This window comes from Bergeyella anatis (genome assembly GCF_036016955.1).
In the GTDB taxonomy this organism is placed as follows: Bacteria; Bacteroidota; Bacteroidia; order Flavobacteriales; family Weeksellaceae; genus JAYWXI01.
The window spans coordinates 230687-272784 of record NZ_JAYWXI010000002.1 but is presented as its reverse complement, the minus strand read 5'-3'; the positions used below and the strand labels follow the sequence as shown (position 1 = coordinate 272784).

Genomic DNA, 42098 nt, shown 5'->3' with positions numbered 1-42098 from the left:
TATCTTAGCTATCTGCTCCGGACTGAATCTGCTCTTTTTCATAATGTTTCTGACAATTTAAATTTAATAATTTTATACTTTTAAATTGTACTGTTTTCGGGGGAGCTTACAGCCCCACCTCAAGGGACAGAAAAACAAAAAGGGAAAAATCGGAAACAAGGCAAATTTTCAAAGGAAAGCCCCACGTTTCAAACAAAAAAAACAGAAACTTAATAAAGTTTCTGTTTTAGTTTACACATTTATAAAAACCTGATTACAAATGTTATTTGTAGCCTATAGGGGAATCGAACCCCTGTTGCAAGAATGAAAATCTTGAGTCCTAACCACTAGACGAATAGGCCGAAAAAGCGAGTGCAAAAATAACATTTTTTTTCTATTCGCAAAATTTTTTCCAAAATTTATTCTGTCACCTTCTGAATAACGGTGTTTTTCAATCCTTGTTTTTCCAATTCCTTCTGTAAAGCAACCGCCTCTTCCAACGATTTCACATTCCCGTAAGTATAATAGAAAATACCATTTTCCTTTCTCCGTTGTACCTTATCCTTCAAAATCCTCAAAACTTCCGAATTGGCACTCAACCGCTCTTTACCAGATGCCACTTCAAGAGTATAATACCCCGACCCTAATTTTTGGTTCGGAACAAAACCTATCGCCGTAGCATTTCGAAATCCCGCGTCCTTAGCCGTCTTCAGATTACCATCCCGAACGGAAGCCAAATTCGTCACCGCATAATAGTACTTATACAGTGTCCCCTCTTTAATCGTCAGCAGATAATTGAGACCTTTTAGCTCAGGGGCTCCTTCCGCGTACTTCACCGGAGTGCTCATCAGAAGGATACGGAAGTCGTTTTTCAAAGGCTGCTCCTTAGGCTTTTCCGGCTCTACCGGAGCTGCGGGCACCTTTCCGCCTTTCTTGTCATACGCCTTTTTATAACTTGCAATCCCATTGTAAATGCTTTCGGCAATTTCATTCTGCCCCTTTTCGGAAGCAATATAATGCGCTTCATCGTAGTTACTCACAAACCCCATCTCAATCAAAACCGAAGGCATAGCATTCATCCTCAAAACGTGAAAGTTTGCCTGCTTCACCCCACGGGAAAAACGCTTGTCTTTATTGGCAAAATTATCTTCCACATACCCCGCCAAAGCCAAACTCCCGTCCCGATACCGAGACTGTTGAATCTTCAGCGCAATCAAAGACTCCGGCGATTTCGGATCGTAAGACGCAAACATCTCGCGGTCCTGAGCATCCAAATAAATCACCTCGTTTTCCGCCTTGGCCACCTCAAGATTGGTTTTATTTTGATCCACCCCAAGAATATAAGTCTCCGAACCATAAGGCGCCGTCTTTGGATTGGCATTCACGTGAATGGAAACAAACAAATCCGCCTTACTCCGGTTCGCCAAAGTAGTCCGCTCCGTGAGAGACGGAAACATATCCGTCTTGCGAGTATAAATCACCTTAAAATCCTTGTCCTTTTCCAAAAGCCGCCCCACCTTTAGAGCCACCGCCAGCGTAATGTCCTTTTCGGCCACGTACCCAATGTCCGGATACGTCCGGTTCGCCCCGTGATCCGGGCCGCCATGACCGGCATCCAACACCACCGTAAACTTCTTCTGTGCCAGCGTCAAAGCAAAGAAAAAAACAAAGAATACTACGAAATATTTTTGCAGATATTTAGTTGTAATAGTCCTCATTATTATAAAAATATTTAATTTTGAGCCCGTTAATTTTAAACATTACCCGCATCAAAATAGGCTTCAAAAATAGACTACATATTTTAATTATCCTAATTTTTAACACTTTTTTGGGAAACCTAAACGCTCAAAACAAGTCTAAAAATGAGATAGTTAACGATACCGTTTCCACGACAAAAAACCAAACACCAACCCCAAAAGAACAACTGGACGACGTCGTGGAAACTAACGCCGACCACATTCGGAACGATTTGCCGAAAAAAATGACTTACCTCAATAAAAACGCCAAGATTTCCTATCAGGACATGGTCATCAATGCAGACTACATCTCCATCGACTGGAATACCGGCAATGTCTTTGCCCGCGGCAAACTCAATGAAAAAGGAAGAGTCATAGAGCCCGTAATCACCGAACAAGGAGGCAAAAAATACGAAACCGACCAATTCAACTTCAATTACAAATCCCGACAAGCCATCGCCTACAATGCCCGAACCGAGGAAAGCGAAGGCATCATCGTCGCCGAGAAAACAAAAAAAATAAACGATTCTATTTTCTACATGAGACGTGGCAAGTACACCACGGATGAATACTTCCTGCAAAAAAAAGACACCATAGCCGATTATTACCTCCTGGCTCCAACCATCAAACTCATCAAAGGAAAAAAGAAATCGCAAGTCATCACCGGGCCAATCCAAATGTACATCGAACAAGTGCCCACCCCTTTAGCACTGCCTTTCGGAATCCTTCCATTTTCCGATAAACGCAGCGCCGGAATCCTTATTCCCAGCTTCGGCGAACGCCAAGACGTCGGTTTCTTTCTCAACGGTTTGGGCTATTACCAACCGATTGGCCAACATTTCGACGTGAAAATCCTGGCCGATTTCTTTACCAAAGGAAGCTGGAACCTCCGCCCCGAGGTCAATTACAAGAAAAATTACCGCTATTCGGGAAACTTCTCCTCTGAAGTCGGCGCTACCGTACGAGGTATCAAAGGATTAGCCGATTACAGCAAATCCTCCACCTACCGTATCGGATGGAGACACCAACAAGACGCCAAAGCAAACCCTTACTTCACTTTCTCGGCCTCTGTGGACATCGTAAGCAACCGATTCTATAACAACACCATTAATAATAACTATATTTTTAATCAGAGCGTTCTCAACACCCAGCAAAACTCAACCCTAAGTGCAACCAAACGCTTTCTTACCCTTCCAATAACCATCACCAGCACCGCCTCTTATTCTCAAAACTTCGCCGACGGTACCGTTAACTTGCGACTTCCCCAAATGAACGTCGCCATTAATCAATTCTACCTTTTCCGTCCCAAAAACGGAGGAGTAAGACAGGGCCTTTTGGAAAACATCACCGTCAATACCGGATTCAATTTTTCCAATTTCGTTAACAACGTCAAGCAGGAAAACATGTTTACCTCCACCATGTGGAACAACATGCAAACCGGCTTGCAAAACAATATCGGCCTGACCACTAACACTAATCTATTGCGATACTTTACCTTTAGCGTTTCGGCCTCCGCCAACAATGTTCTGACCAACAAATACCTCACCCGAGCCTACAACCCTCTGACCAATGCCGTGGAAAACACCTACCACAAGAGTATTTCGGGATTCTCCGTGTTTTCGGCCAGCACCAGCCTGCAAACCACCCTCTACGGTATGCTCAACTTCAAGAAAGGAGCCTTTATCGAAAAAGTCAGACACATGATGATCCCGAGCATCGGCCTCACCTACCAACCCGATTTCGGAGAACCCCGCTGGGGCTACTTCCGCCAGTACTACAACGCCCAAGGTGCCCTAACTCCCTACTCCATATTCGACGGAGGCCTCTTCGGTTCACCCTCCACCGGAATGATAGGCGCCCTGACCTACAACATCTCCAACAACCTTGAAATGAAAGTCCGCTCCAAACAAGATTCAGTGGGGGTAAAAAAAATCAAACTCTTCGAAACCCTGAACGTTTCCGGAGCCTACAATTTCGCCGCCAAAAGTTTTAAATGGAGCATGATTAACGTATCAGGGCAAACCTCCTTTATGGACGGTAAACTGAGCCTGAACTCCAGCCTCGTCATTGACCCTTATAAAACCACGTACGACGCTAACGGAACCGGAACCCGTACCGAAGAATTCGGAGGATTCAACGTCCAAGGATTCAATGTTCAATTGGCTGTTCCTCTAAGCGAATCTCTCTTTAACAAAGACCAAAAGAAACCTTCCGAACGGTACAAATCCAAAGGTGAAATTCGCTACGAAAACTACTTTTTTGACGATCACGGCTACGCCCATTTCGCCCAACCATGGACCCTGAATTTGAACGCAAACTATGCCTACACCAAAGGCACCACCCGCTTTGGCAACAGCGTCGCTTCCCTCGGGCTGACCGGTACGCTAAAACTTACGCCTTACTGGAATATCAGCGGCAGCACCAATTACGATTTCATCACCAAAGAACTCGCCTACACACGACTCGGATTCCACAGAGACCAAAGGAGCTTCGTCATTGATTTTAACTGGGTGCCTTTCGGGCGGTATAAAGTTTACGACTTCTTTATCGGTATTAAAGCCAATATCCTGAGAGATGCCCTCAAATACAGAGACCGCAGCTTTACCGACCCCACGGCGAATTTTTAAGGCTTTTCATCTAGCATAATATTGATTATATTTGCGGGACAAAATAAATCCGACCCTAATGAAACAGATTATTTCCACCTCCGAGGCTCCGGCAGCCATAGGCCCTTACGCCCAAGCCAATATGGTAAACGGTGTACTTTACATTTCGGGGCAACTGCCCATGGATCCTTCAACGGGCAAATTACTGGAGGGCATCGAAGAAGCCACCCACCAAGTCATGAAAAACCTTCAGGCTATACTCTCGGCCGCAGGAATGACGTTCAGCAACGTGGTAAAAGCCACCATCTTCCTTAAAAACATGGACGATTTTGCCGCCATGAATGCCGTCTATGCCGAATACCTGGACCCCGACAACTACCCCGCAAGAGAGACCGTACAGGTGTCCTGCCTGCCCAAAAACGTTGAGGTCGAAATATCCATGATTGCCCACCAGTTTTAAAAATCAAATGAGTTTTCTAAGGAATACGTTTGCCGTCCTTGTCGGCTTGTGTGTCTCGGCGCTTATTATTTCTTTGGGCGTGAGAATCAACCCCGACTGGATTACCTACGAGAGAATTTCCCCGTTCCAAACCTGGGAGAAATTTTTGTATTCCATGAGAAACAACAACGGCTTTTTTGCATTTCTGCTATTTCTTTCCGGCATAGCCGCCACCATAGGAGGGGTAGCCACAGCCGTCATCGTAAAATACGCCAAAGTGGCTTATGCTATTCTAATCGGCTTCATCCTTTTGTTCATCGCCATGATGGACATCATTATCTTCCCCTACCATCCCACGTTTTATAAGATTTGCATCTTTCTGACGTTCTTCCCTTTCTCGTGGGTCGGCGGCAAAATAACCGAAGTCCTTTATGAAAGAAAAAAAAGAAAAAACTGACTGAAAAAATAAAAAATCTATAGCAGAATGCTATAGATTTTTTTTCATCCTTTTAATTTCTTCGTCGCTGGCAAACATCTCATAGGGAGGAATTGCCGAAGAATGAAAGTGCTCCGCACCGGTAAAGGCTTTCAGTTCCGCAATGTTATCAGCACGCACTCCCCCACCGATCAAAACCGAAATACGGCCGGCATACCGGGCGACTAACGCCCTTAGCTTTTCCTTGCCCTTCATTGCGTTTTCGGCTCCCCCCGAAGTCAGCACCGAACGAAATCCCAGCTCGATAATCGTTTCCATTGAAGCCTCCAAATCAGGTGTACGATCCACCGCACGGTGAAAAGTACATGGCACCTCTCCGGCAAGGTCCACCAACCGAAGATTTCTTTCTTTATCGACACGATTGCCCGAGTTCAAAATCCCGAAAACAAAACCGTCCGCTCCCGAAGCCTTAAACGCCGTCAAATCCTTCTGCATCTGCAAAAATTCCTGATCCGAATACAGAAACGAACCTCCTTTCGGACGGATCATTACATAAATAGGCTTATCCGAAATGGACTTCAGATAACGAAATTCATCAATATTAGGCGTTAATCCTCCCTGTTGCTGCTGCGTACAAAATTCAATCCGATCCGCCACCGAACGCAATGCCGTCTCGGCAGAAGTCATTTCAAAACAAGCAATCTCAAGCATAAAATTTTCTTTTATTTCTAACGAACTTCTCGATTCATCCTCACCTTCTTGGCTTTCTCGCCCACAGAATACGAACCGAAATCCGAATCCTAAATTTAATCAATTTTATTGACTATTTTTGTAAAAATTAAAAAAATAACAATGCAAACAACGGATACCGTCCTCATGATCGAACCCATCGCGTTCGGTTACAACGCCCAAACCGCAAAAAACAATTACTTTCAAGTCAATTCGGAAAACAGCGACACCCAAACCAAAGCCCTTGAAGAATTCAATCGTTTTGTGGAAAAACTCCGCTCAAAGGGCATTCGCGTTATTACCGTAAAAGACACCTTGGAACCCCACACCCCCGACTCCATCTTCCCAAACAACTGGGTAAGCTTCGGACAGGACGGAAGAGTTTTTCTCTATCCGATGTTCGCCCCCAACCGAAGAGACGAGAGAAGACCCGAAATCATCGAAGCCGTAAAAGCTTCAGGTTTTAAAATCAACGAAATCCAAGATCTTTCCCACTACGAAAACGAGGAGCTCTTCCTTGAAGGAACCGGAAGTATGATTTTCGACCACGACAACCGCTTGGCTTACGGCTCCGTATCCCTGAGGTTGGACGAAAAACTTTTCCGTGAATTCTGCGGAAAAATAGGTTACGAACCCGTGGTCTTCCACAGCTTCCAAACCGCAGGCAACGAACGCCTCCCCATCTACCATACCAATGTTATGATGTGCGTGGCCGATCGTTTCGTCGTCATCTGTTTAGACTGCATCGACAATGCCGAAGAAAGAGCTTACGTTTCTTCCGTCATCCAAAACAGCGGTAAAGAAATCATCTCCATTTCGGAAGAACAAATGCAGCAGTTTGCCGGCAACATGCTCCAATTAAACAATAGCGAAGGCCAAACCTTTTTGGTCATGAGCCAAAGCGCCTACCAGTCGCTTACCAAAGCGCAGATTGACGCCATCGAAAATTATTCCGAAATCCTTTATTCCGACCTTCAAACCATTGAAACCAACGGCGGCGGAAGTGCAAGATGCATGCTGGCTGAAGTTTTTCTTCCCAAAGAATAGTGCTTTTTTATAAAATCGAAACCATTAAGGCTTATTTATTTCGGTAAATAAGCCTTATTCTTGTCTAAACAATTGGGAAAAGTAAAAAAAACTCTACTTTTGCAAAAAAAACAGGATGTCAAAAAACCTCGTCATCGTAGAGTCTCCCGCCAAGGCTAAAACAATACAAAAATACCTCGGAAAAGATTTTCAAGTCAAATCCAGCTTCGGACACATCCGCGACTTGCCAAAAAAAGGCATGGGAATCGACTTGGAAACCTTCTCACCCGACTACGAAGTCTCTGCCGACAAAAAGAAAATTGTCGCAGAACTGAAAGAAGCCGTGAAAAAAGCCGAGACGGTATGGCTGGCCTCCGATGAGGACCGCGAAGGGGAAGCCATCGCTTGGCATTTGGCCCAAGAACTCAACTTAAAGGACGAAAACACCAAACGCATCGTTTTTCACGAAATCACGAAAAACGCCATCCTGAAAGCCATTGAAAACCCTAGAAACATCGACCAAAATCTCGTCAATGCCCAACAGGCCCGCCGCGTATTGGACCGAATCGTGGGTTTTGAAATGTCTCCCGTCCTTTGGAAAAAAATCAAAACTGGGCTTTCCGCCGGAAGAGTTCAATCCGTTGCGGTAAGATTGATTGTGGAAAGAGAAAAGGAAATTCGCGATTTCCAAGCCTCTTCCGTATTTAAAATCGAAGGCGATTTTCTAAACGCAGAAAAACAAAAAATAAACGCTAAATTCAAAAAAGATTTCACGCAGGAAAACGACGCTCATGCCTTTCTTGAACAGTGTCAAACTACGGCTTTCTCCGTTTTGAATGTGGAAAAAAAACCAGGAACCCGATCCGCCTCGGCTCCGTTCACTACATCAACCCTCCAGCAGGAAGCCTCCAACCGTCTCGGTTACGGGGTAACCACAACCATGCGCGTGGCTCAAAGGCTTTACGAAGAAGGGTACATCACCTATATGAGAACCGACTCGGTCAACCTTTCGCAAGAAGCCATTAACGGAGCCAAAGCCCATATCGTCTCGGAGTTTGGAGAGAAATATTCCAAACCGAGGAATTATACCACCAAATCCTCCTCGGCTCAGGAAGCCCACGAAGCCATCCGTCCCACGGATTTTTCGGTAAAATCCATCGGAGATGCCCAACTGAATAAACTCTACCAACTCATCTACAAGCGGACACTGGCCTCTCAAATGGCCAATGCCGAAATCGAAAAAACCGTTATCGAAATAGGTCATCCGACGCTTCCTGCCAGCTTTGAAGCTCAGGGCGAAGTCATCGTATTCGACGGCTTCCTTAAAGTCTATGGCATTACCAAAGACGAAGACCATGAAGACGACAGCGAAAAAAATCTTCCCAAAGTTGCTGTGGGGGAAACCTTGGAATACAAAGCCATTACAGCAACCGAGAAGTTTTCCCGCCCACCAGCCCGATACACCGAAGCCGGTTTGGTGAAAAAATTGGAAGAACTGGGCATCGGAAGACCCTCCACCTATGCCCCGACCATCCAAACCATCCAAAATCGCGAGTATGTCGATAAAAGGGAAATTCTCCCTCAAGAACGCGAAATCGTGAAAATGACATTGGGAAAAACCGCTGTAAAAAAAGAAATTCTGACCGAAAAATTCGGTGGAGACAAAAACAAATTCGTCCCTACCGACATCGGAGAAGTTGTGAACGAATTTCTGACCGAAAATTTCGCCGAAATCTTAGATTTTGGCTTTACCGCAAAAGTCGAGCAAGAGTTTGACGAAATCGCCAGCGGAGATAAAAGGTGGAAAAACGTCATGACGGATTTTTACGATTTTTTCCATCCGAGAATTCAGGACGTAGAAGAACACGCCGACCGAGCCACAGGCGAAAGACTGCTCGGCAAAGACCCTAAAACCGGAAAAAACGTATACGCAAGAATGGGACGCTACGGCGCCATGATTCAAATCGGAGAAAACAGCGAGGAAGAAAAGCCGGCTTACGCCTCCCTGCTTCCGGGACAAAACATCGCCACCATTTCCTTGGAAGAAGCCTTAGAACTCTTCAAAATTCCGTTTGACCTAAAGGAATTTCAAGGGCAGCCCGTTTCGGTGGGCGTAGGAAGATACGGCCCGTACGTGAAATGGGGCGAAACATTCATTTCCCTAGGAAGAGGCACCGATCCTTTTTCCGTAACCCAAGAAACCGCCGAAGAAGCCATCCGTGAAAAGATAGAAGCCGACCGCCCCATTGCCACCTTCAAAGGAGAGCCCGTAACCAAAGGCACCGGACGCTTCGGCCCTTTCATCAAATACCAGAACATTTACGTCAACATCCCCAAAAGATACGATTTTGAAAACCTTTCGCAGAGCGACGTCAATGAATTAATCGAGGCCAAGTTGGAAAAAGAAGCCAACCGCTACATCCAACAATGGGAAAAAGAAAAAATAGCCATTGAAAACGGCCGCTGGGGACCTTTCATCAAGTTCGGAAAAACCAATTTCAAAATCCCAAAAAACAAAAACGACGAGAAATACACCGCCGAAGAGTTAGCCCAAGTCTCCCTTGAAGACGTGAAAAAATGGATTACCGAACAAGACAAAAATGCTTTTGCCGAAAAGAAAAAAACCACACGAAAAACCTCGGCAAAGAAAAAATAAACCCGCAAAACGAGCTTTATATCAAAGCTCGTTTTTTTATTCCCCGATAAAAACCTCACAAAAGCCACCAAATTTCCACGGCCGTTCTCTATCGAAATCCTTATCTTTGATAAAAAAAGAATGAAGCTACTGATCGTTAACGGCCCTAATCTAAACCTTCTCGGGACAAGAGAACCCGAAATCTACGGCACGGTTTCCATGACCGATGTTCTAAGCGCATTGAAAGACGAATTTGCCCAAACCGCTACCATCGACTACTTCCAATCCAATCACGAAGGCGCACTGATCGACCGCCTTCAGGACACCGACTATGATGCTTTAATCATCAATCCCGGAGCCTTTACCCATTATTCCTATGCTTTAGCCGATTGCCTTAAAAACATCCTCTGCCCAAAAGTCGAAGTGCACATCAGCCCAATCTATAAAAGAGAGCCTTTCAGGCAGAAATCCGTTACCGCCCCCCATACCGATGCCGTTTTATCGGGATTCGGCGTCGAAGGTTACCGCTTGGCCGCCATTTATTTGACAAAAAACACTCTCCAAAACACCGTTAAATAAATAAGATAAGAACTTAACAAAAAAATCCTCAGACCCAAAGTCTGAGGATTTTTCATGATCGAAAACGCCAACCTACTAAGGCAACTGAGGCCCTGCAGCAACCAATTTTTTAGCATCTTCGTTATCGCAATACTGCTCGAAGTTTTTGATGTATCTCGCAGCCAAATCCTTCGCTTTCGCTTCCCATTCCGAAGCATCCGCATACGTATCCCGAGGATCCAAAATGCCCTCAGAAACATTAGGTAATGCCGTAGGAATTTCCAAATTCATGATCGGAATAGTCGCTTTAGGCGCATTATCAATCGATCCGTCGATAATCGCATCAATAATCGCTCTAGTATCTTTAAGCGAAATACGCTTGCCGGTTCCGTTCCATCCCGTATTCACCAAATAAGCCTTCGCACCATGCTCCTTCATCTTTCCGATAAGCGTTTTGGAGTACATCGTCGGATGAAGCGTCAAAAACGCCTCTCCAAACGCCGGTGAAAACGACGGCTGAGGCTCGGTAATTCCTCGCTCCGTACCCGCCAACTTAGACGTATAACCACACAAGAAGTGGTACTGAGCCTGATCCTCATTCAATAAAGAAACCGGAGGCAATACCCCGAAAGCATCCGCCGAAAGATAAACAATCTTCTTCGCATGCCCCGCCTTAGAAGGCAACACAATCTTGTTGATATGGTAAATAGGATAAGATACTCTCGTGTTTTCCGTAATGGAGTTGTCTTTATAGTCGATTTCTCCGTACTCGTTCACCACCACGTTCTCCAACAACGCATCCCTCTTAATCGCTCTGTAGATATCCGGTTCTTTCTCCTCCGTAAGATCAATCACCTTCGCATAACAACCGCCTTCATAGTTGAATACCCCATTATCGTCCCAACCATGCTCGTCGTCCCCGATAAGGTAACGCTTAGGATCCGCCGAAAGCGTAGTCTTACCCGTACCCGACAATCCGAAGAAAAGAGCCACATCGCCTTTTTCGCCCACATTGGCCGAACAGTGCATTGAAGCCATTCCTTTAAGCGGAAGATAGTAATTCATCATCGCGAACATTCCTTTCTTCATCTCCCCTCCGTACCAAGTTCCACCGATAATCTGAATTTTCTCGGTCAAGTTAAACATCACGAAGTTTTCAGAGTTAAGCCCCTGCTCTTTCCAATTCGGGTTCGTGGTTTTGGAACCGTTCATCACAATGAAATCCGGCTTACCAAAGTGCTCCAGTTCGTAATTGGAAGGACGGATGAACATATTGGTCACAAAGTGAGCCTGCCAAGCCACCTCCATCACAAAACGAACCTTCAGACGAGTATCCGGATTAGTCCCGCAAAAAGCATCCACCACATACAACTTCTTGGATGAAGAAAGCTGCTTCAACACCAAATCCTTACAAGATTTGAAAATCTCCGGAGTGGTCGGAAAATTAACCTTCCCGTCCCAACAAATCGTATCTTTGGTTACATCATCCTTTACAATATATCTATCTTTAGGTGAACGTCCAGTGAAAATACCCGTTTTTACAGCCACCGCACCCGATTCCGTTACAGCCCCTTTCTCGTACCCCTGATTTTTCTTGGAGGTTTCCGCCTTGAAAAGTTCCTCGTAGGTAGGGTTGTAAACCACTTCATGGTAGCCCGTGATACCCAGCTCGTGCAATTCCTGAATGATCTTGATGTTTTTCATAAAATATAGTTTAAATAGATTATTCCCTTTTTCGGAGTAACAAATTTACGATTAAAGCGTTTTTTAGTGCGTCTTAAAATTAATGATATTAATCAGAATCACCAAGAAAAAAAAGAAAAAAACTAAAACTCACACGATGAGTTGATTCCACGTCAAAACCTTAGAAAATCCTTTCCCCGAGAAATAATCTTCCCATCCCGAAAATTTACGGCTCATTACAAAATCGCCCCCCCAAGCCCCCAAACTTTTCACAAAAACAGGACAGTCCGAAAAGAAAAGCGACTTTACCGTTTCCCGTTCCAAAAACGAAGCCAAAAGAAGTTCATGCTCTTCCATAAGATCCGAAAACAAAGCCAGCCCATCCGCCGACAAAGCCAACCTCGTAATCGCAGTAAAACGATCGACAAATTCTTTTGAACGAGGCTTCGCTTTGTAGAGAGCAATCCCCTCTCGGGAATCCTGTTTTTGGTTAAGATGAATAAACAACAGCTCCTCTCGAAACGCCCAATCCAAATTTACCGTTTCCACACAGCGCCCCTGCTCCGTCAACTGAAAAAGCAAAGGCTTCTTTTCCATGGCCACTGCAATATCGTATCCACTCCCCCCCAAAGCCTTCTCGTTAAGCAAAAAAGCATCCACTTCCGCCCACTGAGCCAAGTTATTCATCAACGTCGAGCTACTGCCCAAACCATAGTCCGCCGGAAACTGCAAATTGGTTTTCAAAACATAACTTTCCTCCCCACGAAACTTTGGCGAAGCCAGCCCCTGAAGTTGACGCAAAGTATGAAGTACAAAAGCCGCCGCCTTCGGATGATTAGTCTCTAAAATACGCCAGTCGGAATAATCCGCCCTAAGGTAAAGCCATCGCTTCCCCTGATGAAAAGCCTCCCAAACCAAAGAAGAACCACCCGGAAAAACCTCAAAAAAAAACTCCTGCCCCGGCCGCGTAGGAACAGCCAAGGCAAGAGCACCGTCCAAAACGGCATATTCGGAAGTGAGCAGTAATTTTCCCGGTGAAAACAAACCGCCCATCCCCCTAAACTATTGCAGAAGAAACACTAACCTCTCCGTCAATCTTTTTAATCAGTCCTTGCAAAGTTTTGCCCGGCCCAACCTCGATGAATGCGTTAGCCCCATCTTTTATCATCTGCTGCACACTCTGCGTCCATTTCACCGGCGCAGTCAATTGAGCAATCAGATTCGTCTTGATTTCATTCGGATCCGTAACCGCCGTTGTGGTTACATTTTGGTAAATAGGAAGCGTCGCCGTACGGAATTTAGCCTTTTCAATCGCTGCCGCCAAACGATCCTGAGCCGGTTGCATAACCGGAGAGTGAAACGCTCCGTTAACCGGAAGAAGCAAAGCCCGCTTAGCTCCCGCCTCTTTCAAACGCGAACAAGCCTCTTCAACCGCAGGCGTCTCTCCCGAAATCACAAGCTGCCCCGGGCAGTTATAGTTTGCTGGCACTACAACCCCCTCAACCGAAGCGCAAATCTCCTCCACCTTGGCATCATCCAATCCCAAAATGGCCGCCATTGAGCTAGGATTAGCATTGCAGGCCGCCTGCATCGCCGCCGCACGCTCCGCAACCAATCGGAGACCGTCCTCAAAAGACAAAACCCCGTTGGCTACCAATGCGGAAAACTCACCAAGCGAATGCCCCGCTACCATTTCGGCCCCCAAAGCATTGATTGCCTTAACCGCCGCCACCGAATGAATAAAGATCGCCGGCTGAGTCACACTGGTTTGTTTAAGCTCCTCCTCCGTTCCCTTGAACATGATAGAGAGAATATCAAACCCTAAAATCTCGTTCGCAGATTCCATCAAATCCTTGATGTCTTTCCTCGAATCGTAAAGTTCCTTTCCCATTCCGACAAACTGTGAACCTTGTCCGGGAAACACTAAAGCTTTCTTCATATTTTTTTTAAAGCAAATTATCTCGTTTTCTTATGGCATCAGCCGCACCACACGATAGCCTGTATTAACATAAGCCCCACCACGCTTCGCACGAACGTACTCGAACTTGGTCGCCAATTGGGTCTGAACCTTCTCAATCTGCTTGAACACCTCTCCCGTGGAAGTCTCCCTGCTGAGAATATCATTCATCACGTCAAAACCAATCACCGCATATTTGGATGGAGTTTTGCAATACTTCTTTTTATAGTCTTTTAGTACCTCTTTCTCAAAACGCCCCTCCGAATCAATCTTCCGATCCATCAGGTAAACCAAATTCGCCTGCACGAGTTCGTCTTCATTTTTTTCAAACGAAGGATGGTAGTACATACTCATCGCACGGATGCCCGAAGTCTGCTGGGAAAGCGCAATCATTTTCTGAGTAAACCCGCTACCGACAGCATCGTCCTTAGTAGCCAAAATCGCCACCACCGGCGCCGCCTGTCCCGTCATCATATTCTGATCCAAAACAATTTCCGATGCCGAAGCCACCACCTTAATCTCAGGCGCTCTCAAGGCTTTCTCCAATCCCGACTTTATGATATTGGCATTCGTCCGCCCTGCATCGGCTACAATATAAATTTTTTGATTGGCATAGACCTTCACCGTCTCCTCCACCATTCGTTCGGCATAAGCCTTATCGCTGGTTTCCACAATAATCAGATGGTCATAACCATACAAGTCCTCCGAATTGGCAAACGGAGCCACCACCGGAATCTTAGAATCCCCCACATAATCAAGCACCTCCAAAACATTCGATTTAAAAAAAGGCCCCACAATAAGATCCGTATTGTTCTTATTAATTTGAGACAAACTGTTCTTAAAACTGGTTTCGCTTCCCGCATCCACCACATTCACATTGAGCTTCTGACCCGCCGCCGCATTTCTCTCAATTGCCAATTTGGCCCCCAAAAGAAAATCCTGAGCCAGCGCACGGTATTTGGAGTCATTCGTTTCAAAACCAAAAGGAAGCATCAACACCACATGAAGCGCATCCGCAGATTTTTTAATATAATGCGAATCCAACTTCCTCAGCTTCAAAACAAGCCCCGGCTTCAAACCGTTCTCAATCTCAGGATTAAGACGGAGTAAATCGTCCAAAGTGATATTATAACGGTTAAGAATTCCAAAAACCGTATCCCCATTAGCCACCGTATACGTAACATAATCCTCCAAAGGCAAAGACGCCGCAGAAGACGATTTCGATTCGGACACGGAAGCCGTTTTATTTTCCAGGGCCGCTTGACCCGTTTTTCTAACCACAATCACATCCCCAACCTGAAGCCCTTTAGCCTCAAGCCCCGGATTCATCGCAAAAAGCTCCTGCTGAGTAAGGTTATACCGACGCGTGATTCGGTAATAATTATCTTTGGCCTGAACCGTATACGTCCCCTCTTCGGAAGTCTTTTCGGAAACATTAGCAACAGAGGTTTCCACCGCCGACTGACCAGCGCCATAACGCTCAATCTTATCCTTAGGCAAAAAAACTTTGCTACCAATCTTCATATTATTATCAAGATCAGGATTCAGACGGCGAAGCTCCGATTCGGAAATCCGATACTGCTTCGTAAGGCCATAAATGGTCTGCTTAGGCTCCAACACGATATACCCCAGCGCCTCCCGCACCGAAGAAGACTGAGCCGAAGCCCCCTTCACCGGACTTTTAACACTGAGAACCTGACCAATTTGGATAGAGCCCTCCTTAACGGTAGGATTCAGACTCACAAGTTCATCAAGGGACATCCCGTACCTTCTTGCAATATTATAGGCCGTATCCCCTTTTTCTACCGTATGGGCTTGTTGCGCATTCATCGAAAAAAAAGCCGAAAATGCAGACAACAATAAAATTTTTTTCATCTTTACCGATAATTCTGATTATGCAAAAATAATGCTTTCAAATTAAATGCCTAAAATTAAAAGTTCCGACTTATCAACATTCATTTTTTCATAACATTCCTCAATCCAAAGTCGCCCATAATCCGCATAAAACACGCTAAAATTAAACACTCGCTCCTGCCAAACCCCGCCCGGATGAATCCGAAGAAAAAGAGTCTCCAAGCGCTCTAATTTTTCGGCCTGCTTGCGCTTTTCCGCTCGAACAAGCCGCTTGTGCATCCGCTCGTAGGACTTAAGCTGACGAGCCTGCTCCGCCGCAACCAAATGACCAAACGTCACATCCGTTTCCACCGAGCGCGATTTCAAGACCTCAAAGACTTGTTCCACCTGAAGCCGACTGTCCCGCAATACCCCTTCCAAAGCCACATCCTTTAACATAGCTCCCCGAACCACTTCAGCAAAGTTCCCAAAAAAATCTCTCGGCAACAATCCCAATTTTTCCGCCTTGCGAAGCTCTTTTTCATCCAAGCAAACCACAGAGTTTCTGGGAATAAGCACAGGATAACTCAAATTATTTTCCGCAAAATAATCCTGCAACTCCAACCAATACATCACCTCCGCATTCCCACCAATATACGCCAAATTAGGAAGCACTACCTCCTGGTAAACCGGCCGCATTAAAGCATTAGGACTAAACCGTTCGGGATGCTTTTCCAATTCCTCCAAAATTGCCGTACGGGTAAAACGCAAATTTTTATCCACCACCACATACTCTTCCCCCTGGCGCTCAATGCGATCCCGGGTCGCAGTAAGATAAAATAGATTAACCGCCCTAGGATTCACCTGAACCCGCCCATAACGCTCCTTCAGAAAACCAATCCGCTTAGCCGTCGTTTCATAAAGCACCTGTTCCAAAAGCTCCTTGCGAAAAAACGGCTTCATCTGCGCCTTAAGCCTGGAGTCGTCGCCATCCAAAACCAAAAGCCCATAAGCCGAAAACAAACGCTGAACCAACACCCGAGTCGCCTGCGAAAGCGATGCCCCCTCACGATAAGCCTCCCGCATCCAACGAATCAATTCCGCCCCAAAAAGCCGATCCGAAAACGACTCCTCAAAGCGGGACACAAAAGCCGTATCCTCCACCTTCAAACGCCCAACCGCCCCCCCCGAGGAAGCCCTAAACTCATAAAATCCGTCTTTCGTTTTAAAATGATTAATCTCCTCAAAATCATGATCTTCCGAAGCCATCCAAAAAACAGGAACCACTTGTATCCCCGGAAATTTCTCCCGTAAATATTCCGCCGTCTTAATGGTTTGAAGAATCTTGTAAACAAAAAAAGAAGGCCCCATATAGAGGTTAAGCTGATGCCCCGTTACCACCGTAAAGGTCTTTTCATCCAAAAGAGCATCCAAGTTAAAACGTTGTTTATCCGTTAGTTGCAAATCTGCCGATTGCTCACGCAAAACCTCCACCAAAACCCTTCGCCGCTCAGGAGAAAAACCTTCGCGTTCCCTAATTTTCCGCTCAAAATTATCTTCGCCGAAGCGAACCCCATCAAACCATTCCAAATCCTCCGTCAAAAAATCCTTCACCAAATCCGGAACCGATTCAAGAGCCGAAAACGCAATGCAATCTATCTTTTTCAATTTCTACTTTTTTAATGAAACAACTGCCATACAATCCCAATATTCAAACGAAAATCATACAACGGATAATAAGGCGCCGTATAACTTCTATTCTGCATCACCGCTGCCGTAAGATTCTGCCCCTCCAAATAAATCTGCATCGTCTTAACCCGCAAATTAAAGTAAGCATCCACAATAGGCTGCCCCCCAATGGCATAAGCCCGAGAATTAGGAAGAATAAACTCATTAAGCACCGGCGAAAAATCCCGCGAATCAAAACGCGAAAAATAATAGACCTTAAGCCCCGTCATAATCTCCGCCGCATCTTTAAAAGCCTTTCCTTGCCAATAGCCATTCACCCGAGCCAAAACCTGAGGCATAGGATAAAGCGACTTGTGATTGAGCACGCTCTGCAACTGCACCTTCGCATGAAGATGAAACTTCCGGTAACCTACCGCAGCCTCCCCGCCAACCTGAGAAACATTAACCGAGGAAGGACTCTGTCTCGGCTGCCCCGATGCATCAAAATAAGCATAGTGATCCACCCGGAAATAATTAGCCGACAGCTTCGCCTCCAACCATTTCAATGCAACCGTTCCTCCAACATCCAAAATATTCTGATTTTTCATCTCTCCCGAAACATCATAGTTATACCCCAGCACTGGCGAAAAATTCAACAAATACTGGAAGCCCGGCAAAGCACTCTGAAAGTGAAGATGCCCATCCAAAGCATACCCCTCTGCGAACGTCAAACGAAAACGATTCGCCGAATGAAGGTAATGCCCAAAACGCCCCCCTTTAGAGTATTCCAAAAAAGCATTAAGTGCTAAACGATCCCAAAAATCAACCTCCAACCGGCCTACCGCTCCCAGTCGATTTTCCACATACTGCGCTCCCGCTAAAATTTCGGTATTGAGAATTGTATTGGACGCTCCCATTCCGATCCGTTGATGACGAACCCCCGCATCCAGTTTAAAACGTTTTTCATCAAAAAGCAAAGAAACCGTATTGCTCAAATTATCCGAATAGCTCGCCGAACTCAGCCCCCTTCCCATATTAACCCCCTCAAAAGCAGAAACATCGGCACTACCCAAATTAAACCAATATTTATTCCCCTGATGAAAAACCGTATGCGAAACCTTAAACGGCCAACGCAAAGGATCAAAAGGAGCAAACGTATGACTAAAATAATACCTCCGGTACCAATACCTTGAATCGGAATCGTTAAGATTAACCGTAATATTTTGCCGGTTTCTAAAGCGACTATCCCCTCCCGTGAACAAACTCAAATCCGAAATTCCGCCGTACTCTTCGTTATTGACATTCTGGTGAAGATAATGCGCAAATGCCTCATATTTTCCGTTATCCGATAAATAATGAGCCGAAAACAAAGTGTGATTATTAGCCGCCAAACTGTTCGTATAAAACCCCTGCGAACGCAACCCTAAATACTCTAACGAAAAATTGAAGTTCCTTCCCACATTTTGCGTATATGTACTTTGAAGCGAAGCCCCATTCCGCATCGCCGAGTGGTACACAAATCCCGTAGTTGGTGTTTTGACATCGTAATACTTTACATCCTCCGCTCCAAGGATGAAATATGACTTTCGGGAGGGCAAAAGACTAAGCGATTGCTCCGGATTCCAACGAAAAGTCAAATCCTGAAACCCCGATCCGATATTAGCAAACTGAATCCGCCCAAAATTATCCTGATGGTTATATTGGGTAAGCCCGTAAGAGCACTGCATGGTGAACGTGGTGTCAAAGGTTTTATACTCCCCGTAGCGGGTACGGTACTTATAATCCGAAATCGTGGGCCGAAAAATTTTAAGCGAATCCTTTCCGCCATTGTCAACCACTAACGTATCCCCCAATTTTTCCTGAGCCCAAACCAAGCCTCCCCAAAATAACCCTATTAGAATCAATAAACTCTTCATTCCCTATGATAATGCGGTACAAATGTAAGAAAATAGGGGCAATAAAAAACCCGCTCCATTATGGAAATGGAACGGGTTATCTTTATTGGTAATCCTAACGATTATGGATTCTGAACAATGTTCTCATTGTTGTTAATCTCCAACTGAGGAATTTGGAATCTCCATCTTGCGTTATTTACCTCTTGATCTACACGACCAAACGATGGATGGTTCGTTCCTGTGTAGTTTCTAACCAAAGGAACACCCAATCTCTTCTGATCCGACCAAGCGTAACCTTCGCCCCACATCTCAATTCTCTTCTGAAGAATGATTTCGTTGATGAGATCCGCACCCGATTTGCTGGACAAAGTATATCCGGAATCTCTTGCCGAAGTAATCTCATACAAAACCTGACGAGCCTGAGGTTCTTTGCCTTGTCTTGCCAAAGATTCTGCTTCAATATAATACAACAAGGAGGATCTTAGATAGATGTAATCTCCTTCAAAGAATGATGGATCCTTGAACTTGAAGTTGGTGTAAGCCGGATAAGTTTTCGTCTTATCATTGAACGTGTAGCTCGCTGAAGAAGCACCGTTAAAGTTTAGCTTTCTGTAATCTGTGCTAGGAATGGCATCGTAAAGTCTTTTATCAATAAGCTTATAAACACCTAACAGACCTGCATAACCATTGTTCGTACTATCCCAGTGAGAGAAGAAAGACGCATAAACCCCTGTTGTAAGAGACGTATGATCGAATCCCCACATAGCTTCCGTATTGCTAAGCTCCGAAAAGCCAGTGGACAAGTACGATGAACGACTCATCAAAGAATAGCCAGTCCGCGCCTCATTAGCATAAGTTGCAGCCTTCTCGTAGTTCCCCATCCAAAGATAAAGGTCTGCCGCCAAGGCTTTAGCCACTTTAGCATCCACTTTGGACTTATCGCTTCCTCGGCTATAACCATTAAGCAAAGAAATCCCTCTTTCCATATCGGCAACAACCGAAGCATAAACTTCCGAAACCGTAGATCTAGGAATACCGGTGGTTTCGCCTCCTTTGGTCAAAGGCACCGCCAAATCACTTTCGTGCCCCTTGTAAGAGAAGGTATAAAATCTCGTCAAACGGTCGTAGCTGTACGCCCGCATCACAAGAGCCTGCCCCAACACATAATTACTTTCGGCCGACGTAGAGCCTGAAGCCTCAATGCTACTGATGATTTTGTTAAGGTTAAAAATCTGGCTGTAATACGCTCTCCAAACCGAAAGGGTTCTTGAATTGGTTACCAACTGCCCCGTAAAGTTATAAAACCCGCCAAACCAATGGTTAATCATCTGAGCTTCATCGTTCGTCATCAAATCTGAAGCCGCATAAAGCCCCATTAAACCAAAATCATCATGATTAGTTGTCCCTCCCGCTTTATAGCTTGCATACGTTAAATAAACCCCATCCAAAAGTTTAGAAATGGCATCCGGATTCGAAGCCAACTGTGTGCTGGATACTTGTCCCTGAGGCTGAGGATCCAAAAAATCACTCCTACATCCCGTCAAAAGCATTGCGCATGACAGTGCTACCCCTATTTTAAATAATTTATTCATTTTTTTCAATCGTTTTTAATTAAAATTTAACATTAATCCCTACGGATGTTGTTCTAATAACAGAATACTGACCTGATGCTGATTGCCCCATTATGCTCATTCTTGGGTCGTAACCTCTACGCTTAGACCACAACGCCAAGTTGCTTCCTGTAAAGTAGATTCTAGCGCTTGAGATATTAAATGTTTTCAAGAAATTCTCAGACAGGTTGTATCCCAAGGTAACATCTTGCAAACTAATGTAGTCGGATTTGATTAGATAGAACGAAGACGCCTGAGCCTGAGTGGCATTAATCCGATCCACCCGAGGAATCGCCGCATTAGGATTTTCCGGAGTCCAAGAGTTAAACACATCTCTGTGGTAATTGGCACCAATATCTGAGCTTGAACTCAGCAAGTTCTGGTAAATAGCATCGTAACCCCATCCGCCAAACTGATAAGCAAAGTTAACTCTCGCGTTAAAACGACCAACGGACAAGTCTGTTCCGAAACCACCAAAAACTTTAGGAATAGCCGATTTACCTATAAAACGCTGAGTAGCTTGTGCAATAAGGTTTGTTTTTTCAAGAGTAACCTTACCGTCTGCATCGGTTACCTCTTTATACCATAGCGCATCCCCGTTTGTGGCATCCACTCCAGCAAATTCAAACATAAAATAGTCGTATCTAGAGTGCCCTTCCATCAACTTGAACGATCCGTCGATAATACCATTCTTAGCTTGAGCTCCAGGAAGTTTGGTTACGGTATTCTTATAGTGTGTTCCGTTTGCAAAAACAGACCATTTCACATTCTCTGTTTTAACCGGTACAACCTCGATGTTGGCTTCTACCCCCACGTTTTTCATATCTCCAACGTTTGCCGGAATAACGTATTGTCCGGTATTGGAAATAGGCTGAGGCAAGTAATACAACATGTCTGATACTTTTCTTTCAAAGTATTCCACATCAAGGAAGAATCTGTTTTTAAACCAAGCCGACTCAAATCCGGCATTGATATTTTGGGAAGTCTCCCATCTGAGGTTTTTCGCTCCCAAACTGCTCAACGTTGGTACCGGAGTATTCTGACCACTGGTTTGGATGTCATACAAGTCCAAATAAGTATAATAAACTCTAGCGTCTCTTCTTCTATTCAACAAGTTGTCATTTCCTTGCTCACCATATGAAGCTTTCAACTTGAGGGTATTAACAACATTGCTGTCCGCTAAAAAGTTCTCCTTAGCTACGTTCCACGCGGCGCCTAAACCAAAGAAAGTTCCCCATCTTGACTCCGGTGCAAAAACGGAAGAACCGTCTTTTCTAACGTTGGCATTAAAGAAGTATTTATTGTCATAGTTATACAGCAATCTTGAGAAATACCCTTCTACTCTATAGTCGGTAATCGAGCTTTTAAGGTACTGAATGTTTCCTCCGTAGTTAAGAGACGGCACATCCGGTAACAAAAGTTGTGTTTTTTGTCCTTCAATGTTATCCATTCTTAGGCTGTTTGACTCGTGCCCCAAAAGAACATTAAAGCTGTGTCCTCCAAAAGAACGGTTCCAAGTCAACAACTGCTGGTGGCCTACTGTAAGGTTACGATCCGTTCCGCGGGTAAGTCTTCCGTTAGCAGGAGCCGCATCCCCAGCAAGAGGCGTCGCCAAACGATGGTAAGTCCGGTTTAACAAGTCCACGGAGAAATTATACGTAAATTCAAAATCTTTAAGGAATTTTGCCGTTGCATAAAATCTGGAAGACAAATTATCGTTAACATCGTTATACTGATCCAAATTCAAGGTTCCCACCGGGTTTTGGAACGATCCGTACGCTCTCTTCTGCCCCAAAAACTGCCCGGTTCCGAAATCATAAACCCGATCTCCTTTTGCATCATAAAGAATGTTATAGTTAGCATCCCGAGCAAAAACCGGATAAATTGGCGCTATACCACGAGAAAAATTAAAAGCGTTAGAATAGTTACTCCCCGATCCTCTAGACCCTGGTTCAAAATTGGTATTTGCGTAATTGATATTAGCACCAAAACTAATATTTTCAGTTGCCTTATAATCTACATTAAGGCGAGAAGACATCCTTTGGAACCCGGATCTCAGGGCATACCCATTATCCTTAAGGTAACTTCCAGAGAAGTACGTTCTTACTTTTTCCCCATTGGAAGAAAGGCTAAAGAAGTGTTCCGTTCTCATAGAAGGTTTGAATAAATTTTTTGCCCAATTATCCTGATACAACAAATTGGCATTAGGATTAAATTGCCCGTTAACGATCAACTGATCGAAAGCAACATCATAGTTGTTATAACCAAGCTCTGAAAGTCCGGTTCTTGCAGCTTCGTGTGCTGCCGCCGCAGACACCCCACTTCCCGGGCTCGTAATATTCCCACGGTAAGCCCCCACTCTCAAACGATCGTAGTAAGCCATATAATATTCTTTCGGGCTTGTAATGATGTCGTAGTCTTTTACGGCTCTGGTGTTTACCCCTACTTTTGTGTCAAATTCCACTTCTATCCCTCTTTTCTTACCTCTCTTGGTGGTAATCATAATTACACCGTTCGCCCCTCTGGAACCATAGAGCGCATTGGATGAAGCATCTTTCAAGAACGTCATGGACTCAATGTCTTGCCCAGGAATAGAGTTAAGCTCTCCATTGTAAGGAATACCATCTAAAACAATAAGAGGTGCACTAGAGGAGTTGATTGACCCAATCCCTCGCATCCTAATCAAGGGATCTGACCCCGGCTGTCCCGAAGTGATTACCTGAACCCCTCCAACTTTACCCGTAAGCCCCTGAAGAACGTTACCATTCTGCAAATCCTTAACCGCTTCGGCCTTAAGTTGGGTAACCGATCCCGTAATCTCCTCTTTTTTCTGCTTACCAAAGGCTACCACAATAACCTCCTTGATATCCGCCGTCTTGGCGGTATCTACTGTTCTCTTTTGCGCTAACGCCTCTTGGCCGCCCACAAAGAACAAAACCCCAGCCGTTAACGCTTTCAATTTCACATTCATATTAACAAATTATTATAGTTCGGGACAAATATGTTAATTTTTTTTAACACTTGCAAGTTTTTTAAAAAAAAATGGCTTTGCCGTTTAGCAAAGCCATCTGAACTATAATAATTTGTTCTGATTAATTATCGTAGCCCGGATTAGATACCACCGGAGTCCCCGGCACATTGGTTTCCGATAGAGGAATTGGATAAGCTAAAAGATTATCTCCTACCCGCTTGTCTTTGGAAGTATCTCTCACCCCTGCACTGGTATAATAAGGAACCACTTCATTCCATCTCAAAAGATCCCAATACCTAAATCCTTCTCCTAAAAGCTCCAAACGCCTTTCCTTCTTGATATCTTCAAAGGTTACAGAAGTTGCCGCCGGCAATCCTCTTTTCGTTCTGATTGCATTATAGTAGGTCAGTGCGTTGGCCGATGACCCCGCTACAATTTCCGCTTCTGCTGCATTTAAAAGAACTTCCTCATACCTCACCACTTTGATATTAGAGGACCCTACAAAATTGGAAAACTTTCCGTTAACAAAATATTCCCCCAACCTGTTAGCATTAATAGCGCTTTTTCTGACATCACCGGCAGCGTAAGAAGAATACACCTCCGGCAATACCGCTATATTAGCATACCCGTTACTGTTAACGATAAGATCATAAGCATTATATCCCAAAGATCCGTTGATTCCCAAAGACAACTCGAAAACACTATTAACGCCTCCCTCTTGAGAAAACGACTTGATATAGTCGTTGCTTGCAACCACACTATAATTACCACTGGATATCACATCGTTAGCATAAGCAATAACCTTATCGTATTCCCCCTTATACAGATAATACCTCGACATCAAAGCTTCAATAGAATACTTGTTAAGATAGTTCTTTGCCGATACCTCTCCCGAATCGCCCACATTGGCAAGTGCTGCCGCAAAGTCCGCCTCTATTTTGGCCTGAGTCTCGGCTACCGTTGCCCGCCCCATAAGAACACTGGGATTATATTCCGTGGGAAGGACAACGCCCAATCTCCCTCCAGAATACTGCTGGCCGTACAACCTAAGCAAATCAAAGAACGCCAGCGCTCTCGCTGCATAAGCCTGCCCCTTCAAATACTTTACCCGAGTCGCTACCAAACTCGGATCCGAAGCTTCTCCCCAAGTCAGATTATCCGGTGCATTAATCACTGTATTCGCATTAGCGATGACCTGGTAAATCGCATACCATGTATTAGCGACCGCTGCCGTTTGTGAAGTCAAACGATAAGTTGCAAACTGAACATTACGCCCCGTTCTTTGGGTGCAGTAAGTCTCATCCGTATGCACTTGCGCAAGCGCCCTGTACTCGCGCCCTAAATAATTGGCAGAACGCATCTTGGTAAACGTCCCGTTTACAAAAGATTGCAACTGTTCCACCGTCGTGATAGCTCCCGCTTTTTCATCCTGAAAAAACTGAGTTTCCGTAAAGTCTCTGCTACAAGAAACAGACGCGACTCCCACCAACGACATTAACGATAAACTAAATATGATTTTTCTCATTTTCTTACTGTTTTTACTGTGTTAAAAGTTAAGATTAACCCCCAAACTAAACGTTTTTAGAGGTGGTAAGTTAAGGTTAGACGTTCCCTGTATAGCCAAATCTGGATCCAGTCTTAGATTTTTATCAAATACATACGTCCAAATATTATTCCCTAACACATAAACCTGAGCACCTTCCAAACCAGTGTTTCTCAAAAGTTCTTTTTTGAAAGAATAAGAAACCTTCAGTACCCTCAACCTCATATAATCACCCTTATACAACAGCCTGCTTGATATCGCATTGGCATTGTTGTTTCCAAGTCCGTAAATCGGAGCTGGATTCAACGCTTTCGGATTATCAGGCGTCCAATAATCTAACTGGGCTCTATACCCGGGGTAATTAACAGTATACTGCCCATCACTAAGCAAATAAATCCCCCAATAGTCGTAGATCTTGTTTCCAAAACCATAACTCAACTGCGCATCCAACGAAAATCCCTTATAACTCAACTGAGTATCAAACCCTCCAAAAACCTTGGCATAAGGCGCTCCCTGAATAGCCAACTGCGCCTTGTTATAATCCGATGTCGTCTCTCCATCTTTTCCATTAACATACCACAGAGGTTTACCATTCGTTTCATCCACACCAGCCCATTTTCTCATATAAAATGAGTTTGCCGCCTCACCTTCTCTCAAAATCATATCCCCCTTCACAACATCTTTCCCGTCATAGAGCTTCGTAATTCTATTATCCAGCGTACTAATATTAGCACTTGCCCTCCAACTAAAATCCCGTCCTTTAACGATCTGTCCTCCTAAAGTGAATTCAAAACCAGAATTAACCATAGCCCCGACATTAACGAATTTTCTTGCGTAAGCAGTTCCTCCTATTACCGTATATCCGCCCTGAGCCATGGACAAAGGAATGTCAAAAATCATATCCGACGTTGTCTTATGATAGTACGCCGCCGTCAAATTCAAACGGTCATTGAAAAGCCCCAAATCGAACTGTGCATTAAATGGCTTTAACGTCTCCCATTTCAAATCCGGGTTATCCACAGCCCTAAGAGTAGCTCCAGCTTGATTATTATAATTAGACGAATAACGGTACAAAGAATAAGGAATCACATCTGACGAAGGCAGATTTCCTACACTTCCGTAAGAAGCAGAAAGCTTCAACTGCGACACCACATCACTGGATCTCAACATTTCCAAACGGGCCAAATCCACACCTAAACCAGCAGACCAAAAATACCCTGTTTTTTTATCTGGCCAAAAATTGGAAACCCGATCCTCCCTACCAGACAAATCCAATAACACCAATCGATCATAATCGTAATGCAACGTAGCCGCATACCCCCCTCTAGAGGCTATACTTTTTCTTCCTACCGCTTCTCTCGGAATAATAAAACTATCCAAAGTTTTCAATGAAGTGGTTCCCACTGCATTGCCTACTCCACCAACCAATCTATAATCTGATTTATAAGCCTCCTGAATCAAGCTTGCATTAAAATTATTCCTATCTCCCAACCTAAAATTGTAAGAAAGAATATTCTGAATGTTAAAATTGAAATATCGGCTAGCATAACTATACAAAGCCCCCTTCAAACTGTACCCATCACCATGCAAAGGAGAATTATACGCATCCTCTTCCAAATTAATATACTCCGGAGCAAAAACAAACTTATAGCTCAGGTTTTTCAAAATTTTATACTCTGCCTGAAAATTGGCAAACACCCTAGCGGTTTTTGCTATAGAATAATCCAATTGTTGCACTGCCGCCACATTAAACAACCCATTAGACAAGTAACCCGAATCGCCATAATTATACGTTCCATCTGCATTTCTAACCGCATCCGTCGGCCTCAAAAAATACTGCCCCAAAATAGGATTTGAGTAACCTCCACCACCAATTAAAGCTCTTAATTCTCCGAACGAAAACTGCACGTCGGTACTCAAATTTAACTTATCCGTTGCTTTGTAAGTAACTTTATTCGTACCTGTAACCCTCTTAAAGTAAGACGATTTAACAATACTACTTTGATTAAAATACCCTAAAGATGAATAATAAGTCAACCTGTCATTCCCTCCCGAAACAGAGCCATTAACATTCTGAAGAAAGGCTCCACTGTTCTTTTCTGTCTCTCTTCTCCAATCCGTACTATTAGTACTATTAAATATATCCTGCAACGTTGCTCCCCGAGCACCGGACAACGCTTGCTGATAAGCCTGCTCTTTAGTAACAGAATATCTGTTAGCCAAGCCTTGGGCTATCAAATCCTTCCACTCTGCCGCACTCAGACTCTCATGCCCTCTTACTGCCCTAAACGAAACCCCGGACTCATTGGAGAAACTAAACTTCGGTTTCCCTTTACGACCAGCCTTAGTGGTAATAATCATCACCCCGGCACCAGCATCCGCCCCATAAACAGCCGTAGAAACCGCATCCTTCAACATCGTCACACTCTCAATGTCCGAGTCGTTCAAGTTTGCAAGAATATTAGATGTCGTCGTATTGGTAGATAAATCTCCTTGAGCTACCCTAACGCCATCCACTATAATGATAGGGTTATTCCTTCCATTGACAGATGCCATTCCCCGTATCCGAACATAAGCCGCTCCACCGGGCTGCCCCGTTGCCATCCCCGTCTGAACACCAGCCACTCTTCCCGCCATCGCCTTGTCAATAGAGCCCATGGAAACATCTGCCACTTCCGCTCCCACTCTACCTACGGAACCCGTAAGCTCTTTTACCGCTTTCTTTTGACCAAATCCCAAGACAACTACTTCCTCTATATCTTTTGTTTTAGTAGTGTCCACCGTTCTCTTCTGCGCTAACACCTCTTGCCCTCCCATAAAGAACAATACACCGGCTGTCAACACACTCCGTTTCAAACCCATATTAATAATTTTTTTCAATATTAGACAGTGCAAAGATGTTAAAAATTATTAACACAAGAAAATTTTTCTGAAAAAAAATAAATAAAAATTAACAAGTTTAAAAAAATAAATTCAAAAATAAAAAACAAAAAATACAATTACAAATACAAAAAAACAAAAACAAGATATAAAAAAATAAAAAACATCAAATTTTAATATTAAAAAAATAAAAATAAAAAATTCTAAAAAAATAAATATTTACCAGTTTATTTAATTAATAAAATTAGAAAAAACAGAAACAAATCACAATCAAAACACAATAAAAAAACTAAATAATTCTACCAAAGCATCCTCTTAGTACCGTTACAAAACTGATTTTCAAAAATCACGTCATTAATTTTGGTTATCTTTGTGTAACACTCAAAAATCACGTCATAATAATGAATCGAAAAAAATTTTTAAAAAACATGGGATTAGGCGTATTAGCATTAGGAGCCCCTAATCTAATCTCGGCTAAAAACAAAGGAGAAAAAACTTCGCCACACATTTTCGGCTCCCCGAATAACAAATACACAAACCCTGTCTTATCAACACTTGAACTGAATAAAGACTTAGGGTTAGGTGGGGTTCCTCTTGCCGGGTGCTGGAAAAAGACATCCGAAAAAGAAGCCCTTGAAACCTTAGAAGAAGCATGGAATTTGGGAATTCGTTTTTTCGACACCTCTCCCCGTTACGGCAACGGAATAAGCGAAAGACGTTTCGGTGTTTTTCTTGATGGCAAAAATCGGAGCGAATACCTCCTTTCTTCCAAAGTCGGCCGGCTTCTAAAGCCCGGAACCCCTCCAGAGAGTCAAGTCGCACACCTATGGAAGAACCCAATGAACGCTGTGTTTCACTACGATTACTCCGCTTCTGCTACAAGAAAATCAGTGGAAGACAGCCTATTAAGATTAGGAGTATCTTCCTTAGATTATGTCTTCATCCACGACCTCACTCCAGGAAATTTAAAAGAAAATTTTGAACATCATCTTAATCAAGCAAGACATGGAGCCATCCCCGAACTCATCAGAATGAAACAACAAGGAATGATTAAAGGATGGGGGTTTGGCATCAACAGCCCGGAAGCTGTTCTGAGGACTCTCGAATTCGCAATTCCCGATCTCTGCCTGATGGCAACCCAGTACTCCCTGTTAGATCATAAAGAAGCCTTAGAGATTACATTTCCGAAACTTCAGGAAAAAAAGGTTAAAATCATTTTAGGTTCCCCATTAAATTGTGGTTATCTCGCCGGAAACGAAACCTGGAATTATTCGCCTTCCCCCGCTCCAAAAGCTATCGCCGGGAAAAGAGACCAGTTAGCCGCACTATGCCATAAGTTTGGTGTCGACATGAGAACCGCTTCCCTCCAATTCGCCATGGCCCACCCCGCAGTAGTTTCTATTCTCACCGGATGCCGATCGGCTAAGCAAATTAGAGAAAATGTCCTGTCTTTACAACTTGAAAACAGAATCCCAAAAGAATTTTGGACCGCTCTTATCGAAACCGGATTGATTGCTCCCAATGCGCCCATCCCTCATTAATGACTGCTTTATTAAAAAAAGAGACCGCCTCAAAACTTTGTTTTGAGGCGGCTTTTTAAAATTAATATACCACTTATTTATCGAAAAAAGTTACTTTAGTTTCTTCTTCACCGCAACCTCTTCGTAAACTTCCAAAATATCACCGACCTCGATGTCGTTATACCCCTTGATGTTCAAACCGCATTCATACCCCTTTGTCACTTCCTTCACATCGTCCTTGAATCGTTTCAAACTCTCAAGTTCTCCATCATGCTTCACGATGCCATCCCTTAGCAAGCGGATCTTAGAACCACGGGTAACCTTGCCCGAAAGCACCATACACCCCGCAATCGTACCCACTTTGGAAATTTTAAATACCTCGCGGATTTCCACATTTCCAATAACCTGCTCGCGGATCTCAGGCGACAACATTCCTTCCATCGCTTCCTTCACATCGTCAATCGCCGCATAAATCACCGAATAAGTACGAATCTCAATCTCTTCCTTATCGGCCAAATCCTTCGCATTAGCTCCCGCTCTGACGTTAAAGCCAATCACAATGGCATCCGAAGCCGTCGCTAAAAGAATATCGGACTCCGTAATCTGTCCAACCCCCTTATGAAGGATATTGATCTGTATTTCCTCCGTGGAAAGACGCTGCAATTGGTCGGACAAAGCCTCCACAGAACCATCCACATCCCCTTTGAGGATAATATTAAGCTCCTTGAAGTCGCCCAAAGCAATCCTACGTCCAATCTCATCAAGCGTAAGATGTTTCTTCGTACGGATAGACTGCTCCCGCTGAAGCTGCTCCCGCTTATTAGCGATAGTCTTCGCCTCCTTCTCATCGTCGTACACACGGAACTTGTCGCCCGCCGTAGGCGCGCCATCCAAGCCCAAAATCGTTACCGGAATTGAAGGTCCTGCCGTCTGCATTTGACGACCCCGCTCATCCAACATCGCTTTGACCTTACCATGGTTACGCCCAGCCAGAACATAATCTCCAACCTTAAGCGTACCGGATTGAATCAACACCGTGCCAACATACCCTCGGCCCTTATCCAAAGAAGCTTCAATCACCACCCCTTGGGCGTTTTTGTTCGGATTAGCCTTGAGCTCCAAAAGCTCCGCCTGCAACAACACCTTCTCAAGCAACAAATCCACGTTGTTTCCGAATTTGGCCGAAATCTCCTGAGACTGAACATTACCTCCCCATTCTTCCACCAAAATATTCATAGCCGACAACTGTTCACGAATCTTATCCGGATTCGCATTAGGCTTATCCACCTTGTTAAGCGCAATAATCATAGGCACTCCCGCCGCCTGAGCATGGGAAATCGCCTCTTTCGTCTGCGGCATCACATCGTCGTCCGCCGCAATTACGATAATCACAATATCGGTAATCTGGGCTCCACGCGCTCTCATCGCCGTAAACGCCTCGTGTCCCGGTGTATCAAGGAACGTAATACGCTGTCCGTTTTCCAATTTCACATTATAAGCCCCGATGTGCTGGGTAATCCCTCCGGATTCTCCCGCAATCACATTGGTCTTACGGATATAGTCAAGGAGTGAAGTTTTACCATGGTCCACGTGCCCCATCACCGTTACAATCGGTGCACGAGCCACCAAATCTTCCGGCAAGTCCGGCGTTTCTTCCTCCGCCGTCTCTTCCAAGTCCGCGTCCGAAAACTGGATATTGTAACCAAACTCGTCCGCCACCAACTGGAGAATATCCGCCTCCAAACGCTGGTTCATCGTCACCATTACCCCCAAAGAGAAGCAAGTGGAAATCACCTCCGTAGGATTCACATCCATCAATGCCGCCAACTCGTTCACCGTGATGTATTCGGTAACCTTAAGTGTACGGTCTTGAGCATCCAACTCCTGCTGAAGCTCGTCTTGCTCTCTACGGTAAGACCTCTTCTCTCTTCTGTATTTTGAACTCTTGGACTTCCCTCCCTTATTGGTCAGTTTCTCCAAGGTTTCCTTGATTTGATTCTTCACCTCCTCATCGGTCAACTCTACCGGCATCACACGCTCGCCACGTCTTCCGCCTTTCTTGTTGCCACCGCGGCCGCCAGCATTCGCCCCTCCAGGCCCACGCTGACCACCCTGAGCACGTCCCGCAGGATTGTTCTGCGTTCCACTGCCCTGAGCTCCCGGTTGCGCCGGCTTTTCAATTCTTTTCCGCTTCTTCTTTCGCGCCGCGCCTTCTTTCGGCTTACTCTCAAACTGAGACAAGTCCACCTTTTCCTTCAAAATCTTAGGCCCGTCCAATTTTTGATACTGGGTTTCGATTTTCTCGGGCTTCTCAAACACGTGGCTCTCAACTTCCTTAGACTTGGCTGCCGGCTCCTGAACCTGAGGTTTTTGCTCCTCCGGTTTAGGCGACTCCTTAGGCTTCTGCTCCACAGCCGGCTTCTTCGACGCCTCTTTCTCCCGAGACGCTCTCGGCTTGGACGAAGATTCTATTTTGGAAAGATCAATCTTCCCTAAAACATGAGGACCCGATTTTGAAGATTTTTCTTCCGTTTTTTCCTCCTGAACCGGCAATTCCGAAGGCTTAGCCTCCACCGGTGCAGGCTGAGCATCCTCCACCTTCTCTTCTTTTTTAGGATTGAGGTCTATTTTGCCGAGGATTTTAGTCTCCGGCACACTGGCTTTCGCCCGAATGACCTCCGTTTTTTTCTCCTCCATTTCCAGTTTTTCCTCCGGAACTTTAGAGATGACGACCTCGTGGGATGCCTTACGCTGTTCTCCATCCTTCCTGAACTCGGCTTCCAACTCGGCCAATGCCCGTTCCTCCAATATTGCATTCGGGTTACTGTCTATTTCAATCCCCTTGCCCTGTAGAAATTCTACCGCTCTGGGAATGGAGATATTAAGTTCCTTTACTGCTTTATTTAATCTAATTTTTGGCATATACTGTTGTTCTCTTGTGCTTTTTAAAGCTATTTTATAAAATAGTTAATATCGTGATGGGGTTAGTCCTCGAACTCTTCCCTAAGAATCTGCTTCACCTCCTCAATGGTTTCCTCCTCCAAATCCGTCATGTTAAGAAGGCTGTCCGTATCCTTATCCAAGACGCTCTTGGCCGTCATCAACCCAACCTTCTTGAACTCGTCAATGATCCACTCCTCAACTTCGTCCTTAAATTCGTCCAATTTAACATCGTCATCCTCGCTCGCCTCACGGTAAACATCAATCTCATACCCGCTCAGCCAAGACGCCAAACGGATGTTCTGCCCCTGCTTCCCAATCACCTTGGAAATTTCCTCCACCGGCGTATAAACCAACGCATAATTCTCTTCGTCGTTAAGTTCAATCTTGTTCACCGTCACATTACCCAACGCACGCTTCACCAAGATTTCCGGATTTTTAGACCACTGAATCACATCGATGTTCTCATTCTTCAATTCCCGAACCACACCGTGAATCCTCGATCCTTTAACCCCAACGCAAGCACCCACCGGATCAATACGGTCGTCATAAGCATCCACCGCAATCTTCGCCTTCTCGCCCGGAATACGAACCACTTTCTTAAGCATAATCGTCCCGTCCTGAATTTCCGGAATTTCCAGCTCAAGAAGCTTCTCCAAAAACTTAGGCGCAGTCCTAGACACGATAATCTGAGGCTTAGCCCCTTTAAAATCAACGCTCTCTACAATAGCCCGAATATTCTCACCCTTCTTGAAAAAGTCCGAAGGAATCTGATTTTCCTTAGGCAAAATAAATTCATTCCCCTCATCATCCAATAAAATCACATGCTTGTGACGGATATGGTGAACCTCGCCCACAACAATCTCCCCAATCCGATCGCGAAACTGCTCGTACAACATCGAATTATTATGCTCCTGAAGCTTCGTCACCAAAATCTGCTTTAGCGTAAGAATGTTTCGCCGACCCAGCTGTGCCACCGGAATCTCCATCGTATATTCTTCGCCAACCTCAAACGTAGGATCGATTTTCTTCGCCTCGGAAATCTCAATCTCCAAATCGTCATCCTCCGACATCTCGTCCTCCACAATCGTCTTGTTAAGGAAAATCTGAAAATCCCCCTTATCCGGATTCACAATCACATCAAAATGATCATCCGAATCGTAACGCTTTCTCAACAACGTCTTCAATGACTCCTCAATAATCGCCATCAAATCAATCTTGCTGATATTCTTATCCTCTTTAAAATCGCCAAACGCTTCAATTAAAGCTATATTATCCATTCTTTTTTGGGTTTATCGTTTATATATCGCGCCAATCCCCGCCAAACCGAGCCAAAGACGCCTTTTCGTTCTGTTCTATTCTTTAAAATTTAATATGGACCACCGCTTTCTTAATCGCATCGTAAGCCACCGCACGCTCTTCCTCCACATCCTCCTTGCCCTTCCCAACCGCCTTAGGCCTACGGTAACGCAAAAGAAGGACAACACCAGCCTCATCCGCACGAATCAACTCGCCCTCAACCTCCGTGTCATCCTGAAGAACCACCCGAAGCATCCGCCCCAAATTCTTCGCAAACTGACGAGGAAGCCTAAGCGGCTCACTAAGCCCAGCCGACATCACCTGAAGACTAAAATCATGCGCCTCCCGATCCATATTAAACTCTATCGCACGGCTCGCATCAAGGCAGTCCTGAATGCTAACCCCCTGGTCGCCATCCAATACCACTACCACATCATCCCCCGCCGAAATCTTAAGGTCAATAAGAAACAAATCGGTACGTTGCTCCAAAAAAGCCTGCAAATGCGCTTCAATCTTACTTCTAAAATCCATCATATCAAGTATTCAAGTGGACGGTACAAAAAAAGGCTTTCTTCCGAAGGCCTTCTCATCTGTATTCCGTAAATCCAGTGCAAATATACAAATAAATTACAAACCCCACAAATATTCGAAAATGAGACGGTTATATTCCTTAATTATCCCTCCCGCGACCGCCACTCTTACTCAGCCCCTTAAAATACACTATAAAACTTTCGTTAAACTTAACGACTGCTTTTTGGTTAAGATGATTACTGTCGTAAAAATCTATAGTGTCGTTTAAAGGTAACTCTCCATAAAAATTCTTATAAGTCCCCAGTGTTGACAGTAGACTATCCACCGATTTGTTATTAGTTTTAGACTCATAAAGCTTCTTAGTAATGGGAGATTGAACCAAGATATAGGGTATATTTCTTTTCTTGATATAGTCTAAGTTTTCCTTCAGAGCCTCAATTTGTTTAGGGTTAAGCTCCCACTTGCCTTTTGTTTCTTCCAACATTGGGTTTTTCTTAAACTTTGTTTCCACAAAACCACCGCCTTGTACATAAACATCATCATTCTGTATGTTCGGTTCATAAAAAGTTTTATTTAAACCCAACATTTGTCTATATAAGCCATAAATAGCCGTATTAAAAACCGCCAAGTGCTTCACCTCACTTACCATTTTAATAGCGTTCTTATCCACCCTATTATTACTAAGCATATCCAAAGAAGACTCAACTCCATCAGCCGAAAGTGTTCCCGCATACACCTCATACACAATCATTTTAGGTTTTATATCGTCAAGGTATTGTTTAAGCAGCACCTTAGTATTGATAGGCGTTTGAGAACTAGACCCCAAATTAAACGCCGTAATGCCATTTTTGCTAAACACTCGCGTGTCAAAACCTCGATAAGCATGTGATGACCCTAAAAATAAAATATCTGGACTTTTTTCTAGTCTGCTAACATCTCTTGTCCTGGAAAGCAGATGCCCATAGCACCCCACACAACTTCTCACATTTTTCGCCATAAACGGAGGCATTATCTGGCTCCATATCGGCAAAACCACCACATAAAACACACTCCCAAAAATGGAGAAAAATATAATGTTTTTTATAAACGATTTCATATCTATTAAAACTGAAAATAAATAAATGGTGTTTCGTTAGTCTGCATAAACAAACCTATCAAAAGAATCACAAACGCATAAAAACTCCATCTTAACAAACGAGGTTTTTTGAGCCAAAAACTTTCTAATGCAAACGCTCCTCTTCGTCCTTGCCATTCCATGACCAATAAAAAGCCAACCAAAATCAAAGTAGCTAATGCCGCCTTATTAAGGCTAGGAAAACTGAATAATGATGGTTGAAATATATTAGTAATATAAGAAACGGCATGAGCCATATTTTCTGCTCTGAAAAAAATCCACGCAAAAACCATCAATCCAAAGGTAATAAGCATATTAAAAATATCCCTAAGAGAAGGTAATACCCTATCATGAGCCACCACTTCCAGATTATTTCTATTCGTTTTCAATACAATGGACGGCATTATGAAAAGGGCATTTAGAAATCCCCAAACAATAAAGGTCCAATTCGCTCCGTGCCAAAACCCACTCACCAAGAAAATAATGAAGGTATTTCTAATTCTCATCCAATTTCCGCCCTTGCTCCCGCCCAAAGGAATATATAGATAATCTCTAAACCAAGTGGAAAGAGAAATATGCCAGCGCCTCCAAAATTCTGCTACATCACGAGAGAAATAAGGATAGGCAAAGTTCTTCATCAAATCAAACCCAAATAAACGAGAGGTCCCTATGGCAATGTCCGAATAGCCAGAAAAATCCCCATAGATTTGAAAAGTGAAAAATATAGCACCAAGCACTAGCGTACTTCCCGAAGAGGTATCCGAACTCGCAAAAATCTGATTAGCATAAACCGCACAGTTATCCGCTATTACCATTTTCTTAAATAGCCCCCAAAGAATTTGACGCATACCGTCCACCGCCTTAGTGTAGTCAAATTCCCTCTTTTTATAAAATTGAGGCAATAGGTGCGTGGCCCTCTCAATAGGTCCCGCTACCAACTGCGGGAAAAAGCTCACAAAAGCACTAAATGCAATGAAATCCTTGGTTGGCTCTAGTTTCTTCTTATACACATCTATAGTATAGCTTAATGTTTGGAAGGTATAAAAGCTAATCCCTACAGGAAGCAAAATATTAAGCGTGTGAATAGATGGTTTTTGTCCAAAAAAAGTAAATGCTGCTATAAAGTTATCTATAAAGAAGTTACAATACTTAAAGAATCCTAAAAACCCTAAGTTAATTATCACACTAATGATAAGATACATCTTTCGTTTTTTAGGCTTCTCATCTAAAGCCAGTAACCTTCCTAAAGAATAGTCTAAGACTGTACTAAATAGGATAAGAAAAAGAAAACGCCAATCCCACCAACCATAAAAAACATAACTTACAACTACTATAAAAAAGTTTTGCAGTTTTATATTTTTATGAAATACAAACCAATAAAGTATAAAAACTATCGGTAAAAATATCGCAAATTCTATTGAGTTAAAAAGCATGGCTTGCTATATTATTTTTTTCCATTGTTCTAAAATTTTATCTTTCTTCCATTTTTGTGCCTCCATATAGGAAGAGTGTGATAAACGCTCTAAATCCACTGGATTATCCAATAGATATTGTAGCTTTTCTCTGAATGATTCTTTATTTTTAAGAGGAATTAAAAATCCATTATTCTCATTGATAATGTCCGACGGACCATAATTACAATCGTAAGCTATTAAAACATTTGAACAGAACATCGCTTGAATTAAAATCGTAGGCAAAGCCTCTGCCGTAGAAGTTAAACAACATATTTTAGATTCTATAATCAAATTTTTAACATCGTCTAAGTTGCCCGTTCCCATCAACCTCACCTTATCCGCAAGATTGTGATGGGTAATTTTATATTGTATTTTTTCTCGGCAAGTCCCATCTCCCATTATTCTAACCCCCCATCTCTCCGGCAAGTTAATTTCCGATATAATCTCTATAAATTCTTCTACATTTTTCTCAGCATCTAATCTGGCCACTAATGCAATTACATTCTTTTTTTCAGCAAAAGGGATATAATTCAACTTTTCAAAGCTAGCGTCCATTATATTATAAATCGTCTGACTCCTTTTACCAATTGAAAGGTAATATTTTTCTCCAGGTTTATTTGTAGCAATAATGCATTTCAAATTTTTATAATATCTCTTTGCCAAGGCACTATAAAACTTCCCCATACTCGTAAAACTCATATGCTCCCAAGCAATAGTTTTTTTGGCTATTTCTCTACCCATTACTCCTATAAAAGAAGACAATTTATACCAACAAGAAATAATAGTATCGTAATTCTGATGATTTTTTTTCAACCATTTTTTCAACATTAGATAAACACCTATATGGTGAATATAAGCATTAATATTGTGTATTTTAGGAATAAATCTAAGCCACTTTACATTAAATTCACATATTTTCCAAGCCCAATGGGAAAAAGTATCTATATGATGTATTTTGACATTTTCATTTAATGGATAAAAATTAGGTCTGGGCGACATTAACAATAGAATTTCTACATTATACCCTTCCTCCACAAGCTCATTGGCCAAAGTGGTCATCACCTTAGCCACACCGCCCGGTTTAAATAATTTGTAGTACACCAATAGTACCTTTTTACCTTTCCCGTCCATAATTACCTCACTTTATGATATAAAAAACCAAAGGGTAAAAGTCCCCAACTTAATACCTTTATTAAAGACGGTTGAATATCCATCAAGATATTTCTAAAAGAACTTCCATTTTTAAATGAATAGTACTGATAGCCTACAATGTTTCTTATTAGCGCTACAGGATAAACAAAAAGGAGAGATTTATAATTGTTAATAAAGGAGAGATGTCCACATAAAAGTCCTTCATATGAGGTTGGTTTTACTCTATCTTTAGACATTGAATTAGCATCATCATTATCTTGGTAATAAATTCTAGTATATTTATTTATAAATTTAGACCTCTCCCCAGCAGCATCATACATATGAAAAAAAATTTTTTGAGGAGCGTATTTACCTTTAAATTTTGAATAATCAAATTTTTTCAGATATCTGTGATACTTACTAGTATTAAAAATTGTATGTTTGTCACCTCTAACTTTATGCTTATATCGCATTTCTAGTATAGAGCCTTCTAATCCTTCTGGAAAAGGTGTTCCTACTAATTTGCCTTCTGGAGTAATAGAATTAAATGTTGCAGAAATAAATATTTTACTGTCTAAGCTTTTTATAGATTGATACATCGTTTCTAAAGCATCTGGAATATATGCATCATCAGAATCCAAAATAGTAAAAAAGGGCGACTCTACCTTCTCTATTCCCAAAAAGGAAGTGTAAAATTTTTTTGAATTTTCTAAATAGTAATACTCTATCTCAAACGGACTTTCTTCCTTAAATCCTTCCACCACTTCTTTAGTGTTATCAGTAGAACCATCATCCATAATCAACCACTTAAAACCTAAAAAACTCTGTTTTTTTAAAGAGTTAAACACCCGAGGCAAAGTGTGAGCTCGGTTATAGGTTGGTGTAACTATCGTGATTTTTATATCGTTGTTCATTTTTAGTTTTATTTCTAAGGCTTTGCTACCAATCTCTCAAACACTTCTGTAACTTGAGCATATATCTTTCTCTCATCAAACTTTTCATCAGCACCTAAAGTTCCTTTTTTAATTTTCTCCACCAATTCTGGATTGGTAAGGAATGCTTTCATTGCTTCAAAAAGTTCATTTTCATCGTAATTAACCAAAATACCATCTTTCCCATCATCTATCATTTCTGGTATGCCACCTACATTGGTGGAAATAATTGGTTTCCCTAACGCCATAACCTCACCTATCGTTAGCGGATAACTCTCCGATTGAGACGGTAGCACAAAATAATCCGACGCTTTAACATAAGGCCAAGGATTTTTTTGAGTATCCAAAAGTAAAAAAGTTTTTTCTACGGATAATTCTCTTGCTTGATTTTTCAGATTTTCCATCTCATTCCCTCCACCTATAACGGCAATAGAGTGTAGTAAACCTTCGTCTATCAATCGTTTATGGACTTTTATTAAAGTATGATAACCCTTTCTGCTATGCAACCTTCCAATTGAGGTAAAGCACGGACGAACATCAAAATCTACTTTAAAAGCTTCTGCTTTCTCTCTCGCTTCATTGATTTTAATAACATTGTAAATAACTGAACTCTTTGGGTAAGTTACACCATACAAATCTTCTATCACCTGTCTGGTTTGTGCAGCCCCAAAAATCATCCAGTCAAACCTCTTCATCAAATCAATGCGTTTTTTTACCCTTGCCTCATCTTTATCGTAGCTAACATCGGTATGAAACCACCCTACTTTTTTGGATTTTTTATTAGGTGAATTGAGCACCATCTCAAATTCCGCATAGCCCGGCGATACTTCTATATCGTACTCTTCCTTTACTTTAAAAGCATAAAGTAAACTCGGAAATTTATCGTAGAATTCTAACTTCAATCGCCTTAGTCCCAGTTGTATTTTTTGAACAAAAGCATTTTGAGACATCTGCTCTCTCCCTTTTTCCACCACGATAAGCCTAACTTCTTTAGGTATTTCAGAGACCAGTTCACCTTGATACAAATTAAGCATTAAAGCCAAATCAAACTTGTCCTTAGGAAGATTCCTCAACAAGTCTAAAACCACCCGTGGCACCCCTCCCATCTCTAAAGACCTAAGTCTAAATAATACTTTTATTTTTTGTGATTTATCCATAACGATTATCAAAAATTCACCCCTCTTGAAAACAAAAGATTTAGAGTAATGATTTCATACTTTTAGAATTTGCTCCGTCCTCAAAGAAAAAAAGAAAATGCATGTCCTAGCCCTGCTCACACTAAAAATTATCCCCCGATAAGCCAGTTTGAATAATTCTCCGGCGTAAAACCTTTTTTTCCTGCATTATTTGCAAAAACAAAATAATAAAAAACCACAAAACACAACATCACCCCATACAAATACTTCCGAAGGTGCTGGGAAGATACCGAGGCAATAATACTGGGAACCATAATACTAGCAAAAAGATAATAATAGGTAACCAATCGTGTAGAAAATATCGGGCTGTTCCGGAAAATAAAATAAATACAAATCCCAACCACTACAATATTCCTCATATACTCATAATAAGGAATTTTTTCTTCCGCCTCCTCATTGAAAGCAAGAATGAAAAAAAGATAGAACATGGATAGTATATCGTTAAACCTCAGCTTCCCTGTTTCCTCGTGCACGATACTCTCATAATTTTGGTAATCTTGCATAACTTCCTTTGGGGTAATCCCCTCCAACAAGGAAATATTATTGTACACTTCAAATGGAGAAAGCACCATACATAAGGCCACCGCAGAAATAATAAACCATTTTTTCATGGGAAGCAAAACCAGCCAATAAGCAAACAAAAAAATCAAAGATGAGTTATGAAACCCATTAGCGATATAAATTAACACCAAAAAAAGCCAAAGTCTTCGGTGCTTTATCGCTTCATACGAAAGAAACACAAGGGCTATCGCCACCGCTTGTCTCATATGCGCCATATCTCCCGTAAAGTACGACGGAATCATATACAGCAAAAAACTTAACGCCGGATATGCACTATTAATACTTACAAACCGACACTTAATCGAAACTGTCATCAGAGCCGTGAAAAAAACAAGGAAAGAAAAAGGCATCCCCAAAGAAAAAATAATTTTATTATAGAGAGCGTAGATCCACTCTATTCCATAAAAATTTTCCTTTAATACCGATATATCATAGGGCAAATTAACTCCAAAAAGGGCATACATATCTTTATAGGCCCTATCGTCAATCATCAGATTTCTAAAGCCTGCCAATACAATGAGAAAGGCAACAACGAACCAAATTTGTTTTTTAGGAGAATACGGTCCGCTCCTAAACTCCATTACGCTGATTACGATAAGCGCAATAATAGCAATCGTAAAATACGGATGTAATATACTAATACCCACTCATTTTATTTTTTATTAAACATACCCAGTATTTTTCGTTTAGATTTTATAGCCCCATACTATTCGATGTCACAACCCAAACTCCTGTATTGATTTTTAAACTGCTCTACCCACTTACGATATTCGTTTTTATCCACCTTATCATCAAAGAAGGTTTCTAGATACTCAATAGAAAAGTCATTAGGATAATTTTGCATACTATCTAAGGTTTCGTTATACCAAGCCTCATTCAAAAGGTAGTTGATATAGTTAATATCCACCTTAAAACCATACTCATGATAAGAATTGGTCGCAGAACTTTGAAAAGTCGTTTTCATGGCTTCCTTGGAAAGTCTTGCTATAAAATTAAGATTATTTTTATGTTTATTATAGTAAGCGGCAGCGTTTCTTAATTGTTGTTTTTCGTCCACCTTACCCTTTGCGTCTTTCCAAACTTCTAGCCAATACTCTTTTTTCCATAGCCCCATCAAAATAGAATTGAGCGACCAGTATTTTCTTTTGGTATAATTATCAAAAATGCCTAATTTATATCCTAGTGTAAAAAACTTGTATTTATTATAGAAAAATATATCCATCAGCCACTTAGAAC

The 42098-nt window shown here is 42.8% G+C and carries 29 protein-coding genes and 1 tRNA gene (1 of these 30 cut by a window edge); 7 read left to right on the top strand and 23 right to left on the bottom strand.

What is annotated here, in order from left to right:
• Positions 1 to 269: 269 nt before the first annotated feature.
• Positions 270 to 341: transfer RNA gene (locus VQ048_RS02735), tRNA-Glu, on the bottom strand.
• 57 nt (positions 342 to 398) lie between these two features.
• Positions 399 to 1697, bottom strand: coding sequence for an N-acetylmuramoyl-L-alanine amidase family protein (locus VQ048_RS02730; protein ID WP_327610144.1), 1299 nt, complete (start codon positions 1695 to 1697; stop codon positions 399 to 401).
• Positions 1698 to 1717: 20 nt separating this feature from the next.
• On the opposite strand from VQ048_RS02730, the gene VQ048_RS02725 reads away from it, so the two are divergent.
• The 3 genes from VQ048_RS02725 to VQ048_RS02715 are packed head-to-tail and all read left to right on the top strand — an operon-like array spanning position 1718 to position 5217.
• Complete coding sequence (locus tag VQ048_RS02725) at positions 1718 to 4342, top strand: putative LPS assembly protein LptD (protein ID WP_327610143.1); 2625 nt, start codon at positions 1718 to 1720, stop codon at positions 4340 to 4342.
• 58 nt (positions 4343 to 4400) lie between these two features.
• Positions 4401 to 4781 carry a RidA family protein gene (locus tag VQ048_RS02720; RefSeq protein WP_327610142.1) on the top strand — a complete coding sequence of 127 codons (381 nt, stop codon included), beginning with the start codon at positions 4401 to 4403 and terminating at the stop codon, positions 4779 to 4781.
• Between the two features lie 7 nt (positions 4782 to 4788).
• Positions 4789 to 5217 carry a hypothetical protein gene (locus VQ048_RS02715; protein ID WP_327610141.1) on the top strand — a complete coding sequence of 143 codons (429 nt, stop codon included), beginning with the start codon at positions 4789 to 4791 and terminating at the stop codon, positions 5215 to 5217.
• A 30-nt stretch (positions 5218 to 5247) separates the two neighbouring features.
• On the opposite strand, the gene VQ048_RS02710 is transcribed toward VQ048_RS02715, so the two are convergent.
• Positions 5248 to 5907: a copper homeostasis protein CutC gene (locus tag VQ048_RS02710; RefSeq protein ID WP_327610140.1), complete on the bottom strand. Its 660-nt coding sequence runs from the start codon at positions 5905 to 5907 to the stop codon at positions 5248 to 5250.
• Between the two features lie 141 nt (positions 5908 to 6048).
• On the opposite strand from VQ048_RS02710, the gene ctlX reads away from it, so the two are divergent.
• The 3 genes from ctlX (at position 6049) to VQ048_RS02695 (ending at position 10165) form a co-directional block, all read left to right on the top strand.
• The gene (ctlX, locus tag VQ048_RS02705) at positions 6049 to 6972 is read left to right on the top strand and encodes a citrulline utilization hydrolase CtlX (protein WP_327610139.1); all 924 of its coding nucleotides are present in this window, start codon (positions 6049 to 6051) and stop codon (positions 6970 to 6972) included.
• 115 nt (positions 6973 to 7087) lie between these two features.
• A complete protein-coding gene (gene topA, locus VQ048_RS02700) occupies positions 7088 to 9607 on the top strand; it encodes a type I DNA topoisomerase (RefSeq protein WP_327610138.1) in 2520 nt (839 codons plus the stop codon).
• Positions 9608 to 9727: 120 nt separating this feature from the next.
• Positions 9728 to 10165, top strand: a complete 438-nt coding sequence (locus VQ048_RS02695; RefSeq protein ID WP_327610137.1) for a type II 3-dehydroquinate dehydratase — start codon at positions 9728 to 9730, stop codon at positions 10163 to 10165.
• A gap of 75 nt (positions 10166 to 10240) precedes the next feature.
• On the opposite strand, the gene pckA is transcribed toward VQ048_RS02695, so the two are convergent.
• The 10 genes from pckA to VQ048_RS02645 form a co-directional block, all read right to left on the bottom strand.
• On the bottom strand, positions 10241 to 11848 hold the full coding sequence (pckA, locus tag VQ048_RS02690; RefSeq protein ID WP_327610136.1) for a phosphoenolpyruvate carboxykinase (ATP): 1608 nt from the start codon (positions 11846 to 11848) through the stop codon (positions 10241 to 10243).
• Positions 11849 to 11977: 129 nt separating this feature from the next.
• Positions 11978 to 12880, bottom strand: a complete 903-nt coding sequence (locus tag VQ048_RS02685) for a GYDIA family GHMP kinase (protein WP_327610135.1) — start codon at positions 12878 to 12880, stop codon at positions 11978 to 11980.
• 4 nt (positions 12881 to 12884) lie between these two features.
• The gene (gene fabD / locus VQ048_RS02680; protein ID WP_327610134.1) at positions 12885 to 13766 is read right to left on the bottom strand and encodes an ACP S-malonyltransferase; all 882 of its coding nucleotides are present in this window, start codon (positions 13764 to 13766) and stop codon (positions 12885 to 12887) included.
• Positions 13767 to 13796: 30 nt separating this feature from the next.
• Positions 13797 to 15659 (bottom strand): LysM peptidoglycan-binding domain-containing protein, encoded by a 1863-nt coding sequence (locus VQ048_RS02675; RefSeq protein ID WP_327610133.1) that lies wholly within the window; start codon positions 15657 to 15659, stop codon positions 13797 to 13799.
• A gap of 42 nt (positions 15660 to 15701) precedes the next feature.
• Positions 15702 to 17285, bottom strand: coding sequence for a bacillithiol biosynthesis cysteine-adding enzyme BshC (bshC, locus tag VQ048_RS02670; RefSeq protein ID WP_327610132.1), 1584 nt, complete (start codon positions 17283 to 17285; stop codon positions 15702 to 15704).
• An 11-nt stretch (positions 17286 to 17296) separates the two neighbouring features.
• Positions 17297 to 19201 carry a putative porin gene (locus VQ048_RS02665; protein WP_327610131.1) on the bottom strand — a complete coding sequence of 635 codons (1905 nt, stop codon included), beginning with the start codon at positions 19199 to 19201 and terminating at the stop codon, positions 17297 to 17299.
• A gap of 101 nt (positions 19202 to 19302) precedes the next feature.
• Positions 19303 to 20772 carry a RagB/SusD family nutrient uptake outer membrane protein gene (locus VQ048_RS02660; protein ID WP_327610130.1) on the bottom strand — a complete coding sequence of 490 codons (1470 nt, stop codon included), beginning with the start codon at positions 20770 to 20772 and terminating at the stop codon, positions 19303 to 19305.
• A gap of 19 nt (positions 20773 to 20791) precedes the next feature.
• Positions 20792 to 23761, bottom strand: coding sequence for a SusC/RagA family TonB-linked outer membrane protein (locus tag VQ048_RS02655; RefSeq protein ID WP_327610129.1), 2970 nt, complete (start codon positions 23759 to 23761; stop codon positions 20792 to 20794).
• Between the two features lie 121 nt (positions 23762 to 23882).
• Complete coding sequence (locus VQ048_RS02650) at positions 23883 to 25286, bottom strand: RagB/SusD family nutrient uptake outer membrane protein (RefSeq protein WP_327610128.1); 1404 nt, start codon at positions 25284 to 25286, stop codon at positions 23883 to 23885.
• A gap of 21 nt (positions 25287 to 25307) precedes the next feature.
• Positions 25308 to 28166: a SusC/RagA family TonB-linked outer membrane protein gene (locus VQ048_RS02645; RefSeq protein WP_327610127.1), complete on the bottom strand. Its 2859-nt coding sequence runs from the start codon at positions 28164 to 28166 to the stop codon at positions 25308 to 25310.
• 446 nt (positions 28167 to 28612) lie between these two features.
• Between VQ048_RS02645 and VQ048_RS02640 the strand changes: the two genes are divergently transcribed.
• Positions 28613 to 29725 carry an aldo/keto reductase gene (locus VQ048_RS02640; RefSeq protein WP_327610126.1) on the top strand — a complete coding sequence of 371 codons (1113 nt, stop codon included), beginning with the start codon at positions 28613 to 28615 and terminating at the stop codon, positions 29723 to 29725.
• A gap of 90 nt (positions 29726 to 29815) precedes the next feature.
• Here the strand turns inward: VQ048_RS02640 and infB are convergent, their stop codons facing one another.
• The 10 genes from infB to VQ048_RS02590 form a co-directional block, all read right to left on the bottom strand.
• Entirely contained in the window at positions 29816 to 32626 is a 2811-nt protein-coding gene (gene infB, locus VQ048_RS02635) for a translation initiation factor IF-2 (RefSeq protein WP_327610125.1), read from the bottom strand.
• Between the two features lie 62 nt (positions 32627 to 32688).
• Positions 32689 to 33924 (bottom strand): transcription termination factor NusA, encoded by a 1236-nt coding sequence (gene nusA / locus VQ048_RS02630; protein ID WP_327610124.1) that lies wholly within the window; start codon positions 33922 to 33924, stop codon positions 32689 to 32691.
• Between the two features lie 82 nt (positions 33925 to 34006).
• Positions 34007 to 34474, bottom strand: coding sequence for a ribosome assembly cofactor RimP (rimP, locus tag VQ048_RS02625; RefSeq protein ID WP_327610152.1), 468 nt, complete (start codon positions 34472 to 34474; stop codon positions 34007 to 34009).
• A 139-nt stretch (positions 34475 to 34613) separates the two neighbouring features.
• Complete coding sequence (locus VQ048_RS02620) at positions 34614 to 35570, bottom strand: hypothetical protein (RefSeq protein ID WP_327610123.1); 957 nt, start codon at positions 35568 to 35570, stop codon at positions 34614 to 34616.
• Between the two features lie 5 nt (positions 35571 to 35575).
• Positions 35576 to 37021 carry an MBOAT family O-acyltransferase gene (locus VQ048_RS02615; protein ID WP_327610122.1) on the bottom strand — a complete coding sequence of 482 codons (1446 nt, stop codon included), beginning with the start codon at positions 37019 to 37021 and terminating at the stop codon, positions 35576 to 35578.
• Positions 37022 to 37027: 6 nt separating this feature from the next.
• Entirely contained in the window at positions 37028 to 38173 is a 1146-nt protein-coding gene (locus VQ048_RS02610; RefSeq protein WP_327610121.1) for a glycosyltransferase, read from the bottom strand.
• A gap of 2 nt (positions 38174 to 38175) precedes the next feature.
• Positions 38176 to 39087, bottom strand: a complete 912-nt coding sequence (locus tag VQ048_RS02605) for a glycosyltransferase family A protein (RefSeq protein ID WP_327610120.1) — start codon at positions 39085 to 39087, stop codon at positions 38176 to 38178.
• Positions 39088 to 39101: 14 nt separating this feature from the next.
• Positions 39102 to 40268, bottom strand: coding sequence for a glycosyltransferase (locus VQ048_RS02600; RefSeq protein WP_327610151.1), 1167 nt, complete (start codon positions 40266 to 40268; stop codon positions 39102 to 39104).
• Positions 40269 to 40390: 122 nt separating this feature from the next.
• Positions 40391 to 41509, bottom strand: a complete 1119-nt coding sequence (locus tag VQ048_RS02595; protein WP_327610119.1) for an EpsG family protein — start codon at positions 41507 to 41509, stop codon at positions 40391 to 40393.
• Between the two features lie 59 nt (positions 41510 to 41568).
• Positions 41569 to 42098, bottom strand: partial view of a glycosyltransferase family 2 protein gene (locus VQ048_RS02590; RefSeq protein WP_327610118.1) — the 3' portion only. The gene runs 487 nt beyond the window's last position; 530 of the gene's 1017 nt are visible here — the last part of the coding sequence; the start codon falls outside the window, past its right edge; its stop codon occupies positions 41569 to 41571.

Coding starts and splice junctions, on each gene's coding strand:
- VQ048_RS02730 (WP_327610144.1), bottom strand. CDS start 1,697: ATGAGGACTATTACAACTAAATATCTGCAAAAATATTTCGTAGTATTC.
- VQ048_RS02720 (WP_327610142.1), top strand. CDS start 4,401: ATGAAACAGATTATTTCCACCTCCGAGGCTCCGGCAGCCATAGGCCCT.
- VQ048_RS02715 (WP_327610141.1), top strand. CDS start 4,789: ATGAGTTTTCTAAGGAATACGTTTGCCGTCCTTGTCGGCTTGTGTGTC.
- VQ048_RS02710 (WP_327610140.1), bottom strand. CDS start 5,907: ATGCTTGAGATTGCTTGTTTTGAAATGACTTCTGCCGAGACGGCATTG.
- ctlX (WP_327610139.1), top strand. CDS start 6,049: ATGCAAACAACGGATACCGTCCTCATGATCGAACCCATCGCGTTCGGT.
- topA (WP_327610138.1), top strand. CDS start 7,088: ATGTCAAAAAACCTCGTCATCGTAGAGTCTCCCGCCAAGGCTAAAACA.
- VQ048_RS02695 (WP_327610137.1), top strand. CDS start 9,728: ATGAAGCTACTGATCGTTAACGGCCCTAATCTAAACCTTCTCGGGACA.
- pckA (WP_327610136.1), bottom strand. CDS start 11,848: ATGAAAAACATCAAGATCATTCAGGAATTGCACGAGCTGGGTATCACG.
- VQ048_RS02685 (WP_327610135.1), bottom strand. CDS start 12,880: ATGGGCGGTTTGTTTTCACCGGGAAAATTACTGCTCACTTCCGAATAT.
- fabD (WP_327610134.1), bottom strand. CDS start 13,766: ATGAAGAAAGCTTTAGTGTTTCCCGGACAAGGTTCACAGTTTGTCGGA.
- VQ048_RS02675 (WP_327610133.1), bottom strand. CDS start 15,659: ATGAAAAAAATTTTATTGTTGTCTGCATTTTCGGCTTTTTTTTCGATG.
- VQ048_RS02665 (WP_327610131.1), bottom strand. CDS start 19,201: ATGAAGAGTTTATTGATTCTAATAGGGTTATTTTGGGGAGGCTTGGTT.
- VQ048_RS02660 (WP_327610130.1), bottom strand. CDS start 20,772: ATGAATAAATTATTTAAAATAGGGGTAGCACTGTCATGCGCAATGCTT.
- VQ048_RS02655 (WP_327610129.1), bottom strand. CDS start 23,761: ATGAATGTGAAATTGAAAGCGTTAACGGCTGGGGTTTTGTTCTTTGTG.
- VQ048_RS02650 (WP_327610128.1), bottom strand. CDS start 25,286: ATGAGAAAAATCATATTTAGTTTATCGTTAATGTCGTTGGTGGGAGTC.
- VQ048_RS02645 (WP_327610127.1), bottom strand. CDS start 28,166: ATGGGTTTGAAACGGAGTGTGTTGACAGCCGGTGTATTGTTCTTTATG.
- VQ048_RS02640 (WP_327610126.1), top strand. CDS start 28,613: ATGGGATTAGGCGTATTAGCATTAGGAGCCCCTAATCTAATCTCGGCT.
- infB (WP_327610125.1), bottom strand. CDS start 32,626: ATGCCAAAAATTAGATTAAATAAAGCAGTAAAGGAACTTAATATCTCC.
- nusA (WP_327610124.1), bottom strand. CDS start 33,924: ATGGATAATATAGCTTTAATTGAAGCGTTTGGCGATTTTAAAGAGGAT.
- rimP (WP_327610152.1), bottom strand. CDS start 34,474: ATGGATTTTAGAAGTAAGATTGAAGCGCATTTGCAGGCTTTTTTGGAG.
- VQ048_RS02620 (WP_327610123.1), bottom strand. CDS start 35,570: ATGAAATCGTTTATAAAAAACATTATATTTTTCTCCATTTTTGGGAGT.
- VQ048_RS02615 (WP_327610122.1), bottom strand. CDS start 37,021: ATGCTTTTTAACTCAATAGAATTTGCGATATTTTTACCGATAGTTTTT.
- VQ048_RS02610 (WP_327610121.1), bottom strand. CDS start 38,173: ATGGACGGGAAAGGTAAAAAGGTACTATTGGTGTACTACAAATTATTT.
- VQ048_RS02605 (WP_327610120.1), bottom strand. CDS start 39,087: ATGAACAACGATATAAAAATCACGATAGTTACACCAACCTATAACCGA.